Origin of the sequence: Mycobacterium sp. M26 (genome assembly GCF_001494595.1) — a bacterium.
Classification (GTDB): Bacteria; Actinomycetota; Actinomycetes; order Mycobacteriales; family Mycobacteriaceae; genus Mycobacterium.
Map to the genome: position 1 here is coordinate 223246 of NZ_LN929908.1, position 53852 is coordinate 277097.

At 68.2% G+C, this 53852-nt stretch carries 60 protein-coding genes and 1 pseudogene (2 of these 61 only partly in view); 33 read left to right on the forward strand and 28 right to left on the reverse strand.

The window, feature by feature from the left end; all coding sequences use genetic code 11:
* Together BN3385_RS10455 and BN3385_RS10460 are read left to right on the forward strand one after the other, a co-directional pair.
* Positions 1–116, forward strand: the 3' portion of a protein-coding gene (locus BN3385_RS10455; RefSeq protein ID WP_059016723.1) for a carboxymuconolactone decarboxylase family protein. 325 nt of this gene lie to the left of the window's left edge; only the last 116 of its 441 coding nucleotides appear in the window; its start codon lies beyond the left edge, outside the window; its stop codon occupies positions 114–116.
* A 156-nt stretch (positions 117–272) separates the two neighbouring features.
* Positions 273–542, forward strand: coding sequence for a hypothetical protein (locus tag BN3385_RS10460; RefSeq protein ID WP_156432714.1), 270 nt, complete (start codon positions 273–275; stop codon positions 540–542).
* Here BN3385_RS10460 and BN3385_RS10465 read toward each other — a convergent pair.
* Genes BN3385_RS10465 through BN3385_RS10475 form a run of 3 tightly spaced genes read right to left on the reverse strand, consistent with a single transcriptional unit; the run spans position 499 to position 2798 of the window.
* Complete coding sequence (locus tag BN3385_RS10465) at positions 499–1140, reverse strand: TetR/AcrR family transcriptional regulator (protein WP_059016725.1); 642 nt, start codon at positions 1138–1140, stop codon at positions 499–501. The two genes, BN3385_RS10460 and BN3385_RS10465, sit on opposite strands and share 44 nt — an antisense overlap.
* Before the next feature lies 1 nt (position 1141).
* The gene (locus tag BN3385_RS10470; RefSeq protein WP_059016726.1) at positions 1142–1537 is read right to left on the reverse strand and encodes a hypothetical protein; all 396 of its coding nucleotides are present in this window, start codon (positions 1535–1537) and stop codon (positions 1142–1144) included.
* Between the two features lie 28 nt (positions 1538–1565).
* Positions 1566–2798: a cytochrome P450 gene (locus tag BN3385_RS10475; protein ID WP_059016727.1), complete on the reverse strand. Its 1233-nt coding sequence runs from the start codon at positions 2796–2798 to the stop codon at positions 1566–1568.
* 114 nt (positions 2799–2912) lie between these two features.
* Here BN3385_RS10475 and BN3385_RS10480 point away from each other — a divergent pair, with 114 nt between their 5' ends.
* Genes BN3385_RS10480 through BN3385_RS10490 form a run of 3 tightly spaced genes read left to right on the forward strand, consistent with a single transcriptional unit; the run spans position 2913 to position 6522 of the window.
* A complete protein-coding gene (locus tag BN3385_RS10480) occupies positions 2913–4451 on the forward strand; it encodes an acyl-CoA carboxylase subunit beta (protein WP_059016728.1) in 1539 nt (512 codons plus the stop codon).
* A 14-nt stretch (positions 4452–4465) separates the two neighbouring features.
* The gene (purD, locus tag BN3385_RS10485; RefSeq protein WP_059016729.1) at positions 4466–5746 is read left to right on the forward strand and encodes a phosphoribosylamine--glycine ligase; all 1281 of its coding nucleotides are present in this window, start codon (positions 4466–4468) and stop codon (positions 5744–5746) included.
* Positions 5743–6522: a maleylpyruvate isomerase N-terminal domain-containing protein gene (locus tag BN3385_RS10490; protein ID WP_059016730.1), complete on the forward strand. Its 780-nt coding sequence runs from the start codon at positions 5743–5745 to the stop codon at positions 6520–6522. The genes purD and BN3385_RS10490 overlap by 4 nt, the downstream gene beginning before the upstream one ends.
* Positions 6523–6526: 4 nt before the next feature.
* Here BN3385_RS10490 and BN3385_RS10495 read toward each other — a convergent pair whose 3' ends face one another.
* On the reverse strand, positions 6527–7405 hold the full coding sequence (locus BN3385_RS10495) for an alpha/beta hydrolase (protein WP_059016731.1): 879 nt from the start codon (positions 7403–7405) through the stop codon (positions 6527–6529).
* A 95-nt stretch (positions 7406–7500) separates the two neighbouring features.
* On the opposite strand from BN3385_RS10495, the gene BN3385_RS10500 reads away from it, so the two are divergent.
* Positions 7501–8130 carry a TetR/AcrR family transcriptional regulator gene (locus BN3385_RS10500; RefSeq protein WP_059016732.1) on the forward strand — a complete coding sequence of 210 codons (630 nt, stop codon included), beginning with the start codon at positions 7501–7503 and terminating at the stop codon, positions 8128–8130.
* Positions 8131–8146: 16 nt separating this feature from the next.
* A complete protein-coding gene (locus BN3385_RS10505; RefSeq protein WP_059016733.1) occupies positions 8147–9145 on the forward strand; it encodes an SDR family NAD(P)-dependent oxidoreductase in 999 nt (332 codons plus the stop codon).
* 9 nt (positions 9146–9154) lie between these two features.
* Here the strand turns inward: BN3385_RS10505 and BN3385_RS10510 are convergent.
* Both BN3385_RS10510 and BN3385_RS10515 read right to left on the reverse strand, forming a co-directional pair.
* A pseudogene (locus BN3385_RS10510) lies at positions 9155–10424 on the reverse strand (HNH endonuclease signature motif containing protein).
* 67 nt (positions 10425–10491) lie between these two features.
* On the reverse strand, positions 10492–11211 hold the full coding sequence (locus tag BN3385_RS10515; RefSeq protein WP_059016734.1) for a DUF429 domain-containing protein: 720 nt from the start codon (positions 11209–11211) through the stop codon (positions 10492–10494).
* A 26-nt stretch (positions 11212–11237) separates the two neighbouring features.
* Here BN3385_RS10515 and purB point away from each other — a divergent pair, with 26 nt between their 5' ends.
* Together purB and BN3385_RS10525 are read left to right on the forward strand one after the other, a co-directional pair.
* Positions 11238–12656, forward strand: a complete 1419-nt coding sequence (purB, locus tag BN3385_RS10520) for an adenylosuccinate lyase (RefSeq protein WP_059016735.1) — start codon at positions 11238–11240, stop codon at positions 12654–12656.
* 4 nt (positions 12657–12660) lie between these two features.
* Positions 12661–13887, forward strand: coding sequence for a cytochrome P450 (locus tag BN3385_RS10525; protein WP_059016736.1), 1227 nt, complete (start codon positions 12661–12663; stop codon positions 13885–13887).
* Positions 13888–13899: 12 nt separating this feature from the next.
* On the opposite strand, the gene BN3385_RS10530 is transcribed toward BN3385_RS10525, so the two are convergent.
* Entirely contained in the window at positions 13900–14721 is an 822-nt protein-coding gene (locus BN3385_RS10530; RefSeq protein WP_059016737.1) for a mycofactocin-coupled SDR family oxidoreductase, read from the reverse strand.
* Between the two features lie 90 nt (positions 14722–14811).
* Here BN3385_RS10530 and BN3385_RS10535 point away from each other — a divergent pair, with 90 nt between their 5' ends.
* A complete protein-coding gene (locus BN3385_RS10535) occupies positions 14812–15474 on the forward strand; it encodes a TetR/AcrR family transcriptional regulator (protein WP_059021788.1) in 663 nt (220 codons plus the stop codon).
* On the opposite strand, the gene BN3385_RS10540 is transcribed toward BN3385_RS10535, so the two are convergent.
* The 5 genes from BN3385_RS10540 to BN3385_RS10560 are packed head-to-tail and all read right to left on the reverse strand — an operon-like array spanning position 15453 to position 20177.
* Positions 15453–16217, reverse strand: coding sequence for an amidohydrolase family protein (locus BN3385_RS10540; RefSeq protein ID WP_059016738.1), 765 nt, complete (start codon positions 16215–16217; stop codon positions 15453–15455). The two genes, BN3385_RS10535 and BN3385_RS10540, sit on opposite strands and share 22 nt — an antisense overlap.
* Positions 16214–17782, reverse strand: coding sequence for a GMC family oxidoreductase (locus BN3385_RS10545; RefSeq protein WP_059016739.1), 1569 nt, complete (start codon positions 17780–17782; stop codon positions 16214–16216). Before BN3385_RS10545 ends, BN3385_RS10540 begins: the two co-directional genes overlap by 4 nt.
* A gap of 54 nt (positions 17783–17836) precedes the next feature.
* On the reverse strand, positions 17837–18301 hold the full coding sequence (locus BN3385_RS10550) for a hypothetical protein (RefSeq protein WP_059016740.1): 465 nt from the start codon (positions 18299–18301) through the stop codon (positions 17837–17839).
* A complete protein-coding gene (locus BN3385_RS10555; protein ID WP_059016741.1) occupies positions 18301–18828 on the reverse strand; it encodes a hypothetical protein in 528 nt (175 codons plus the stop codon). Before BN3385_RS10555 ends, BN3385_RS10550 begins: the two co-directional genes overlap by 1 nt.
* A complete protein-coding gene (locus BN3385_RS10560) occupies positions 18825–20177 on the reverse strand; it encodes an aromatic ring-hydroxylating oxygenase subunit alpha (RefSeq protein WP_059016742.1) in 1353 nt (450 codons plus the stop codon). Before BN3385_RS10560 ends, BN3385_RS10555 begins: the two co-directional genes overlap by 4 nt.
* A 160-nt stretch (positions 20178–20337) precedes the next feature.
* On the opposite strand from BN3385_RS10560, the gene fdxE reads away from it, so the two are divergent.
* From fdxE to BN3385_RS10575, 3 genes are all read left to right on the forward strand, one after another.
* Positions 20338–20535, forward strand: a complete 198-nt coding sequence (gene fdxE, locus BN3385_RS10565; protein WP_059016743.1) for a ferredoxin FdxE — start codon at positions 20338–20340, stop codon at positions 20533–20535.
* Between the two features lie 42 nt (positions 20536–20577).
* Positions 20578–21432 (forward strand): mycofactocin-coupled SDR family oxidoreductase, encoded by an 855-nt coding sequence (locus BN3385_RS10570; RefSeq protein WP_059016744.1) that lies wholly within the window; start codon positions 20578–20580, stop codon positions 21430–21432.
* Positions 21433–21550: 118 nt separating this feature from the next.
* A complete protein-coding gene (locus BN3385_RS10575) occupies positions 21551–21967 on the forward strand; it encodes a hypothetical protein (protein ID WP_059016745.1) in 417 nt (138 codons plus the stop codon).
* Here BN3385_RS10575 and BN3385_RS10580 read toward each other — a convergent pair.
* The gene (locus tag BN3385_RS10580; RefSeq protein ID WP_059016746.1) at positions 21964–22602 is read right to left on the reverse strand and encodes a hypothetical protein; all 639 of its coding nucleotides are present in this window, start codon (positions 22600–22602) and stop codon (positions 21964–21966) included. The two genes, BN3385_RS10575 and BN3385_RS10580, sit on opposite strands and share 4 nt — an antisense overlap.
* A 51-nt stretch (positions 22603–22653) precedes the next feature.
* Between BN3385_RS10580 and BN3385_RS10585 the strand changes: the two genes are divergently transcribed.
* Positions 22654–23547: a phosphoribosylaminoimidazolesuccinocarboxamide synthase gene (locus BN3385_RS10585; protein ID WP_059016747.1), complete on the forward strand. Its 894-nt coding sequence runs from the start codon at positions 22654–22656 to the stop codon at positions 23545–23547.
* Complete coding sequence (locus BN3385_RS10590; RefSeq protein ID WP_059016748.1) at positions 23544–25649, forward strand: S9 family peptidase; 2106 nt, start codon at positions 23544–23546, stop codon at positions 25647–25649. The genes BN3385_RS10585 and BN3385_RS10590 overlap by 4 nt, the downstream gene beginning before the upstream one ends.
* Here BN3385_RS10590 and BN3385_RS10595 read toward each other — a convergent pair.
* The 3 genes from BN3385_RS10595 to BN3385_RS10605 are packed head-to-tail and all read right to left on the reverse strand — an operon-like array spanning position 25646 to position 28880.
* On the reverse strand, positions 25646–26764 hold the full coding sequence (locus BN3385_RS10595) for an acyl-CoA dehydrogenase family protein (protein WP_059016749.1): 1119 nt from the start codon (positions 26762–26764) through the stop codon (positions 25646–25648). The two genes, BN3385_RS10590 and BN3385_RS10595, sit on opposite strands and share 4 nt — an antisense overlap.
* Positions 26765–26776: 12 nt before the next feature.
* A complete protein-coding gene (locus tag BN3385_RS10600; protein ID WP_059016750.1) occupies positions 26777–27997 on the reverse strand; it encodes an acyl-CoA dehydrogenase family protein in 1221 nt (406 codons plus the stop codon).
* Positions 27990–28880, reverse strand: coding sequence for an alpha/beta fold hydrolase (locus tag BN3385_RS10605; protein WP_059016751.1), 891 nt, complete (start codon positions 28878–28880; stop codon positions 27990–27992). The genes BN3385_RS10600 and BN3385_RS10605 overlap by 8 nt, the downstream gene beginning before the upstream one ends.
* A 132-nt stretch (positions 28881–29012) precedes the next feature.
* Here BN3385_RS10605 and BN3385_RS10610 point away from each other — a divergent pair, with 132 nt between their 5' ends.
* Together BN3385_RS10610 and BN3385_RS10615 are read left to right on the forward strand one after the other, a co-directional pair.
* On the forward strand, positions 29013–29501 hold the full coding sequence (locus BN3385_RS10610) for a glutathione peroxidase (RefSeq protein WP_059016752.1): 489 nt from the start codon (positions 29013–29015) through the stop codon (positions 29499–29501).
* Positions 29502–29569: 68 nt separating this feature from the next.
* Entirely contained in the window at positions 29570–30271 is a 702-nt protein-coding gene (locus BN3385_RS10615; protein WP_059016753.1) for a DUF2334 domain-containing protein, read from the forward strand.
* Here BN3385_RS10615 and BN3385_RS10620 read toward each other — a convergent pair.
* Complete coding sequence (locus BN3385_RS10620; RefSeq protein WP_059016754.1) at positions 30260–31066, reverse strand: SDR family oxidoreductase; 807 nt, start codon at positions 31064–31066, stop codon at positions 30260–30262. The two genes, BN3385_RS10615 and BN3385_RS10620, sit on opposite strands and share 12 nt — an antisense overlap.
* Positions 31066–31704 (reverse strand): MBL fold metallo-hydrolase, encoded by a 639-nt coding sequence (locus BN3385_RS10625; protein ID WP_059016755.1) that lies wholly within the window; start codon positions 31702–31704, stop codon positions 31066–31068. Before BN3385_RS10625 ends, BN3385_RS10620 begins: the two co-directional genes overlap by 1 nt.
* A 33-nt stretch (positions 31705–31737) precedes the next feature.
* Between BN3385_RS10625 and BN3385_RS10630 the strand changes: the two genes are divergently transcribed.
* Genes BN3385_RS10630 through purQ form a run of 3 tightly spaced genes read left to right on the forward strand, consistent with a single transcriptional unit; the run spans position 31738 to position 33351 of the window.
* On the forward strand, positions 31738–32391 hold the full coding sequence (locus tag BN3385_RS10630) for a hypothetical protein (protein WP_059016756.1): 654 nt from the start codon (positions 31738–31740) through the stop codon (positions 32389–32391).
* Between the two features lie 52 nt (positions 32392–32443).
* Positions 32444–32683: a phosphoribosylformylglycinamidine synthase subunit PurS gene (gene purS, locus BN3385_RS10635; protein WP_059016757.1), complete on the forward strand. Its 240-nt coding sequence runs from the start codon at positions 32444–32446 to the stop codon at positions 32681–32683.
* Complete coding sequence (purQ, locus tag BN3385_RS10640; RefSeq protein ID WP_059016758.1) at positions 32680–33351, forward strand: phosphoribosylformylglycinamidine synthase subunit PurQ; 672 nt, start codon at positions 32680–32682, stop codon at positions 33349–33351. Before purS ends, purQ begins: the two co-directional genes overlap by 4 nt.
* Here purQ and BN3385_RS10645 read toward each other — a convergent pair.
* The 3 genes from BN3385_RS10645 to BN3385_RS10655 form a co-directional block, all read right to left on the reverse strand.
* Entirely contained in the window at positions 33348–34070 is a 723-nt protein-coding gene (locus BN3385_RS10645) for an SDR family NAD(P)-dependent oxidoreductase (protein WP_082690687.1), read from the reverse strand. The genes purQ and BN3385_RS10645 overlap by 4 nt on opposite strands.
* A 102-nt stretch (positions 34071–34172) precedes the next feature.
* Positions 34173–34970: a family 1 encapsulin nanocompartment shell protein gene (locus BN3385_RS10650; protein ID WP_059016760.1), complete on the reverse strand. Its 798-nt coding sequence runs from the start codon at positions 34968–34970 to the stop codon at positions 34173–34175.
* Positions 34967–35989 (reverse strand): Dyp-type peroxidase, encoded by a 1023-nt coding sequence (locus tag BN3385_RS10655; RefSeq protein WP_059016761.1) that lies wholly within the window; start codon positions 35987–35989, stop codon positions 34967–34969. The genes BN3385_RS10650 and BN3385_RS10655 overlap by 4 nt, the downstream gene beginning before the upstream one ends.
* A gap of 42 nt (positions 35990–36031) precedes the next feature.
* Between BN3385_RS10655 and BN3385_RS10660 the strand changes: the two genes are divergently transcribed.
* Genes BN3385_RS10660 through BN3385_RS10675 form a run of 4 tightly spaced genes read left to right on the forward strand, consistent with a single transcriptional unit; the run spans position 36032 to position 38785 of the window.
* Complete coding sequence (locus BN3385_RS10660; protein WP_059021790.1) at positions 36032–37312, forward strand: M18 family aminopeptidase; 1281 nt, start codon at positions 36032–36034, stop codon at positions 37310–37312.
* Positions 37313–37358: 46 nt separating this feature from the next.
* Positions 37359–37781, forward strand: a complete 423-nt coding sequence (locus BN3385_RS10665) for an ester cyclase (RefSeq protein WP_059016762.1) — start codon at positions 37359–37361, stop codon at positions 37779–37781.
* A 2-nt stretch (positions 37782–37783) separates the two neighbouring features.
* Positions 37784–38380 (forward strand): TetR/AcrR family transcriptional regulator, encoded by a 597-nt coding sequence (locus BN3385_RS10670; RefSeq protein ID WP_197415193.1) that lies wholly within the window; start codon positions 37784–37786, stop codon positions 38378–38380.
* A gap of 51 nt (positions 38381–38431) precedes the next feature.
* Positions 38432–38785, forward strand: a complete 354-nt coding sequence (locus BN3385_RS10675) for a VOC family protein (RefSeq protein ID WP_059016764.1) — start codon at positions 38432–38434, stop codon at positions 38783–38785.
* Positions 38786–38804: 19 nt separating this feature from the next.
* Here the strand turns inward: BN3385_RS10675 and BN3385_RS10680 are convergent, their stop codons facing one another.
* Complete coding sequence (locus tag BN3385_RS10680) at positions 38805–39191, reverse strand: nuclear transport factor 2 family protein (RefSeq protein ID WP_059016765.1); 387 nt, start codon at positions 39189–39191, stop codon at positions 38805–38807.
* Between the two features lie 147 nt (positions 39192–39338).
* Here BN3385_RS10680 and purL point away from each other — a divergent pair, with 147 nt between their 5' ends.
* The 3 genes from purL to BN3385_RS10695 are packed head-to-tail and all read left to right on the forward strand — an operon-like array spanning position 39339 to position 43953.
* Positions 39339–41636, forward strand: coding sequence for a phosphoribosylformylglycinamidine synthase subunit PurL (gene purL / locus BN3385_RS10685; protein WP_059016766.1), 2298 nt, complete (start codon positions 39339–39341; stop codon positions 41634–41636).
* Positions 41633–43417 carry an alpha/beta hydrolase gene (locus BN3385_RS10690; protein ID WP_059016767.1) on the forward strand — a complete coding sequence of 595 codons (1785 nt, stop codon included), beginning with the start codon at positions 41633–41635 and terminating at the stop codon, positions 43415–43417. Before purL ends, BN3385_RS10690 begins: the two co-directional genes overlap by 4 nt.
* On the forward strand, positions 43414–43953 hold the full coding sequence (locus tag BN3385_RS10695; protein ID WP_082690420.1) for an Rv0804 family intramembrane glutamic endopeptidase: 540 nt from the start codon (positions 43414–43416) through the stop codon (positions 43951–43953). The genes BN3385_RS10690 and BN3385_RS10695 overlap by 4 nt, the downstream gene beginning before the upstream one ends.
* Here the strand turns inward: BN3385_RS10695 and BN3385_RS10700 are convergent, their stop codons facing one another.
* On the reverse strand, positions 43954–44361 hold the full coding sequence (locus tag BN3385_RS10700; protein ID WP_059016769.1) for a PPOX class F420-dependent oxidoreductase: 408 nt from the start codon (positions 44359–44361) through the stop codon (positions 43954–43956).
* 178 nt (positions 44362–44539) lie between these two features.
* On the opposite strand from BN3385_RS10700, the gene BN3385_RS10705 reads away from it, so the two are divergent.
* Both BN3385_RS10705 and purF read left to right on the forward strand, forming a co-directional pair.
* Positions 44540–44929 (forward strand): sterol carrier family protein, encoded by a 390-nt coding sequence (locus tag BN3385_RS10705; RefSeq protein WP_059016770.1) that lies wholly within the window; start codon positions 44540–44542, stop codon positions 44927–44929.
* 96 nt (positions 44930–45025) lie between these two features.
* On the forward strand, positions 45026–46546 hold the full coding sequence (gene purF / locus BN3385_RS10710) for an amidophosphoribosyltransferase (RefSeq protein WP_059016771.1): 1521 nt from the start codon (positions 45026–45028) through the stop codon (positions 46544–46546).
* Between the two features lies 1 nt (position 46547).
* On the opposite strand, the gene BN3385_RS10715 is transcribed toward purF, so the two are convergent.
* Positions 46548–47870, reverse strand: coding sequence for an SDR family oxidoreductase (locus BN3385_RS10715; protein ID WP_059016772.1), 1323 nt, complete (start codon positions 47868–47870; stop codon positions 46548–46550).
* An 81-nt stretch (positions 47871–47951) separates the two neighbouring features.
* On the reverse strand, positions 47952–48374 hold the full coding sequence (locus tag BN3385_RS10720; RefSeq protein WP_059016773.1) for a cupin domain-containing protein: 423 nt from the start codon (positions 48372–48374) through the stop codon (positions 47952–47954).
* Between the two features lie 80 nt (positions 48375–48454).
* Between BN3385_RS10720 and BN3385_RS10725 the strand changes: the two genes are divergently transcribed.
* Positions 48455–49072: a DUF2461 domain-containing protein gene (locus tag BN3385_RS10725; protein ID WP_059016774.1), complete on the forward strand. Its 618-nt coding sequence runs from the start codon at positions 48455–48457 to the stop codon at positions 49070–49072.
* Positions 49073–49119: 47 nt separating this feature from the next.
* Positions 49120–50190, forward strand: a complete 1071-nt coding sequence (gene purM / locus BN3385_RS10730; protein ID WP_059016775.1) for a phosphoribosylformylglycinamidine cyclo-ligase — start codon at positions 49120–49122, stop codon at positions 50188–50190.
* 17 nt (positions 50191–50207) lie between these two features.
* Here purM and BN3385_RS10735 read toward each other — a convergent pair whose 3' ends face one another.
* Positions 50208–50393, reverse strand: a complete 186-nt coding sequence (locus BN3385_RS10735) for a DUF3073 domain-containing protein (RefSeq protein WP_059016776.1) — start codon at positions 50391–50393, stop codon at positions 50208–50210.
* Positions 50394–50529: 136 nt separating this feature from the next.
* Positions 50530–51612: a CAF17-like 4Fe-4S cluster assembly/insertion protein YgfZ gene (gene ygfZ, locus BN3385_RS10740; RefSeq protein ID WP_059016777.1), complete on the reverse strand. Its 1083-nt coding sequence runs from the start codon at positions 51610–51612 to the stop codon at positions 50530–50532.
* Positions 51613–51650: 38 nt separating this feature from the next.
* Between ygfZ and BN3385_RS10745 the strand changes: the two genes are divergently transcribed.
* A complete protein-coding gene (locus BN3385_RS10745) occupies positions 51651–52538 on the forward strand; it encodes an aminodeoxychorismate lyase (RefSeq protein WP_082690421.1) in 888 nt (295 codons plus the stop codon).
* 259 nt (positions 52539–52797) lie between these two features.
* Here the strand turns inward: BN3385_RS10745 and BN3385_RS10750 are convergent, their stop codons facing one another.
* Entirely contained in the window at positions 52798–53133 is a 336-nt protein-coding gene (locus BN3385_RS10750; protein ID WP_059016779.1) for a hypothetical protein, read from the reverse strand.
* 174 nt (positions 53134–53307) lie between these two features.
* Here BN3385_RS10750 and BN3385_RS10755 point away from each other — a divergent pair, with 174 nt between their 5' ends.
* Positions 53308–53852 carry the 5' portion of an ABC transporter substrate-binding protein gene (locus tag BN3385_RS10755; RefSeq protein ID WP_082690688.1) on the forward strand. The gene runs 310 nt beyond the window's last position, so only the first 545 of its 855 coding nucleotides appear in the window; it begins with the start codon at positions 53308–53310; its stop codon lies beyond the right edge, outside the window.

The following is a 53852-nucleotide window of genomic DNA, read 5'->3' on the forward strand; positions in this document are numbered from 1 at the left end:
TCGGCCGGGTGGTGGCCAAGCGCAAGAAGGCCGCCGAGAAGGGTCAGGCCGAGGACAAGAAGGCCAACGTCGACGCCGCCGTGAAGATGCACAGCGGTAAAACGCTCGCAGACTGAGCCCGCCCGATAACACCACGTCGGTTAAGGCAACGGTAAGGAAACGCGCAGATCGCAAACGGTTATCGGGTCGTGTCACAAATGTGACATTTGTCAGCCACTGTTACCAAAGTGAAATCGGAGCCTGCGGGGTTCCGGTGACGGCAGGAGTGGCGGATGACTTCTCTGACGATGTACGACTCGTGGACTGCGCCGACCATGCTCAGCCTGTGGACTGAGCCGCCGACCACACGCTCCAAAGTGGTTCACCGCGTATCGAATTGGGTGGGGTTTGTCGACTCCACGGTCCGGGTGACCTACCCGCTGGTGGCCACCGCGGCCGTCGTCTTCGCGGTGCTGATGTGGCCCGCGCCCGCCGATCCGCCGGCCTCGCCGACCGCGGTCAAGGCGACGGCGCCGAGTTCGGCCCAACTACCGCCGCGCTGATCGCGTCGCGCGTCAGCGCACCGCCCACCCAGCGGCGCAAGTATTGCCGCAACTGCGCGCCCTGCCGGGGCGGCCGGCCGGGGTCGAGCATGAAGGACTGGATGGTCCGCAGCAGGTGTTCGGCCAGTTCATCGAGATCGGTGTCGGCGAATCCGTGCGCCGTCCAATCGACGTCGAACCGCCGCAGCACTGAACGCCCGAGCTCCAGGGCGACATCGGAGGTGATCTCCGCACTGAAGGCACCAGCGCGATCCGGACCCAGCAGCAGGCCCATGTGCTTGTCCTGGGGCAGGATTTCCAGGGCGGTCGCGATGCCCTCCGTCACCGCCTCGGCGGGATCGCTCATCCCGGCCACTCGGGCGGCGATGCGGTCCAGGAAGCCGCCGGTGGCCTGCATCGCGGCGGCCTGCAGCAGCGCGTCGGTGCTGGGGAAGTAGCGGTAGACGGTCTGGCGGGTGACGCCGAGGGTGCGGGCGACGTCGGCGATGCTCAGATCGGCCCCGCGGGCGTCGATCGCTTTGTTCGCCGCCGCCAGGATCCGCTGGACCGCCTCTTCGTCGGTCGCCGGTGCCGACCCGGACCATCCGTGCGTGCGCACCTCAGGCACCCACCGCGGCCGAGTAGCCCAGCACGCCGAAGAACAGCACCAGGACGCACAGCCCGAACGTCCCTGCCGCGAACGGCCAGGCGCGCTTGCGCCGCGCCAGCTGGATGATCGTCACCACCATGCCGGCCAGGCCCACCAATGCCGCCACCCCCAACGCGGTCATCACCGCGGTGGCCGCACCTTCCGCGCTACACGTCGCAGGCGGGCAGTAGTCGAGGAAGGCCAGCGAGAAGATGCCGAAGAACACCGCGGCCGCCCCCATCAGAATCGTGAACACCATGATCACGATCGAGATCGTCACGTCGGCGGTGGACCGCTGTGGCGCGGGCGGCGGGTAACCGGGATACGGCGGATAACCGGGGGGAGGCGGATAGCCGGGGTAGCCCATGACCGGGCATCGTATCGGCGGGCGCGCCTCAGTGATACGAGACGGGCAGATCCTTCACACCGTTGACGAATCCCGACCGCAGCCGTTCGGGCTCCCCGAGCTTGCTGATGTCCGGAATCTGGTTGGCGATCTCGTCGAAGATCAGCTTGATCTCCATACGGGCCAGGTTGGCGCCGACGCAGAAGTGGGCGCCGTTGCCGCCGAAGCTCATGTGCGGGTTGGGGTCGCGCAAGATGTTGAACTGGAACGGGTTGTCGAAGACGTCCTCGTCGTAGTTGGCCGAGCTGTAGAACAGGCCGGCGCGCTGTCCCTGGCGCACGGTCACCCCGCCGATCTCGATGTCGGTGAGCGCGGTGCGCTGGAAGCAGTGGATCGGGGTGGCCCAGCGGATGATCTCGTCGACCGTGGTCTCCGGACGCTCGCGCTTGAACAGCTCCCACTGGTCGGGGTTGTCGAAGAACGCGTTGATGCCGTGAGTCATGGCATTGCGGGTGGTCTCGTTGCCGGCCACCGCGAGCAGGATGACGAAGAACGCGAACTCGACCTCCGAGAGCGATTCACCATCGATGTCGGCCTGCACCAGCCGGGTGACGATGTCGTCGGCCGGGCACTGCCGCCGCTGCTCGGCCATCGTGTAGGCGTAGCCCATCAGCTCCGCATTCGACACCGTCGGGTCGTTCTCGAAGTCGGGGTCTTCACTATTCATGATGCTGTTGGTCCAGTGGAACAGCTTCTGCCGGTCCTCCTCGGGCACGCCGATCAGATCGGCGATCGCCATCAGCGGCAGGGGCATGGCGATGTCGTCGACGAAGTTTCCGCTGCCCTTCTCGGCGGCGGCGGCCACGATCTCGCGGGCGGCGACGGCCAGCTTCTCCTCCAGTGCGGCCACCGCGCGCGGAGTGAACAGTCGCGACACCAGCTTGCGCAGCCGGGTGTGCTCCGGGGCGTCGTGGTTGATCAGCAGCGCCTTGGTGAGCTCAAGGCCCTCCTTGGGCGTGCCCTCCGGGAAACGCATGATCACGCCCTGGGCGTTGGTGGACCACAGGTGGCTGTCCCGCGAGATGGCCTTGATATCGCGGTGTTTGGTGATCACCCAGTAACCGCTGTCGTCGAAGACGTTGGTGCCCGGGGCCTGCTCGTTCCACCACACCGGCGCGGTCTTGCGCAGCTGGGCCAGCTGGGTCACCGGCATTCCCTGGAGAAGGACGTCAGGGTCGGTGAAGTCGAAACCCTGGCCGAACGGACAGACGCTCGCGGTCATCGGTTACCTCGCGGTTCGTGTGATGTGGGGCACTTCATTAGACCATACACTGATGCCGTAAGTGTATGCCCGACGTGCCGTCGGGCCCGTGCCGTGCCCGGGTAGGTTCGGCTGATGGCTGACCGCCCTGAACTCGACGAACTACTGCAGCGACGCGCGTTGACCGAGGATGCGGCGCGCCCCGACGCGGTGCAGCGCCGGCACGCGGCGGGCGGGCGGACGGCGCGGGAGAACATCGCCGACCTGGTCGATGCCGGCAGCTTCGTCGAATACGGACGTTTTGCGATCGCGGCCCAGCGCCAGCGCCGCGACCTGGCGGACCTGATCGCCCGAACACCCGCCGATGGCCTGATCGCCGGCACCGCCCGGATCAACGGCCACCCCTCGGCGGTGCTGTCCTACGACTACACCGTGCTGGCCGGCACCCAGGGCGCGTTCGGGCACCTGAAGAAGGACCGGCTGTTCGACCTGATCGAACGCATGCGGCTGCCCACGGTTTTCTTCGCCGAGGGCGGCGGCGGCCGGCCCGGTGACACCGACCATCCGACGGTGTCGTCGCTGGAGGTGCGGGCCTTCAAGCTGTGGGCCGCGCTGTCCGGAGTGGTCCCGCGGATCGCCGTGGTCAAGGGCCGCTGCTTCGCCGGCAACGCGGTGATCGCCGGCTGTTCGGATCTGATCGTGGCCACCGCCGACACCTCGATCGGTATGGGCGGGCCGGCGATGATCGCCGGCGGCGGGCTGGGCGAAGTGGCCCCTGACGCCGTCGGGCCGATCTCGGTCCAGGCCCCCAACGGCGTGGTCGACGTCGTCGTAGCCGACGAGGCCGAGGCCGTCGCCGTCACCAAACGACTGCTGGGCTATTTCCAGGGGCCGACCGAACCCGGTGTGGCCGTCGACCAAACCCCTTTGCGCACAATCGTTCCCGAGCGCGCCCGGCGTGCCTATCCGGTGGCCCCGGTGATTCAGACGATCGCCGACGAAGGCTCGGTGACCTTTCTGCGGGAGAAGTTCGCCCCTGAGATGGTGACCGCGCTGGCCCGGATCGAGGGCCGGCCGGTCGGGGTGATCGCCAACAACACCATGGTGATGGCGGGTGCCATCACCGCCGCCGCGGCCGACAAGGCCGCCCGGTTCCTGCAACTGTGCGACACCTTCGGCATCCCGATCGTCTCGCTCATCGACTGCCCCGGATACATGGTCGGCCCCGCTGCCGAGGCAGAGGCGCTGGTGCGCCGCGCCTCCCGGCTGCTCGTCGCCGGTGCGGCGATGCGGGTGCCGATGGTCGCGGTGGTGCTGCGCCGCGGTTACGGCCTCGGCGCGCAGGCGATGACCGGCGGCAGCCTGCGCGAGCCGCTGCTGACCGTGGCCTGGGCCGGTGCGCACCTCGGCCCGATGGGGCTGGAAGGTGCGGTGCGGCTGGGAATGCGTAAGGAACTCGAGGCCATCGCCGACGACGCCGAACGCGAGGAACGGGTGCGCCAAGCCACCGCCGCCGCCCAGGAGCACGCCAAAGCGCTCAACGCTGCCCAGATCTTCGAGATCGACGACGTGATCGACCCGGCCGACACCCGCGGTCTGATCGCCGCCACCTTCGCCGCGGCGACCGCCCACGGTGAACTCCCGCCGCCACGCCGGTTCGTCGACACCTGGTGATCTAGGGTGTGCGTGTGCGCGTCCTCGTGATCGGATCCGGTGCCCGCGAACACGCTCTGCTGCTGGGGCTCCGAAGAGACCCGCAGGTGGAGTTCCTGGCCGTCGCGCCCGGCAACGCGGGTACCTCCGCGGTGGCCGAACAGCACGACGTCGACGTCACCTCCGCCGAGGCCGTCACCGCGCTGGCCAAGAAGCTGACCGTCGACCTGGTGGTGATCGGACCCGAGGTGCCCCTGGTGCTCGGCGTCGCCGACGCCGTCCGCGCCGCCGGGATCGCCTGCTTCGGGCCGTCCAAGGACGCCGCCCGCATCGAGGGATCGAAGGCGTTCGCCAAAGACGTGATGGCCGCGGCGGGTGTACGCACCGCCACCAGCGAGACCGTCGACAACCCGGCTCATCTCGACGCCGCCCTGGATCGCTTCGGACCGGCCGCCGGTCAGCCGGCCTGGGTGGTCAAAGACGACGGGCTGGCGGCCGGCAAGGGCGTGGTGGTGACCGCCGACCGCGACGCCGCCCGCGCGCACGCTGCCGCGCTGCTGGACTCCGGGCACCCGGTTCTGCTCGAGTCGTTCCTCGACGGCCCGGAAGTCTCGCTGTTCTGTCTGGTCGACGGGGCGACGGTGGTGCCGCTGCTGCCCGCCCAGGACTTCAAACGGGTCGGTGACAACGACGCAGGCCCCAATACCGGTGGGATGGGTGCCTATTCACCGCTGCCATGGCTACCCGACGCGGTCACGGCCGGCATCGTCAGCGACGTTGTAGAACCCGTCGCCGCCGAGCTGGTGCGCCGCGGGTGCCCGTTCTCCGGACTGCTGTATGCCGGTCTGGCCATCACGTCCAACGGGCCCGCGGTGGTCGAATTCAATTGCCGCTTCGGCGATCCTGAGACCCAGGCCGTACTGGCCCTGCTGGACTCCCCGCTGGGGCAGGTGCTCAACGCCACCGCCACCGGCGCGCTGGCCGAGTTCGGCCCGCTGCAGTGGCGCGACGGCTACGCCGTGACGGTCGTGGTTGCCGCCGAGAACTATCCCGGGCGGCCCCGCGTCGGCGACGTGATCACCGGTTCGGAAGCCGATGGCGTGCTCCACGCCGGTACCGCGCGGCGTGACGACGGAGCCGTCGTCTCCTCGGGCGGCCGGGTGCTGTCGGTGGTGGGAACCGGTGCCGATCTGCCCGCGGCTAGGGCGTCGGCCTATAACGTCTTGTCCTCGATCCGCCTGCCGGGCAGCCACTTCCGATCCGATATCGGCCTGGCCGCCGCCGAAGGCCGTATCTCGGTGCCGGGGCAGTCATGACTCCCGACCGCCGAGCCGCCTTCAACGCCGAACGCGCCGACCTGCTGGCGTTCTGCGAGGCGCTGGAACCGGCGGAGTGGCGGATGAACAGCCTGGCGCCCGGCTGGCGCATCCAAGATGTGGTCGCCCACATGGGAACCGGTTGTCATTCGGTGTTCAGCCCGAGTCTGTCCAGGCTGATGCGCAACACCCCGATCGAACGCGCCAACGATGCGATGGTGGACACCCGCCGGGATTGGTCCTCGGCCGACGTGCTGGCCGAATACCGGCGCTGGAGCGCAGTTTTCGGGACGGTGATGGGCGGTGTCGGCCGTTCACCCCTTGGTGGCGTTCAGGCGCCGCTGGCCGAGTTGGGCAAGTTCCCGGTACGGCTTCTGCTCAGCGCGCTGGTTTTCGACCATCACACCCATCTGCGTCACGACATGGCGCCGGCTCTCGGGCGTCCGGCACCGGGTAGCGATGCCAATCGGATGACTGTCGTCCTGGAGTGGATGATGGCGGTGCTGTCCAATCAGCTTCACGCCGAACCGCTTTCGTTTCTCGACCGTCCGCTGTCTCTGACGCTCACCGGACCGGGCGGCGGAACCTGGCAAGTGACGCCGGACGGGTCGGTGACGGTGGGTGCCGCGGGATCGCCTGCCGCGCAGATCACCGCAGTGGCCCTGGAGTTCCCGCAGTGGGGCACGCAGCGGGCCAGTTGGCGGGACCGCGACGTCGCGATCACCGGAGACACCGACTACGCCGAGTCGTTCCTCGGCACGGTCAACATCGTCTGACGCGTCACGCTGTCAGCAGCGGTGCCATCCACGCCAGCTCGGCGGGCAGCTGCGCACTCCAGAATCCGGCGTCGTGGCCGCCGGGGGAGAAGCCGCCGGCCGGTGGGTTGGGCAGCTGCGCAATGAACTGTTTGGTCGCCGCGTAGAACGGGTCACTGTTGCCGCAGTCGATCCGGATCGGAATCGACGCCAGCGCCGGCAGGCCGAACACACTGTTGGCGGCGAAATCCTCGGCACTGTCGAAGGCGCCCGGTGCGGTCGCCCCGTAGGAGGTCCACAGCGCGGGGCTGACCGCGGTGATCGCCGCGGTGCGGGCCGGCCCGAGCCGGGCACCGAGCAGCAGCGCGCCGTAGCCGCCCATGGACCACCCGAGGAAGGCCACCCGGGAGGTGTCGAGACCCTTGTCGGCGAGCAGGGGGATGAGTTCGTCGAGCACCATCGACCCGGCCTTGTCGCCTGCGCGGTCGTGCCAGTAGGCCTCGCCGCCGTCGACCGAGACCACCGCGAACGGCGGCAGGCCGGCGTTGACGGCCTGGGCCAAACCCTGCTCGACACCGCCGGCCATCACTGTCGCGGCGTCGCTCCACCGGCCGTGCAGCGCGATCACGGGGCGTAGCGGCGCGGTCTGGCCGGGCGGGCGGGCGATGGCCCAGTTGGTCTGGACGCCGCCGCGGGCCGCGGAGAGGAACGATCCGGTGACCATCGTGGGGGCGGCGGTCGCGGGCTCCAGGGGCGGGGGTGGGGGCAGGGGGGTATCCGGGCCGACCAGCCGAGTGGTCGACTCGGGCAACGTGCCCAGCGCATACGCGCCGGCCGCTCCGGCGGCTGCTCCGGCGCCGAGTCGCAGAACCGCGCGACGGCTCAGGTTCGCCATGGCGGCCATCTTGCCATCGGGTCCTGGGTGAGCCGAATTCTTATGCGAACGCAAGGTTAATGATTCGGTGAAAGGCCGATGCCGCAGCGCTACCTGCTGGCAGCATTCTGTGCGTGATCGCAGCGGTGACTCCCAAGGGAGAACGTCGGCGGTATGCGCTGGTCAGCGCTGCCGCCGAGCTGCTGTGCGAGGGTGGGTTCGAGGCGGTGCGGCACCGGGCGGTGGCCGCGCGGGCAGGGCTGCCGCTGGCCTCGACCACCTACTACTTCTCGTCGTTGGACGATTTGGTGGAGAACGCCGTCGAGTTCATCGGCACCGTCGAGGCGGCCCAGTTGCGCTCCCGGGTAGACGACCTGCCGCGGCGCCGCCGGGGTGCCGAAGCGACCGCTGACGTGCTGGTGGACCTGCTGATCGGGGACCCGGCCGAGGAGCCCGTCAGCGAACAATTGATCTCCCGCTATGAGCGCTACATCGCCTGCGCACGCCAGCCCGCGCTGCGCGGCATTCAGCGGCGACTGCTGCAGCAGCGGGTCGATGCGGTGGTCGAGGCTGTCGAGAGGTCCGGGCGGTATGTCCGGATGGACCTGCTCAGTGCGCTCGTCTGCGCGGTCGACGGGGCGGTGGTGTCCGCACTGGTTGGCGACGGCGACGGTCCGCGCGAGGTGGCCCGGGCCACCCTGGTGGATGTCCTGGATGTGCTGGCGCCCATCGACGAGCGCAGCCTGCGCGCCTGAGGGTTACGTTCGAGGCATGGATTTCTCGGCGCTCACCCGGCCGGCCACCGAACTGCTGGATGGTGCGATGGACCGCGCACTGGTCCTGGGCTATACGAAGATCGGCTCCGGACTGCGGCGGTTGTGGTGGCCCGCGGACCCTGCGGCCGGGTCGATGGCGGGTAAGCGGGTGGTGGTCTCGGGGGCGACGGCGGGCATCGGGTTCGCGATGGCGCAGGGCTTCGCCGAGTTGGGGGCGACGGTGCACCTGCTGGGCCGTAACGCTGAGAAGGTGCACGACTGTGCCGAGGCGATTCGTGGCGCGGTGCCCGATGCCGACGTCATCGAGGAGGTGTGCGATGTCTCCGACCTCGACGCGGTACGGGTATGGACGGCATCGTTCTCGGATCGGGTGCTCGCGCTGGACGGGCTGGTGCACAACGCCGGGCTGATGCCCAAGGATCGCCGGGTCACCCCGCAGGGCCACGAGGTTCAGTTGGCCACCCATGTACTGGGGCCGCATCTGATGACGGATCGGTTGCTGCCGTTGCTGAAGGCGGCTCGGGCGTCGTCGGTGGTGTGGGTGTCGTCCGGCGGCATGTACAGCTCGCCGCTGGTGGTCGACGACCTCGAGTATCGCAACGGCTACAACGGGGTTCGCGCGTATGCCCGAACGAAGAAAATGCAAGTGGTGCTGGCGGATTCGTGGGCGCGCCGGTTGGCGGGCACCGGTGTGCGGGTGGAGAGCATGCACCCGGGCTGGGTGGACACTCCCGGGGTGGCCGAGTATCTGCCGCGGTTCCGGGTGATCACCAAACCACTGCTGCGCGACCTGGCCGACGGCGCCGATACCGCGGTGTGGCTGGTGGCCACCCGGCCGGAGTCCAAGCCCGGCCACTTCTGGCATGACCGGGTGCAGCGGCCGACGACGTTCGGATGGCAACGCCACGAGAACCCGGCGAAAGTGCGTCGCTTCCTCGAACAGGTCAGCCGTCTGACCGGGACATCAGAAACCTGGACGGGGTTGCGCGCCTGAGCTTTTCGCTCAGTTTTCTGGAGGCGGTGGTTGTGGTTGGAAGGGGTCGTACCACCACCAGTCGGCGCGTTCGCCGATGGGTCCGGGGCAGGGTGGAACTGTTGGTGGTGGCTGGTTTGGTGGGTGGGCGAGGCCGGTGTTGGTGAGGGGGTGGCTGGTTTGGTGGGTGGGCGAGGGTGGTGTTGGTGAGGGGGTCGCCGTCTTCGTCGGTGACGACGAGGTGTTCGGCGGGGCCGGTGATGGTGATGTCGCCGTTGTGGTGCAGCCGGTGGTGATACGGGCACACCAAGACCAGGTTCGAGAGTTCGGTCGCTCCGCCGTCTTCCCAATGGACGATGTGGTGGGCGTGCAGGCCGCGGGTCGCGTCGCAGCCAGGCACCGCACAGGTGCGGTCGCGGTGTTCCAGGGCCCGGCGTAGCCGGCGGTTGACGGTGCGGGTGGCCCGCCCGGCGCCGATCGGGCGGCCGTGGCGCTCAAACCACACCTCGCAGGTGGCATCACAGGTCAGATACTGGCGCTCCGCGTCGCTGAGCAGCGGACCCAGATGCAGGCCCGCCACAGGCGTGTCGAGGTCGAGGTGGACCACGACGGTGGTGTGCTGGGCGTGCGGGCGGCGGCTGGCTTGGGCATCCCAGCCGTCGTTCACGAGCTGCATGAAGGCGTCCACGGTGGTGGGCATGGCCTCAGCATCGGTGCCGTGGTGGTCGCGTTTCCATTCGGTGATCAACGCATCCAGATGTGCCTTCAACGCCGTGTCGACGATGGCGGCTTCGTCGTGGGGCAGGGTGATCCGCCAACTCGTCGAGTGATCGGTGCTGGTGTGGGTGATCGAGCGTTGCGGTTCGGGTCGTGGTTCGGGTTCGGGGCGGGGTTCGAGGCGGATCGCGGTGCGCAGTTGGTTCACGGTGGCCACCGACGCCAGCTGCGCGTAGTGCTCATCAGAACCCGCACCCGCACCGGCGGCGATGACGCCGACCTGATCCAGTGAGAGCCGGCCCTGCTGCAGCTGCCCGACGCACTGGGGGAATTCCGCACTGCGGTGCGCGATCGCGGCGATGGCGTGCGCGTTGGCTGAGGTGGCCCCGAGTTTCCAGGCCACCAACGCCGCCACCGACCGCGCCCCGGTCGCCCCCCATAGCTCGTCGCGGTCGACTTCAGCGACGATCTGCACAATCCGGCCGTCGATGGCATTGCGCTGACCCGCCAACTCCGCGAGCTCGTCGAACAACCCCTCCAACCGCTCAGCAGGAGTGGCCGCAACCGCGGTGGCCGAAGACATGCCGACATCATGACAGTACCCACCGACACGTTTTGATCGCCGCGAAAATGCCTGGTAAATCAGCCTATTACGTCGATCTCGGGGTCGGCGTGACGATGCACCCGGTGCTCGGCTCGCCGTAGATTGTCACGTCCCCCGGCCGCTCGACGAAGAACCGCGCGACGTAGGCGCACAGCACCGCGTCGATCGGGTCCTCGGCCCGGCGCAACTCCGTCTTGCGCGTGGCGCTGCCGACCATCGTGGTAAGCCGTCGCCAGTCGGGATGATCGAGGCAGACATCCGGCAACCCTTCGATGAGCCCGACCAGCCGCAGCAGCTCGGACTGCAACAGCGCGACGTCGCGACCCTGCTTCTGCTTGTACTTCAGCGTCCGATCCAACCCGAAGAGCACCACGGCCGCGGCGTGCGGGTACACCTCCAGAGCCCGGCGGGTCGAGGGCGAGCGTGGGTCCAGATCGAGGCCCAGCGCTCGGCACAATCTGCCACCGCGGCCGCCGTCGGCGAACCACGCCAGCCCGGTGTTGGCCGGATGCGCTCCGGCGTCGTAACGGCGGAAGTCGCGGTTCAGTGCGGTCTCGCACGGCCGGGTGCCGGTCGGGTTGGTGACCACCAGGGGAGCGTCGACAGCCACTACGCAGGGGCCCGCGACGTAGGGGCCGATCTGGGCGAGGACGTCGTCGTCGTCCCCGGCTGCGCTGACGTGCACCAGAACGCCGTCGCCGTCGAGGACGGCCACCCCGGTGGGGTTGCGTTGCCCCCAAGCGAGGTCGACCCCGACGTAGTGCATAACCGCAAACCGTAAGCTAACGGGTTGTGACGATCCCGAATGTCCTGGCCAACCGGTACGCAAGTGCTGAGATGGTGGCGATCTGGTCGCCCGAGGCCAAGATCGTGGCCGAACGGCGGCTGTGGCTCGCGGTGCTCCGCGCGCAGAAGGAACTGGGCGTGGACGTTCCCGACGGCGTGATCGAGGACTACGAGCGAGTGCTCGATCAGGTGGACCTCGGCTCGATCGCCGCACGCGAGCGGGTGACCCGCCACGATGTGAAGGCGCGCATCGAGGAGTTCAATGCGCTGGCCGGTCACGAGCATGTCCACAAAGGCATGACGAGCCGCGACCTCACCGAGAATGTCGAGCAGCTGCAGATCCGCCGGTCGCTGGAACTGGTGCACGCCCACGGTGTCGCGGTGGCGGCCCGGCTGGCCGAGCGGGCGGCTACCTACCGCGATCTGGTGATGGCCGGGCGCAGCCACAACGTCGCCGCGCAGGCCACCACGCTGGGCAAGCGGTTCGCCTCGGCGGCCGAGGAGACTCTGATCGCGCTGACCCGTATCCGCGAACTGATCGACCGCTATCCGCTGCGCGGCATCAAGGGGCCGATGGGTACCGCCCAGGACATGCTCGACCTGTTCGACGGCGATGACGACCGGCTGACCGAGCTGGAACGCCGGGTTGCCGAGTTCCTTGGCTTCTCAGCGGTTTTCGCCAGCGTCGGCCAGGTATACCCCCGGTCGCTGGACCACGACGTGCTGTCTTCCCTGGTGCAACTGGGTGCCGGGCCGTCATCATTCGCGCACACCGTGCGGTTGATGGCCGGCCACGAACTGGTGACCGAGGGCTTCGCTCCCGGGCAGGTCGGCTCGTCGGCCATGCCGCACAAGATGAACACCCGCAGCTGCGAGCGGGTCAACGGCTTGCAGGTGGTACTGCGCGGGTACGGCTCGATGGCTGCCGAACTTGCTGGGGCGCAATGGAATGAGGGCGACGTGTTCTGCTCGGTGGTCCGCCGGGTCGCCTTGCCCGACGCGTTCTTCGCCATCGACGGCCAGATCGAGACGTTCCTGACGGTGCTCGACGAGTTCGGCGCCTACCCGGCGGTGATCCAGCGCGAACTGGACCGCTACCTGCCGTTCCTTGCGACCACCAAGGTGCTGATCGCTGCGGTGCGCGCCGGGGTGGGCCGGGAGACCGCGCACGAGGTGATCAAAGAGCACGCGGTGGCCGTCGCGCTGGCGATGCGTGAAAAGGGCGCTGAGCCAGACCTGCTGGACCGGCTCGCCGCCGATCCCCGGCTACCCCTGGACCGGGCGGCACTGGATGCGGCACTGGCGGACAAGAAAGCCTTCACAGGTGCGGCGGCCAGCCAGGTGGATCAGGTGATCGCCGCAGTCGACGAGTTGGTGAGCGCATACCCCGATGCCGCCAAGTACGCCCCCGGCGCGATCCTGTAAGCCCATGGCCCTCAAGGACATCGACTTCACGGACCTGGACAACTTCGCCGATGGGTTTCCCCACGACCTGTTCGCGATCCATCGCCGCGAGGCTCCGGTGTTCTGGCACGAGCCCACCGAGCACACCCCCGACGGCGAGGGTTTCTGGTCGGTGGCCACCCACCCGGAAACCCTTGCAGTACTGCGGGATGCGGACACCTACTCGTCGGTGACCGGGGGCGAGCGGCCCTACGGTGGCACCCTGCTGCAGGACCTGCCGATCGCCGGTCAGGTGCTCAACATGATGGACGACCCGCGCCACACCCACATCCGGCGGCTGGTCAGCTCAGGTTTGACACCGCGGATGATCCGCCGGGTCGAGGACGATCTGCGTAGCCGGGCCCGCGCATTGCTGGACGGCGTGCAGCCCGGGGTGCCGTTCGACTTCCTGGTCGACGTGGCCGCCGAACTACCGATGCAGATGATCTGCATCCTGCTGGGAGTGCCGGAGAGTGAACGACATTGGCTGTTCCGGGCGATCGAGCCGACCTTTGATTTCGGCGACTCCCGCAGGGGCGAGGTGGGGACGATGTCGGTGGAGGATGCCGGGTCGCGGATGTTCACCTACGGCACCGAGTTGATCGCCGCCAAGCGCGCCCAGCCCACCGACGACATGCTGTCGGTGGTGGCCAATGCGACCGTCAATGACCCCGACGCGCCGTCGCTGTCGGATATCGAGCTCTACATGTTCTTCTCCCTGCTGTTCAGCGCCGGAGCGGAGACCACCCGCAACGGGGTGGCCGGCGGTCTGCTCGCGCTGGCCCAGAACCCCGACCAGTACCGGCGGCTGCAGAACGATCGTGAGCTGTTGCCGACCGCGATCGAGGAGATGATCCGCTGGACTTCTCCGTCGCCGTCGAAGCGGCGCACCGCAACCCGCGACACCGAACTCGGCGGGCAAGCGATCCGCGCCGGCGACAAGGTTCTGGTGTGGGAGGGTTCCGCCAACCGCGACGCGGCGGTGTTCGCTGACGCTGACACCTTCGATGTGGGCCGTAAACCCAATCCGCACTTGGGTTTCGGCCAGGGCGTGCACTATTGCCTTGGTGCGAATCTGGCCCGGCTGGAGCTGCGGGTGCTCTACGAAGAGCTCTTGGGGCGGTTCGACGAGATCACCGTGGTCAAGCCGGTGGAGTGGGCGCGCAGCAACCGGCATACCGGCATCCGGCACATGGTCCTCGAATTCAGCTGAGCATAGCGGCGGTCACATCACCGTGTGGCCGGCGTCGACCGGCAGTGCCACGCCGGTGACGTTGCGCGCCTTGGGACTTACCAGCCACATCACCGCGTTGGTGACGTCCTCGGATTCCACATAGGGCACCGGCAGCAGATTGGCTGACAACGCCGAGCCGTTCGGGTTCTCCCGGATTCGGGTGACGGTGAACTCGTTCATGATCATCGGCGTCGCCACACCTGTCGGATGCACGGTGTTGACGCGAATGTTGTTCTGCGCATATGCGTTCGCCGCGGATCGCATCAGCCCGACCACGCCGTGCTTGGCGGCCGCGTAGGCGAACATCGCCGCGCTGCCGTCGCCGCCGCGCCCGACCAAGCCCTGGGCCGAGCTGGTCAGGACGATGGAACCGCCCCGCCCCTTGCGGATGATGGACGGCACCGTCGCCACGATGGTGTGCCAGACGCCGTTGAGATTGGTGTCGACGATGTCGCGGTACACCTGAGCGTCGAGTGGATCTTTGATGCCGATCGCGACCACACCGGCGTTGGCGATGACGATGTCGACCTCACCGAGTTGGTCGATGCCCGTCTGCACCCCGGCGCTGAGAGCATCGAGATCGCGGACGTCGGCGATCACCGGAACCGCCCGCCGCCCTAACGCCTCGACCGCCGCCACGGTCTCGTCCAGATCGGCCTTCGTCCCCAACGGATAGGGAATGGAGTCCATATCCGCACAGCGATCGATCGCGATGATGTCGGCGCCTTCGGCGGCCAGGGCCACGGCATGACTTCGGCCCTGTCCCCGGGCTGCACCGGTGACGACTGCGACGCTTCCGCTCAGCTCTGCCATGCAGCGGACCCTAACAGAATCGATCGATTGATCGATTCAGGGGTGATGTCCCGCGGACGGCGCGCAGCCTGTGAGAAGCTTCGGGGGACGATGGTGAAATCCACAGGCGGGGCATCGGCCAGTTCATCTCTCCTCGGCCGGCCGGTCGGCGCCAACAGCGAGGAGACGAGGAAGCGAATCCTCGAGGCGACCATGCGCTGCATCGCGCAGGTGGGCTACTCGCGGGCCACGATCCGCGAGATCGCCCGCGAAGCCCAGATGACCAGCGGCAGTCTCTATCACTACTTTCCGAACAAGGCAGAACTCGTGAAGGCCACCTTCGACGAGGTGGCCACCATCGCGGTGCCGCGCCTGGCGCAAGCAGCTGACCGCAATGCCTCGACGCTGGACAAGCTGATGGCCGTCCTCGACGAAAGCGTCCGGGTGATGCGGGACTATCCGCTCGCGGTCGCCTTCGACCGGGCCATCCGGGCCGAAAGCCCGGCCGAGTTGCACCTGGCCGAGAACAGTGACACGCGCTTCGTCGCGCTCCGCGGCCTGATTCGCGACATCCTCGAGCAGGGTGCCAACGACAAGGTCCTCGGTGCCGGAGTCGATATCGACAGTGCGGCCAACGCCGTCTACATGATCTTCCGTGGTCTCAATGAGTACGCCGCGAGCACGCCACCGGCCGACGAATATCACGCCACCGTCGCCGGTCTGAAAAAGCTTCTGCGAGGACAGCTTTTCGACTATGACCGACTCAGTCGGTAGAGCCTCCGGGCGTTGCCCGACAGCACCGCCTCGACATGCTCGGGTCCGACGGCATCGGCAACCCGCTCGATATCGCCGTCCTGGAATGGCGTCTGTGCCCGCGTGGAGGGCAGGTCGCTGCCGAACACCAGACCAGCCGGGTTGGCCGCAATGATGCTGCGCATCAACGACTCCGGATCCTCCACCGCCATCCGGCCGAAGCCGGTCGCCTTGATGACCGCACCTGATTCGACAAGCCGCAGCAGCGCGCCGGTATCGTCGTCGGACATCCCGAGATGATCGATGCTGATCCGGGGCAGTGCCGCCAGCACCGGCTCGAGCTCGGCCAGATCGGCGGCGTCGAGGTAGAACTCCGAATGCCAGCCGGCGATCTCGAACACCCGCCGGGCCAGCGTGTCCGCGTCGGCCAGGGAGGCGGATCCACCTCGATAGAGGTTGAACCGCACCGCCCGCACACCGACGCGGTCCAGGTCGAGGATGTCGGTATCGGTGATCTCCGCCGGGACCTGCGTCACTCCCACGAACGACGAACCCAATTGGGCCAGAGCATCTTTCAGGTAATCTTGATCGAACGCCTGGAACGATCCGCTGACCACCGCACCGCCTGTTACGTTCAGGTCGGCGACGCGGGCGAGATAGTCGGCGGCCGTGAACGGCTCGGGCAGGTAGCCGTTGTTGGGCACCAGGGGGAAGCGCGGATCGATGATGTGGAAGTGCGCGTCGAACACCTCCGGCGCCGTCACCGGCGGGCCTCGGCGGCCAGGAAATCGGCGCACCGCTCACCGACCATGATGGCCGGCGCGTTGGTATTGGCCCGGGGGATGCGGGGGAACACCGACGCGTCGGCCACCCGCAATCCGGCCACACCGCGCACCCGCAAGTTCTCGTCCAGAACGCTGTCGTCATCGGTCCCCATCGCCGCCGAGCACGCCGGATGCCCGGTGGTGGCGACTGTGCTGCGCACCCATGCCGCGATCTGCTCGTCGGTCACGGCCTCTGGACCCGGGTGCAACTCCGCGGCGATGACGGAGGCGAACGGTTCGGTGCTCACGATCTCGCGGGTGCGGCGAACCACCCGAACGAACGCGGCGACGTCGTCCGCCTCGGTCAGGGTGTTCAGCTGAATCGCCGGCGCCTGATGCGGATCGGCCGATCGGGCGAGCACTGTGCCGCGACTCTTCGGCGTCCAGTACGACTGCAGCACCGAGGACGCCCGCCGCAGTTCGCGATCCATCGCCACCAGGTTGACGTAGCTGGGGGAGTGGATCAGCTGGAAGTCCGGCGCCGGAAGCTCGGGTGAGGACCGGACGTGCGCCAAGGCCTCCATCGCGTTACTGGTCATCTTGCCGGTGCGGCGAAACAGCCAGCGCAGCAACCACTGTGGCTTCGCCGCATCGGACAGCCCGACGAATCCCGGCTGGACATCCCAGCTCATCGCGCAGGCCGGGTGGTCGGTGAGATTGGTGCCCACCCGCGGGCTGTCCACCAGGCATGGCACGCCGATGGATCGCAGATGGTCGGCGGCTCCGACACCGGACAGCTGCAGCAGGTGCGGGGTGCCGTAGGCGCCCGCGGACAGGACGATCTCGCGGTGCGCACCGGCCACCGCGCGGCGGCCCTTGTGCTCGTAGTCGACGCCGACGGCACGGCCGTCGCGGATCACCACCCGGTGCACCAGCGCGCCGGTGACCACGGTGAGATTCGGCCGCCGCCGGGCGTCGGTGAGATATCCCCGTGCGGTGTTCCAGCGCTGGCCCTTCCAGATGGTCACCGGCGCGATTGCGGCGCCGTCGAGGTCGGGGCCGCCGATGTCGTCGTTGGCTGCCACCCCGGCCTCGCGGGCCGCGACGACCCAGCGGGTGGAGGTCTCATCCGGTTCGGCAAGGCGGGTCACCCGCATCGGGCCCATCGTCCCGTGCGACGGGGCGCCCAGGAAGTGCGACTCGATGCGCCGGAACACCGGCGCGACGTCGTCCCAGCCCCAGCCGGGTAGGTCCCACCCGTCGTAGTCGCGCTGGGTACCGACCACCCACACCATCGCGTTCATCGAGCTGGTGCCGCCGAGCACCCGGCCGCGGGGCTGCGGAATCGACCGGCCATCGCACCCGGGCTCGGGCTCGGAGCTGAAGTTCCAGTCGGTCTGCCCGCCCATCTGGGCGGCGAAGGCCAGCGGGGCCCGCACCGTCAGGCGGCGATCCGAGCCGCCGGCCTCCAGCAGCAGTACCGATGCCGATCCGGCAGCCAGTCGGGCCGCCACCACGCAGCCCGCCGATCCGGCCCCGATGACGATGTAGTCGAAGTCAGCCACCCACGCTTTATCCCACACCGGCCCGTGGCCGCGGGATCCGGTGTCCAGGTGCTGCTACTCGGAGATCTCGACGTCGGCGTAGCTGGCCAGCATCTCGGGATCGGGCAGAGCCATCTGCAGGTAGACGTCGATGCGGACGATCCTGCCGTCGTCGGCGAACTCATAGACCGACAGTGAGTTCACCGAGTTGCTGAAATCGCCGATCCGGCTTCGCTCTTCGAGTTCGAGGAACACGGTGTTGCCGGATTCGGTGACGCGCTTGAACGAGCAGTCCCACTCCGAGGAACTGGCCCAGCCGGTCAGGAAGCCCACGTATTCCTGCCAGTTCATCACCTCTTTGAAGTTGCCGACCCGGACGAAGTTCTCCGTGTCGATCAGCTCGGCGAGCGGCGCCCAGCTCTCGGCGCTGAAGCCGGGCTTCTTGGCCTCGTCGACCATCCGCTTCATCAGCGCGCTGTACTCCAGGATCGTTCGCGAGTGCCCGGTATAGCTGTCGATGACATCGGCGAGTGCGTGCATCAGACCGTCACACCCTCTTCGGCCAGCCGCCGCTCCAGCGCATCGGTGTACTCATGGGTGCCGCGGAACGGCCCGTGCACACCGATCGCGACGTCGAGGAAATCGCTGTACTCGCTGTTGACGTGGGTCTCCCAGCGGGTGACCTCGCCGTCGTCGTCGGTGTCGACGAAGCTGTAGGAGTAGAAACCCATGACGTCGCCGGTGTCCTTGTTGGTGCCCTGCCAGCGGGTCTTCATGACGAACCCGTTGTCGGCCGGCCAGTGCCGGAAGTCGACGGGCTTCCAGTCCGGGAACCGCAGTGAGTAGACCTTGGCCTCCATCATTGACGCCCTGGCCGACTCCTCCGGGAACTCACTGAGCTTGAAGGCCTCGTCGCCGGTGAAGTAGGGCGAGGCGTACATGCAGTCGGGATGGAACTTCCAGACGTCGACGAACTTCTCCCCGTCCTGCACACCCTGACGCAGGTAGGCGTCACCGTAGGCACGGGCCATCCTGGTGTGCAGGGCAATACGTTCTTCGAGGTTCACTGAGCTCCCTTTCCGGCCATCCAGCGGTCTACTGTGTCGTGAAACTTGGCGACGACGACTTCTTCCTTCACCAGCGTCAGGTGATCGAGTCCGTGGTTGCGCAACCCGGCCTGCTGGCGTTGCATCTGCTCGTAATCCTGTTGCAGCGCTTCGAAATACTTGTAGCTGCCCGGGGTGTCGACCTCGATCAGATCGACCGTGAAGGCATCGGCCATCTCCGGCGGAAGGTACATGTAGCTCGCCACATGCCAGATGCACCGATTCGGATCGCCGTCGGGATGCGGCCTCGACAGGATCACGTGGCACTCGCCGGCCCGGATGGTCATCATGAAGTTGGGGAACAGGAACCAGCCGTGGTTGTCGCTCATCTGGGCGTCGGTCAGGCCGCTGACATCCAGCCCCATCTCGGTCAGGTGCGCGCGGGTGGCCTGCTGCAGCAGGGTGCGTGCGGTGACGCCCTCGGGGAAGTCAATCGATCCGTCCGCGGCGGTGAATTCCTTGACCAGTTCCTGGAATCGGGGGATCACCGCGACGGTGCCCGGGAACGTCTCGGGCAGTGCGAGCGTCCCTTCGACCTGTTTCTCCGGGGTGGCGCCGACGACCTCGAATGGCGCCATGGCGATGCTGTGGTTCTCGTAGAAGGTGTAGCGGGTGGTCTCCGGCTGGATGTTGAGCACCGCTAGCAGCTGCGGGTGCACGCCGTTGACGTGATAGCCCTCGTTGAAGGCGTCCATCACGACTTTCCAGTTGCACTCCAGCGGCTCGCTGACGTTCATCACCGTGGACATCAGTTCCAGGTGGTAGGGCGCCAGCTTGGCGATCGCGTCGGCGCCGATCCACTCGGCCAGCGGTGCGGCACCCGGGTCCGGGTTGATGAAGATGAACCCGCCGAAGGTGTCCACCGGCACCTGGATCAGACCGTTGTCGGCCTTGTCGAGTCCGCCCGCCTCGGCCTCGCGGAGCAGGCCTTTCAGCTTTCCGTCCAGGTCGTAGGACCACAGGTGGTACTGGCACAGGAAGCCGCGCTTGGCGTTGCCGGTGCCCTGGCACAACATGTTCCCGCGATGGCGGCAGGCGTTGACGAAACCGCGCAGCGTCTCGTCCTTGCCGCGCACGATCAGGAAGGACTGGTCGTAGATCCGGTATTCCTTCCAGTCGCCCACCTTGGGCAGCTCGTCGGCACGCCCGGCGACCTGCCAGGTCTTCATCCAGATCGCCTCGCGCTCGCGCTGTGCCCATTCGGGAGAGCGGTAGCGGTCCGTCGGGATCCGCGTGCGGAACCGGCCCGCCAGGTCATCGAGTCCCGGCGCGTGGTCGACCCACTCTCCGGGCAGTGCGGTGGACGTCATCGAACGAATACCTCCTGGTCAGTGATTCGAGGGCGCGCGACGCAAGTAATCGATCGCTTGATTGATTTATGATGGGCGCCACATGCCGGGCTGTCAAGAGCGGGCAAGGCGGTCCCGGTTTTTGCCTCCACGCGCGGCATCGCGCGGCTAGCTTGTGGGCATGCGTGTGCGTCTGGACAAGTCGAAATGTGTGGGGCACGCCCAGTGCTACGCGGTGGATCCGGAGCAGTTCCCGATCGACGACAACGGCTATTCCACGCTGGCGGACCACGAGGTGGATCCCGCCGACGAACAGGTGGTTCGCGACGGAGTTGCCGCGTGTCCCGAACTCGCGCTGGTGCTGGAAACCGATAGCTAGCGGCGGGCTGCCGGGCGGCCCGCTGGACTGAAAGGTGACGAGATGGGACGAGTGCAGGGCAAAGTCGCGCTGGTGACCGGTGCCGCCCGCGGCCAGGGCCGCAGTCACGCGGTGAAGCTGGCCGAAGAGGGCGCCGACGTCATCCTCTTCGACATCTGCCGCGACATCGACACCAACGGCTACCCGCTGGCCACCCCGCACGACCTGGAAGAAGCCGGGCTCGAGGTGGAGAAGACGGGTCGGCGTGCGGTGACCGCGGAGGTCGATGTGCGGGACCGCAACCGGCTGGCGGCCGAACTGGCCAACGCGGTCGCCGAACTCGGCGGAAATCTCGACATCGTGGTCGCTAACGCCGGGATCTGTCCGCTGGGCGACGGCGCACCGATCACCGCGTTCGCCGACGCCTTCGACGTCGACTTCATCGGTGTGGTCAACACCGTGCACGTCGCGCTGCCCTACCTCAAGGCCGGCGCCTCGATCATCACCACCGGGTCGATCGCCGCCCTCATCGCCGACAGCCAGCCGGTCGGGGCCGGCGGCCCTGGTGGCCCCGGCGGTGCGGGCTACAGCTACGCCAAACAGCTGGTGGACTCCTACACCAAGCACCTGGCCGGACAACTCGCGCCGATGTCTATCCGGGCCAACGTGATTCACCCCACCAACTGCAATACCGGGATGCTCAACAGTGCCCCGATGTACAAACAGTTCCGCCCCGACCTGGAGAACCCCACCCGCGAGGACGCCCTGCTGGCTTTTCCCGCGATGCAGGCCATGCCGGTGCCCTACGTCGAGCCGGAGGACATCTCCGCGGTGGTGTGTTTCCTGGCCTCCGACGAGTCGCGCTACATCACCGGCAGCCAGTTCAAGGTCGACGCCGGCGCCTTGCTCAAGTTTTAGACGGAACTAACGAAAGCCCTTCGTCACGCGATTGACGCGGTAGACAATTTTGGTATCGGTAGCGGCGTCGTCTCGGTGCACTTGATGCGACACAGCACCCGACGAAGGGAACGAAGTAATGGCAGCACTTTCGCGGCACGCGGCGGTAGCCGTCGCGGCCGGTGCGGCAGCCGCCGCGCTCAGCATGGCAGGCGCCGGTATCGCCCAGGCTGAACCGTTCACCCCGCCCGCCAACAACTGGTGCCCCGGCCAGGCGCTGCCGTTCAGCAACATCCAGTGGGACATGAGCACCTGCCACACCTGGTACATCGTGCCGTTCGGCAAGGGCAACGTCCGGATGGTCGACCTCAAGGGCAACGCGCTGGACAGCTTCATCTACGCCGGTGCCCCGCCCGTACTGACGCCCGCTCCTGCCGCTCCGTCCGGACCCCCGCCGGGCACCCCGTTCTGCAGCCCGCGCGGATCGCTGATCATCATCCCGCCGATCTGCGACGAAATCGGCGTGGACTGGCCGCCCGGATCGCTGCAGAGCTAAGCCTGCGGGCCCCGCCAATAGCGCGGCGGGGCCACGCCCGCCGAGCGCAGTTCCAGGGCCGCCAGCCCCCGGACCGCCATCGGGTCGTCATGCCGCCACGCGCCCACCGGGTCGGCGCTGATCTCGGTCAGCTTGCGCAGCGGCCGGTTGGCCAGGGCGCGCAGCGCCAGCAGCTGCTCACCGGCCTGGGTGCGGGTCAACGCAATCACCGTCCACTTGCGGCGGAAGAACCGGATCCGCAGGAACAGCCACGGCATACCCACCGCCATGATCGGCGGGGCGGCCACCGCGATCGCCAGCAGCACGGCCAGCCACGCCGCCGTGGTGTCCAGCTGGTGGCCCGCACCGGCCAGGTCCAACGCGGCCTCGCTGGCCGCCCGCAACGGTTTGGACATGGTGTCCCCGATCAGCGGCACCCCGTGCACGCTGTCACCGGCCGAGTGCAGGTTGTCCGACAGACCGGTGGCGCTGTCGTTGACCTGCCGTCCCACGCTGGAGATGCTGGCGATCGCCGCGTGCACCCCCAGACCCACGCTGACCCACAGGACGATCCACAGCACGACCACGATGTCGCTGACCACCTGTACCAGCAGTCGGCCCGGAGTGGTGGCATAGGGCAGAAACCGCGATCTCATAGCTCGATCCCAGCACAGTCGCGCCCACTCAGCGGCCGATAGGCTGACGCGATGCGTCCCGCTCTGAGCGACTATCAACACCTGGCCAGTGGCAAGGTTCGCGAGATCTACCGCATCGACGACGAGCACCTGCTGTTCGTCGCCAGCGACCGCATCTCGGCGTTCGACTACATCCTGGACAGCCTCATCCCGGACAAGGGCCGCATCCTCACTGCGATGAGCGTGTTCTTCTTCGACTACATCGACGCGCCCAACCACTTGGCCGGCCCGCCCGACGACCCGCGAATCCCCGGCGAGGTGCTGGGCCGCGCGCTGGTGGTGCGCCGGCTGGAGATGGTGCCCGTCGAGTGCGTCGCCCGCGGCTACCTGACCGGGTCGGGTCTGCTCGACTACCAGCGCTCCGGCTCGGTCTGCGGCATCCCACTGCCGCCCGGACTCGGGGAGGCCAGCAAGTTCGAGACGCCGCTGTTCACCCCGGCCACCAAGGCCGAGTTCGGCGAGCACGACGAGAACATCTCGTTCGATCAGGTCATCGAGCTGGTGGGTGCGGTCCGCGCCAACCAGCTCAAGGAGCGCACGCTGCAGATCTACACTCAAGCCGCCGATCACGCCCTGACCAAGGGCATCATCATCGCCGACACCAAGTTCGAGTTCGGTGTCGACGCCGATGACAGGGTGGTGCTGGCCGACGAGGTGTTCACTCCGGACTCGTCGCGCTACTGGCCCGCCGACAGCTACACCCAGGGTGTGGTGCAGCCCAGCTTCGACAAGCAGTTCGTTCGCAACTGGCTGACCGGCCCCGAATCCGGGTGGGATCGCTATGGAGCGGTTCCGCCGCCACCGCTTCCCGACGACATCATCGAGGCCACCCGGGCCCGCTACATCGAAGCCTACGAACGCATTTCGGGTCTGTCGTTCGCCGACTGGATCGGACCCTCCGTATGAACCCGCCCGTCGCCAAGCGCGTCGACACCACCCGCGTCCACCACGACGATGTGTTCGTCGACCCGTATGAATGGCTGCGCGACAAGTCCGACCCCGAGGTGATTGCCCACCTGGAGGCCGAGAACACCTACACCGACCAGGCCACCGAGTACCTGGAACCCTTGCGGCAGAAGATCTTCGACGAGATCAAATCCCGTACCAAGGAGACCGACCTGTCGGTGCCCACCCGGCGTGGGGAGTGGTGGTACTACGGGCGCAGCTTCGAAGGCAAGCAGTACGGCGTGCACTGCCGCTGCCCGGTCACCGACCCCGAGGACTGGACACCGCCGGTGTTCGACGAGCACACCGACATCCCGGGCGAGCAGGTGCTGCTCGACGAGAACGAACAGGCCGAGGGGCACGACTTCTTCGCCCTCGGGGCCAGCAGCGTGAGCCTCGACGGACACCTGCTTGCCTACTCGGTGGACGTGGTCGGTGACGAGCGATACACGCTGCGGTTCAAGGACTTACGCACCGGTGAGCTGTATCCGGACGAGATCGCCGGCATCTCCTCGGGCGTGACGTGGGCTGCCGACAACGCGACCGTGTACTACACGACGGTCGACGAGGCGTGGCGTCCGGACACCGTGTGGCGGCATCGACTCGGTTCCGATCAGCCCGACGAGCAGGTGTTCCACGAACCCGACGAACGATTCTGGATCGGCGTCGGCCGCACTCGCAGCAACTCCTACGTGATCATTGCGGCCGGTTCGGCGATCACCTCGGAAGTGATGTTCGCCGACGCGGCGGACCCGGCGGCGACATTCACCACCATCCTGGCGCGCCGCGATGGCGTCGAGTACTCGGTGGAACACGCCGTCGTCGACGGTGAGGACCGCTTCCTGATCCTGCACAACGACGGTGCGGTGAACTTCACCCTCGTCGAGGCGCCGGTGGCCGACCCGACGGCACAACGGACCCTGATCGCCGCCCGTGATGATGTCCGCCTCGACGGGGTCGACGCGTTCGCCGACCATCTGGTGGTGAGCTATCGCCGTGAGGCGCTGCCCCGAATCCAGTTGTGGCCCATCGAATCCGGTGGTTATGGCACACCCGAGGAGATCACTTTCGACTCGGAGCTGACCTCGGCGGGTCTGGCCGGTAACCCGAACTGGGTGTCACCCAAACTGCGGGTGGGCACTACGTCGTTCATCACCCCGCTGCGCATCTACGATCTGGACCTGGCCACCGGTGAGCGCACGCTGTTGCGCGAGCAGCCGGTGCTGGGCGGCTATCGCCGCGAGGACTACGTGGAGCGGCGGGACTGGGCGATCGCCGAGGACGGCACCCGCGTCCCGATTTCACTGGTGTACCGCGACGGGATCGAATTCCCCGCTCCCACTGTGCTGTACGGCTATGGGGCCTACGAATCCTCCGAAGACCCGCGGTTCTCGGTGGCCCGGCTTTCGCTGCTGGACCGGGGGATGGTGTTCGCGATCGCCCACGTCCGCGGCGGCGGTGAGATGGGCCGGCTGTGGTACGAGCGGGGCAAGCTGCTGGAAAAGCGCAACACCTTCACCGACTTCATCGCCGTCGCCCAGCATCTGGTCGATACCGGTCTGACCCGGCCGCAGAACCTGGTGGCCCTCGGCGGCAGCGCGGGCGGTCTGTTGATGGGTGCGGTGGCCAACCTGGCGCCGCAGCTGTTCGCGGGCATCTTGGCGCAGGTGCCGTTCGTGGACCCGCTGACCAGCATCCTGGACCCGTCGCTGCCGCTGACGGTGACCGAGTGGGACGAGTGGGGAAACCCCCTGGAGAACAAGGACGTCTACTTCTACATGAAGTCCTACTCTCCGTACGAGAACGTCGAGGCCAAGGACTACCCGGCCATCCTGGCGATGACCTCGCTCAATGACACCCGGGTGCTCTACGTCGAGCCGGCGAAATGGGTTGCCGCCCTTCGGCACACCAAGACTGACCAGCATCCGGTGCTGTTGAAGACCCAGATGGCCGCCGGACATGGCGGCACCAGCGGGCGCTACGAACGCTGGAAAGAGGCGGCGTTCCAATACTCCTGGTTGCTGGCCACCGCCGACCGCGATCAGTACGGGCCGCAGGCCTAGGCGCCGGTGCGGGCCGGCAGCACCGCGTCGGCCACCCGGCGCCGGTGCCAGGATGGTGAGCCGAACAGCGCCCGGTCGAGCAGCGCGCGCTTGAGCCACAGATGGGCGTCGTGCTCCCAGGTGAAGCCGATCCCGCCGTGCGCCTGGACGGCGTCCGTGCACACCTTCACCGCTGCATCGCAGGCGTAGGCCTTGGCGGTGGACACCGCGGATACCGGGCCTTCCCCGGATTCCCTGGAGAGTTCAGCCAACGCCAAACCCAGTCCGGCCCGGCTGGTTTCGACGGCGACTGCCATGTTTGCGCACATGTGCTTGATGGCCTGGAAGGACCCGATCGGGCGGCCGAACTGCTGACGGACCTTCGCGTAGTCCGCCGTCTGTTCCATGGTGCGCTCAGCCAGGCCGACGGCATCGCAGGCGATGGCATATGCCGCCACCGTCTGGACCCGCGCGATGAGCGACGCCGCCTGCGCGCCGGTGGCCAGCACCCGCTCCTCGGGCAGCGCTGTATCGGTGAACGTCACCGTGGCCAGGCAGCGCGTCTGATCGGTTCCGGGCACCGCGGTGACTGTGGCGTCGGCGGCATCGGCGACCACCACGATCACACCGTCCGCGGTGCGCGCCCCGACCACGAGATGATCAGCGCCCGGGGCGTCGAGCACGAAGCCGGCCGCCCCGTCCAGGATGTACCCGCCGTCGTGCGGTGCAGCGGTCAGTGTCCAGGTGGCCGGATCGGGCTGGCCCTGCGGGCCGCCGACGATCACGGCTGCTCGGTGCGCACCGGTGGCCAATGCCGGGAGCAACTCGGCAGCCAGGGCCGGGTTGGCGCCGCCGAGCAGCGCCACCGGCGCCAGTACGGCGCTGCTGATCACCGGCAGCGGCACCGCACGGCGGCCGAGTTCATGGAGTACCACCGACATCTCGGCCAGGCCCGCACCCACCCCGCCGAACTCGTCGGGCACCAGCAGGCCGAGCAGATCGAGGTCGGCGACGGTCTGCCACAACCGGGCGTCGTATCCGGCGGCGCTGCCCAGCACGGCGCGCACATCCTCCGAGGACGCCCGGTCGTCGAGCAGGTCGCGCACCATCTCCCGCAGGTCGTCGAGTTCACTCACCGGCGTTCTCCTTCAGACGTCGCCCGGCGCCCGCGGTTCGCGGGGCAGGCCCAGATGTTGCTCGCCGATGATGCTGCGCTGAATCTCGTTGGAACCGGCCGCGATGGTCCACGAGTAGGCGTTGACGAAATCACCGAGCCAGTGGCCGGTTTCCCAGCCGCCGGACAACAGCAGGGGATGCTCGACATGCCCGGGCAGCCCCTCGAGCTGGGTGGCGTACTCCATCAGTCGCTGCAGCAGCTCGCTGTAGTACAGCTTGATGATCGACGGTTCGGCGCCGACGCCGGTACCGCTGACCATCGCCTCGACCAGCCGGGCGCACATCTCTCGCAGCAGCTGTACCTCGCCGTAGAGGCCGGCGAGGCGTTCGCGGACAGCTGAGTCGGCCAGCGCGGGACTGCCGTCCTCCAGTGTCCAGCCGGCCGCCTCCTCAACCAGGCGCGCAAAACCATTGCGGTGCAGGCGTTCCGCCAGCTCCAGGATGGCCACCCCGCGTTCGGAGGCGAGCGTGGTCTGAGCTACCTGCCAGCCCGCGTTCTCCGGTCCCAGCAGGTTGGCGACCGGCACTTCCACGTCGTTGAGGAACAGCTCACAGAACTCTGCGGCGCCGGTGGCCTGCTTGATCGGGCGCACGTCGATCCCGGGACTGCGCATGTCCATCAGCAGGAAACTGATGCCCCGCCGTTTCGGTGCGTCTCGGTCGGTGCGGGCCAGCAGGAAGCACCAATCGGCATGCAGGGCCCAACTCGTCCACGTCTTCTGCCCGTTGAGCACATAGACATCACCGCGGCGGTCGGCCCGGGTGGACAACGACGCCAGGTCGGATCCAGCACCGGGCTCGGAGAAACCCTGGCACCACACCTCGCCGTTCTGGATGCCGGGCAGGAACCGCTGCTTCTGTTCGTCGGTGCCGAAGTGCAGGATCGCCGGGGCCGCATTGAAGATCGCGACCTGGTAGAGCGTCAGACGTGGGGCATCGGCGCGGGCGAGTTCCTGGGCCAGGATGGCCTGCTGGGCCAGCGGCATCTCCGCACCACCGAGACTCTTCGGCCAGTCTGGGGCGAGAAAGCCTCCGGCATGCAGGGTTTCGCGCCACTGCCGCTGAAAGCTGATGACCTCGCTGTCCTCGGCACCGGCCTGAGCCACGCGCCAGCCGGTGGGCACGTTGTGTTCGCACCAGCTGCGAACCCGGGCGCGGAACTGCTCGGGCGACTCCGGCGTCACGCTAGGCATCGAGCAGCCGCAGCCGGGAGCGGACGCGGCGTTCCAGGAAGTCCCACAGCACCTGTTCGAAGACGGCGTTGTCATCCCCGGCGACCATGTGATGAGCGTCGGCCACCGTGGCGAACTCGGCGTGCGGAACCAGGTGCAGGAAGCGGATCGAATCCTCGATGCTCAGCACGTCGGACTTGCCGCCCCGGACCAGCAGGGTCGGTATTCGCAGGGTGCCCGCTGCCGCGCCGAGCCAGGCCGGGTCGGTCAGTGTATTGCGTTGCACCGCTTGGTCTTCCGGTGATGCCAGGAACGCCGGATCCCAGTGCCAATACCAGCGGCCGTTCTTCTCGCGCAGATTGCGTTTGAGGCCGTCGAGGTTCTTGGGCCGGGGCCGGTGCGACAGGTAGGCCGCGACGTAGTCACCGGCCTCCTCCAGCGAGCCAAAGCCCTCCTCGGCGCGGCCCAGCATGAAGTCGCGGATCCGGCTGGTGCCCTTGGGCTGCAGGAACGGCGACACGTCGACCAGCACCAGGCCCAGTGCGAGATCGGGCCGCACCCCGAGCGCGGCCAACGACGAAATGCCACCCAGCGAGGCACCGACGAGCACCGGCGGACGCCCGAGGAACTCGGTGATGTGCACGACGTCGTCGGCGAACCGGTCCAGCGAGTAGGCGCCGTCGGAGGACCACCCGCTGTCGCCGTGCCCGCGCAGGTCGACGGCCAGCGCGTACCAGTTCTGACGGCCGAGGTCGGCGGCGGTCTTGGTCCAGGAGTGCCGGGTCTGACCACCACCGTGCAGCAGTACGACGGGGTGGTCGGCGGGGTCCCCGTAGGCGTCGGCACACAGCGTGACATCCGCCGCGGGAATGCTGAGTTGCTGCGGTGGAGAGCTCTGCGTCACGGGTCACTCCGTCGGATCAGGTGCGTTCGGTGCACCCTCCTCACTAGCAGACTGCCCGTGACACTCGCGCGCCGGGGCGTAAACCCCGGACTGCGCCTGCCCGGCGCGGCCGTCCCGGGTAGCGTCACCGCTATGGCCCTCACCGATATCCCGCTGACCACCCTCGATGGCAATCCGACCTCGCTGGGCGAGTTCGCCGACCGGGCGATCCTGCTGGTGAACGTCGCCTCCAAGTGCGGGCTGACGCCGCAGTACGGAGCGCTCGAGCAGCTGGCCCGCGACTATGCCGACCGGGGGCTGACCGTGATCGGCGTGCCGTGCAACCAGTTCATGGGTCAGGAGCCGGGCACGCCCGAGGAGATCGCCACCTTCTGCTCGACGACCTATGGGGTGACCTTCCCGCTGTTGGCCAAGACCGATGTCAACGGCGATGACCGGCACCCGCTGTACGCCGAGCTGACCAAGACCGCTGATGCTGACGGCCAGGCCGGCGACATCCAGTGGAACTTCGAGAAGTTCGTGATCGCTCCCGGTGGTGAGGTGGTCAACCGGTTCCGGCCGCGCACCGAACCCGATGCGCCCGAAGTGGTGGCGGCGATCGAGGCCGTGCTTCCGGGCTGACCCGGATGGACGTCTGACGTCTTGTTGCACGCAACCGTTCGGACACCTGGAGTTGTCAGACTGCAGGTGTGACTGGACAACTCATCGTGTCGGTGTCCGGAATCTGCGAGCGCACGCTGGCTGATGTCGACGAGTTCTGTGCGGTGCTGGACTCGCGCGGTGTGCCGGTGTCGCTGCTCGTGGCACCCCGGCTGAAGAACGGCTATCGGCTGGAGTCCGACCCGGTAACCATCGACTGGATGCGGCGCCGTCGCGCGGGCGGCGACGCGGTGGTGATGCACGGCTTCGACGAGGCGGCCACCAAGAGACGCCGCGGTGAGTTCGCCACGCTGCCCGCCCACGAGGCCAACTTGCGGCTGATGGGCGCCGACCGGGTGCTCGAACACGTCGGCCTGCGCACCCGGCTGTTCGCCGCACCCGGCTGGACCGTCTCCGCGGGAACGGCGACCGCTCTGCCGCGCAACGGTTTTCGTCTGCTCGCCGATCTACATGGGATCACCGACCTGGTGACCGGGGCGAGCACCCGCAGCCGGGTGCTCGGCATCGGCGAAGGGTTCCTCACCGAGCCGTGGTGGTGTCGGACCCTGGTGCTGTCCGCCGAGCGCGTCGCGCGCCGCGGGGGCACAGTCCGGGTGGCCGTCGCAGCCCGCCAGCTCCGCAAGCCCGGACCGCGTCAGGCCATGCTCGACGTCGTCGACCTTGCCCTGATGCACAGCTGCGCGCCGACGGTGTACCGGTGGGGAGCTGGCCGCCTCGAGTCAGCGGCTTGAGCCCGACCCACTGGCCGTCGTCGCGATCCCGCCGTCGACCGGGATGATCGCGCCGTTCACATAGGAGCCGGCCCGGCTCGCCAGGAAGACCGCGATGCCCGCCATATCGTCATCGCGGCCGATGCGCCGCATCGGAGCCGAGGCCGCGATGGCGTCGCCGAACGCGTCCAGCGTGGCGGCCATCATCTTCGACGGGAACGGTCCGGGTGCCACTGCGTTGACCGTGATGTGTTGTGGGCCAAGTTCTTTGGCGAGAACCCGGGTGAGCTGATGCAGTGCCGCCTTGCTGGCCGAGTAGGAGTAGGTGGCCAGCACCGGCACGTGGATCCCGTCGATGCTGCCGACGTTGATCACCCGTGCGGGATCGTCCTGGGTGCCGGCCGCCCGCAGCGCGGGCACCAGCGCCTGCACCATCCAGAACGGCGACTTGACGTTGAGGTCGAGCACCTTGTCCCACGCCGAGGCCGGGAAGGTTTCCAGCGGCTCACCCCAGGTGGCGCCGGCGTTGTTGACCAGGATGTGCAGCGCATCGGTGTCGGCGGTGACCTCGGCGGCCAGCCGCGTGCACTCCTCCTGGCGGGACAGGTCGGCGGGGATACCCCGCACCTCACCGAACTCCACCAGCTGCGCGACGGCCTGGTCGACAGCGTCGGCCTTGCGGGAGCTCACGATCACCCGCGCACCGGCCTGCAGCAGGCCCCGGGCGATCATCAGGCCGATGCCGCGCGTCCCGCCGGTGACCAGAGCAGTCTTCCCGGACAGCCCGAACAGCTTTGTCAAATCATCGGTGCTCATCAGAACCGCACCGAATTCTCTTCGGGCAGCACACGGAAATCGGTGTCGGTCATCTCGGTGAGTCTGCCGTAGTAGATCCCGCGGGCTTCGGGCGCCACCACCCCCTGATGGATCGGGACGGCGTGCTCGGGTGCCACCGCCCGCAGGTAGTCGATGGCCTCGGAGATCTTCATCCACGGTGCGGCCGCCGGGGTGGCCAGCACGTCCACCGGCTCGCCGGGGACGAACAGCGCGTCACCGGGATGCATCAGCCGGGCCGGGTGCTCGTCGTCCCCGACCAGGTAGGAGATGTTGTCGATGATCGGGATCTCGGGATGGATGACCGCGTGCCGGCCACCCACCCCGCGGATGGTCAGGCCCTCGACGGTGAGCTCATCGCCGACGTGCACCGCCTGCCAGGGGCCGCCGAGTTCGGCGGCGGTGGCCGGATCGGCGTACAGCGCGGCACCCGGGTTGGCCTCGACGAGCGCGGGCAGCCGTTCCCGGTCGGCATGATCGGGATGCTGATGGGTGATCAGAATCGCCGACAGCCCGGTCACGCCCTCGAAGCCATGGGAGAAGTTGCCGGGGTCGAACAACAGCGTGGCGCCACCGAGCTCGGCAAGAAGGCACGAATGCCCGAAATGCGTCAATTCCATGCTTACGATTGTGCGCTCAGGGGAGGCGTCACGATGCGGATGGTCCTTGCTGCGGTGCTGGCAGCCTGTGGGCTGGCGATCGCGCCCCCGGCTGCCGCCGATCCGGAGAACTGTCCACCCGCGTGTGACCGCATCCCGGATGCCGCCTGGATCTCGCCGTGGGCGATCCCGCTGAATCCCCGCTACGTGTGGCCGCGGCTGCCCGCCCTGGCCGTGACCGCCGTCGCACCGCGGTTCCGCTTCGAGGAGCTGTGCGGCAGCCCGCCGGTGGCGGCCGATCCCCGGGCCTACGCGGTGGCCGAACGCGCCACGGTGGTCAACCCCGACGGCCAGTGGCAGCTGCAGGCCCAGGTGGTGCACTGGCGCGGGGAGACCTGGCGCGGCGGACAGCTGGCCGAGGACGTTTTCAACACCGCCGTGGCCGCGTTGCGGGCCTGCCAGCAGACCAACCCCGGGCAGTCGCCGTCGCTGACCGTCCTGGAGCCTGACCGGCTGGCGGCCGTGGTCAGCGGACCGGTGGTCCTGCACCAGTACCTGGTGGCCAACCCGGCCAACAGCACCGTCACCGAGCTGGCCCTCTGGTCGAGCGCCCCGCCGCTGACCCCGTGGCCGTCGATCAACGACGAAACGGTGCTGGACACCCTGGGCGCGCCGCTGTGCGCGGCCTATATCGGGTCGTGTCCGTAGCGCGCCGGTACAGTTAAGCCGCATCAGTCACCGTCGTCAGCGAGGAGCTCCCGTGCCCCGGGTGGTTGTCAACGTCATGCCCAAGGCCGAGATCCTGGACCCGCAGGGCCAGGCCATCGTCGGCGCGCTGGGCCGGCTCGGGCACGCCGGCATCTCAGATGTCCGGCAAGGCAAGCGCTTCGAGCTCGAAGTCGACGATTCGGTCAGCGACGCCCAGCTCGCCGAGATCGCCGAGTCGCTGCTCGCCAACACCGTGATCGAAGACTGGTCGGTCACCCGGGAGCCATCGTGAGCGCCCGGATCGGGGTCATCACCTTCCCGGGCACCCTCGACGACGTCGACGCAGCCCGCGCAGTCCGGGCCGCCGGAGCCGAGTCGGTCAGCCTCTGGCACGCCGACGCCGACCTCAAAGGGGTCGACGCCGTCGTCGTGCCGGGCGGTTTCTCCTACGGCGACTACCTGCGCTGCGGGGCGATCGCCAAGTTCGCCCCGGTGATGGGCGAGGTGGTGGCCGCGGCCGGCCGCGGCATGCCCGTGCTGGGCATCTGCAACGGCTTCCAGGTGCTGTGCGAGGCGGGACTGCTCCCCGGTGCCCTCACCCGCAACGCGGGCCTGCACTTCATCTGCCGCGACGTCTGGCTGAAGGTCGACTCCATCACCACGGCGTGGACTTCGCGCTACGAGTGGGGTGCTGAGCTGCTGGTGCCGCTGAAGTCCGGCGAGGGCCGCTATGTGGCCAGCGAGTCCGTGCTCGACGAGCTCGAGGGCGAGGGCCGGGTGGTGTTCCGCTACGCCGAGAACCCCAACGGCTCGATGCGCGACATCGCCGGCATCAGCTCGGCCAACGGCCGCGTCGTCGGCCTGATGCCGCACCCGGAACACGCGACCGAGGCGCTGACCGGCCCGTCCGATGACGGCCTGGGGCTGTTCTACTCCGCGCTCGACGCCGTCCTGGTCTAGGCGCCCAGCGCCGGATTGCCGCCGTCCACCGGCACGATGGCGCCGTTGATGTAGCTCGCACCCGGCCCCGCGAGGAATGCCACCACGCCGGCAATCTCCTTGGGCTGGGCTACCCGGCCCAGTGCCCGGGTGCTGGCCAGTGCGTCGATCAAGCCGGGGATGGCGGTGGTCCCTGGGGTTTCGGTCGGGCCGGGGGAGACCGCGTTGACCCGGACGCCGGCCGCGCCGAACTCGGCGGCCCACACCTTGGTGAACAACTCCAGTGCGGCCTTGCTGGCGCCGTACACGCCGGCGCCGCCGCCCGGTGTCGTGGCGACTACGGTGCTGACGTTGACGATCGCGCCGTGCCCGCGCTCGGCCATCGCCGGGCCCAGCTCACGCACCAGGATGAAGGGCGCCCGCAGGTTGGTGTCGAACTGCGCGTCATAGTCGGTGTCGGTGGTCTCCGCGGTGGCGGCGAAGGTGTAGATGCCTGCGTTATTCACCAGGATGTCGACGTCCCCGGCCTCACGGGCAAGCCGCTTCACATCATCGGTGGCAGAGAGATCGGCGGCGATGAAACGCGCTGCACCGCCGGCATTCTCGATATCCTGCACGACCTTGCGGCCGCGCTCGGCGTCACGTCCGTGAACGATCACCTCGGATCCGGTGCGGGCCAGTTCGAGGGCAATCTCGTAGCCGATCCCCGCGGTGGCACCTGTCACCAAAGCTGTAGTCATGAAGCTCACGACAGTGACGGCGGGACGTTTATTCCGAGTGTGCGATCCCATCCGCCTGTCGCGGCGTGTTGCGCATGAAACCGCACAGTGGCGGAGCAAGAACTAGGGTGTGAGCGCGACTGACGCCTCGGCGGTGTAGCAGAGGAACGTCAGCGTCTCCTGCAGGTAGAGCTGCACGGTCTCGGCGTCATGGCTCAGATAGCCGATCGACACGTCGGTGCCCAGCTGCAGATCGAAGTCACCGCCGCGAGTGCTCAGCACGAACGCGCCGTCGATGGCCGGTGCCCAGATGATCTCGCCGTCGACCAGCCGGTTGAGGTGTTCGCGGATCGGATAGCCGTGCTCGGTGGTTTCGCTGACCTTGGTGTAGGCCTCGGCCGACAGCAGCACCGAGTACGGCCCGTCCACACCGGCCAGCCGCAGCTCGGAGAGCGCCTGCGCGACCACGTCGGGGTACTCGCGCGGGTCGACCGGCAGTGCCAGGGCCGGGTTGGAGCTGCAACTGCGGATGCCGTCGATCGAGGCGGCGCCGTACCCCTCGAAGATTGCGCGGTCTTCGACGAAGGCCAGTTTCTTGGCGGCCTCCTTCACCGGATCCCAGTCCGAGTCCTGCGAGCCGCGCTCGACGTCATCGATCGCATCACGCGACACGGTGAAGGGAACCCGCAGGCGGACAAGCGGTTTGGACTCGCGCAGATGAGCGACCACGCCATCGGCGGGCGCACTGACATCCCGCAGATGGCCGGTGCTCACCGCCGCGGTCACCGGACCACCGGGGCCGCTGACGTCCACCACGCGCCGCCCGGCGATATGCCGCTTGAAGGTGCGGGTGGCCTCCAGTTCGATTTCCTCCCAGGCGGATTCGGTAATCGGAGCGAGTTCGCGGTACAGGTTGTTCATCGGGTGTGTCCTTTCAGGCTGCCGATCGCCAAAGAGCCGTCAGAAGTAGGGGCAGGAGCCGGTGGGGCCGCCGGTGTCTCGGTGCCGGGCAGCGGCGGGGGATCGTCGAGGAAGTCGACGACGGGGGTGAAGAACAGGTTGCCGGTCAGGGCGGTGGAGAAGTCCAGGATGCGGTCGGTGTTGCCCGGCGGGCTGCCGATGAACATGTTCTCCAGCATCTTCTCGGTCACCGCCGGGGTGCGCGAATAGCCGATGTAGTAGGTGCCGTACTCGCCCTTGCCGACTTCGCCGAACGGCATGTTGGCACGCACGATCTTGAGCTCGTTGCCGTCGGCGTCCTCGATGACGTTCAGTGCCACATGGGAATTCGCGGGCTTGACATCATCGTCGAGTTCGATGTCATCGAGCTTGGTGCGGCCGACCACGCGTTCCTGCTCGGTGACCGACAGCGACTCCCACGACCCCATGTCGTGCACGTATTTCTGCACGTGTACGTAACAGCCGCCGGTGAAGTCGGGATCCTCGTCACCGATCTGACTGGCCGCCAGGGCAATCTGGCCGGCCGGGTTCTCGGTGCCGTCGACGAAGCCGAGCAGGTCGCGGTTGTCGAAGAACTTGAAGCCGTGCACCTCGTCGACGATCGTGATCGCCCCGGCCATCGCCTTGGCGATGCGGCCGGCCAACTCGAAGCACACGTCGAGCACCTCGGCGCGGATATGGAACAACAGATCGCCCGGGGTGGACGGGGCGTGATGGCGGGCACCGTGCAACTCGATGAACGGATGCAACTCGGCTGGCCGCGGCCCGGCGAACAACCGATCCCAGGCATCCGATCCGATGGACGTCACCAACGACAGATGCTTGGTCGGATCGCGAAACCCGATCGCCCGAACCAGGCCGGAGAGGTCGGGCAGCGCGTCGTGCACGACCGCCTCGCCGCCCTCGTCGATGGTGGCCACCAGGAAGATGGCCGCCGGTGTCAGCGGCGCCAGAACCGGTTGCGGCTGTGGGGAGGGCACTGTTCGACCCTAATGGCTGCGCCGTCGGAGATGATGGTGAACATGTCGACCGGGGCCAGTGCACACGGGCTATGTGAGTTCATCGACGCATCGCCGTCGCCGTTTCATGTCTGCCAGACCGCCGCGCGGCGGCTGTCCGCAGCGGGCTACACCGAGCTGGCCGAGACCGACCGGTGGCCGGATCGCAAGGGCCGCTACTTCACCGTTCGGGCCGGTTCGTTGGTGGCCTGGAACGGTGCCGAGGACCCGACCCGGCCGTTCCGGATCGTCGGCGGCCACACCGACAGCCCGAACCTGCGGGTCAAGCAGCATCCGGACCAGGTGGTCGCGGGTTGGCAGGTGGTGGCGCTGGAGCCGTACGGCGGGGCCTGGCTGAACTCCTGGCTGGATCGCGACCTGGGAATCAGCGGCCGCCTGTCGGTGCGTGACCCCGACGCCGACGGGGGCGTCTCGCATCAGCTCGTTCTCATCGACGAGCCGATTCTGCGCGTGCCGCAACTGGCCATTCACCTCTCTGAGGATCGCGCCGCGGTCAAACTCGATCCGCAGCGCCACGTCAACGCGGTCTGGGGGCTGGGCACCAGCCCGCGCTCGTTCCTGGACTACGCCGCGCAGTGGGCCGGGGTGGATCCGGCCGATCTTCTGTCGGCCGACCTGATGACCCACGACCTGACCCCGTCGACCCTGATCGGGGTGGACGGCGAGTTCGTCAGCGCGCCGCGGCTGGACAACCAGGGCACCTGCTACGCCGGCCTGGAGGCCTTCCTGTCCGCCGAGCCGAACGGGTATCTGCCGGTGCTGGCGCTGTTCGACCACGAGGAGGTCGGCTCGACGTCGGATCACGGCGCCCAGTCCGATCTGCTGCTGACCACCTTGGAGCGCATCGTGCTCAGCGCGGGCGGGGACCGGGAGGATTTCCTGCGTCGCCTGACCGCCTCGATGGTGGCCTCCGGGGACATGGCGCACGCCACCCACCCGAACTACCCGGACCGCCACGAGCCCGGCCACCTGATCGCGGTCAACGGCGGGCCGGTGCTGAAGGTCCAGCCCAACCTGCGCTACGCCACCGACGGCCGTACCGCCGCGGCGTTCGAACTGGCCTGCCGGCAGGCGGGAGTGCCGCTGCAACGCTACGAACACCGCGCCGATCTGCCGTGCGGGTCGACGATCGGGCCGATGACCTCGGCGCGCACCGGTATCCCGACGGTCGATGTCGGGGCCGCGCAGCTGGCCATGCATTCCGCCCGCGAACTGATGGGCGCGGGAGACGTGGTGTCCTATGCCGCCGCGCTGCAGGCTTTTCTGTCACCGGGCCGACTCTGAGACGACAGTATTGACATGAGACTAGAGTCTCATTAACGTCGGCGGCATGGCACTGACACGCACCCAGATGGACCGGAAGATCGACGAACACTTCGACTTCGAGGCCAACGATGACGTGGGCGGTGTCCTGGCCACCCTCACGGCCGACGTCGAACACGACATCGTCGGCGCGCCCACGGGGCCGACGCTGGGCCAGGAGGGGGCACGTTCCTTCTACGAAGGATTGTTTTCCGATCTGTCCGGCGGCCATATGACCACCGTGCGGCGGCTGTACGGGGAAGACTTCCTCGTCGACGAATCTCTATGGCGTGGAACGGCATCCGGGACTCCGTTCGGGCTTGCCGGTAAGAACCGACCACTTGAGTTCCGGCTCCTGCATGTCGTCGAGTTCGCCGCCGACGGCGATATCCGGCGGGAGAACGTCTGGGTGGACCTGGCCGCGATCATCAGCCAGCTGCCCCAGGACTGATCGTGACGACGGCGACAGGGCGACCCAATCAGCGGGCCCGAACCCGTAAAGACCTCCTGGAGGCAGCCTCGCGACTGCTGAAGCAGGGGCGCACACCGACGGTCGACGAGGTGGCGGTCGAGGCCAAGGTATCGCGGGCGACGGCCTACCGGTACTTCCCCAGCGCGGAGCTGCTGATCTCCGAGGCGACACTGGACTGGGCGATGCCCGAGGCCGGCAGCATCCTGGCCGACGCCTCCGACGATCCCGTCGAGCGGCTGGAACGCGTCGACTCGGCACTGGCCGACGTGCTTGCTGCCAACGAACCCGCGTTCCGGATCATGTTGGCGCAGTTTCTGCTGCGCAGCACCGATGCCACCGATGTCCCAGTCCGGCAGAATCGGCGGACCGCGCTGATCGAGGCGGCGCTCGCCCCGGCCGCTGAGCGAATCCGGCCCGCGGCTCTGCAACGGCTGACCAGGGCGTTGGCGGTGGTGATGGGAACCGAGTCGATGGTGGCGTTCAATGACGTCCTGCAACTGGATGCGTCCGAGGCCGGCGAGGTCCGCAGATGGATGATCCGTTCCCTGGTCGATGCGGCCCTTGCAGCCGGTCGGTGACCGGTAGGTCCGCGGCCTCTTTCTGTCACCGGGCTGACCTACGCTGGCGGCATGACTCTCGGTGTGGAGATGATCACTTTCGATTGCAGTGACCCGGACCGACTGGCGGACTGGTGGGCCGAAGCGGTCGGCGGCAGCGCCGCCGCGGTGATGCCCGGTGAGTTCGTAGTGGTCAACCAGCCCGATGGCCCCCGGCTCGGGTTCCAGAAGGTCGAGGAACCGACACCCGGCAAGAACCGGGTGCATCTGGACTTCTCGGCCGCCGACGTCGAGGCCGAGGTGGGCCGCCTGGTGGCGCACGGGGCCACCGAGACGGCCCGGCACTCGTTCGGGGATGCCTTCAGCTGGGTGGTGCTGGCCGATCCGGACGGCAACGCGTTCTGCGTCGCCGCCGCCACGGAGTAGCGGCCACACGCGCGGTCGGTCAGCTCGGCAACTCGGTGGTGTCGTAGCGGATCACGTTCTCCACCACAACGCCGTCGCGGGTGCGCACCCGATCGATACCCCGGAAGTGCACCTGCCCATTGGTAGCGGTTCCGGTGTAGTGCAGGAACACCAGCTCCTCGTTGTCGGTCGGCCCGGGAACCGTTGCGCTATCGACCAACTCGAGTCGCAGGTCGGGGTAAGCCTGCAGCAACTCGGCGATCTTGGCGGTGTACGCCGCGATACCGCTGACGGGCTCGGGATGGCCCGGCCAGTAGCCGACGATGCCGTCGGCCAGGACCTCGGTTCCCGAAGCCAGGTTCGGAGCTGCCCAGAACGCCGCCCACATCTGGGCGCTGAACGGTGTGCGTTCGACGGTGTCGGTCATGGTGGTCCTTCCGGTGTGGCGCCCCGGCGGGGCGGCTCACCACCAGCGTGTCGGCGCAGGCGGCGCGGCTCAATTACCTGAGAGGTCATGCTCAGGGCGAACACGTGCCGAGATGGCGCACCGCCTCGGGGAAACTAAGCTGTGAGGGTGACATCTGGGCTCACTGGAGCAGTCGACACCGTCGAGCATGCGGCGGCCACCCCCGATAACCCGCAGCCATTCCGCGAACTCGGTCTCAAGGATGACGAGTACCAGCGGATTCGCGACATCCTCGGGCGCAGGCCCACCGACGCCGAGCTGGCGATGTACTCGGTGATGTGGAGCGAGCACTGCTCGTACAAGTCCTCGAAGGTGCATCTGCGCTACTTCGGCGAGACCACCACCGACGAGATGCGCAAGTCGATGCTCGCCGGCATCGGCGAGAACGCCGGCGTGGTCGACATCGGCGACGGGTGGGCGGTCACCTTCAAGGTCGAATCGCACAACCACCCGTCCTACGTCGAGCCCTATCAGGGCGCGGCCACCGGTGTCGGCGGCATCGTCCGCGACATCATGGCCATGGGTGCCCGACCCGTCGCGGTCATGGATCAGCTGCGCTTCGGTGCGGCCGACGCCCCTGACACGCGGCGTGTGCTCGACGGGGTGGTGCGCGGAATCGGCGGCTACGGCAATTCGCTGGGCCTGCCCAACATCGGCGGTGAGACGGTGTTCGACCCCTCCTACGCCGGCAACCCCTTGGTCAACGCGCTGTGCGTCGGCGTGCTGCGCAAGGAAGACCTGCACCTGGCGTTCGCCTCGGGCACCGGCAACAAGATCATCCTGTTCGGTGCCCGCACCGGACTCGACGGGATCGGCGGTGTCTCGGTGCTGGCCAGCGACACCTTCGGCGGCGACGAGGGCTCCGGGCCCGGCCGCAAGAAGCTGCCCAGCGTGCAGGTCGGCGACCCGTTCATGGAGAAGGTCCTCATCGAGTGCTGCCTCGAGCTGTACTCGGCCGGCCTGGTGATCGGGATCCAGGATCTCGGCGGCGCCGGATTGTCCTGTGCCACTTCGGAACTGGCGTCGGCCGGGGATGGCGGCATGGCGATTGAACTGGACAAGGTCCCGCTGCGCGCGGCGAACATGACCCCCGCTGAGATCCTGTCGAGCGAATCGCAGGAACGGATGTGCGCCGTGGTCTCGCCGGAGAACGTCGAGAAGTTCATGGCCGTCTGCCGCAAGTGGGAGGTGCTGGCCACGGTGATCGGCGAGGTCACCGACGGGGACCGGCTGCAGATCAGCTGGCACGGGCAGTGCGTCGTGGACGTGCCGCCGCGCACGGTGGCCCACGAGGGACCGATCTACCAGCGTCCGGTGGCCCGGCCCGACTGGCAGGACACGCTGATCGCGAACACCTCCGCAACGCTGCCGCGGCCGAGCACCGGCGAAGAGCTGCGGGCCACGCTGCTGGCCCTGGTCGGCAGCCCGCACCTGTGTAGCCGGGCATTCATCACCGAGCAGTACGACCGCTACGTGCGCGGCAACACCGTGCTGGCCGAACACGCCGACGGCGGTGTGCTGCGCATCGACGAGGCCACCGGTCGCGGGATCGCCGTCTCCACCGATGCCTCCGGGCGCTACACCCAGCTCGACCCCTACACCGGCGCACAACTCGCGCTCGCCGAGGCCTACCGCAACGTCGCCGTCACCGGGGCTACCCCGATCGCGGTGACCAACTGCCTGAACTTCGGCTCGCCCGAAGATCCGGGTGTGATGTGGCAGTTCGCCCAGGCGGTCCGCGGACTGGCCGACGGGTGTGCGGCCCTGGGTATTCCCGTCACCGGCGGCAACGTCAGCTTCTACAACCAGACCGGCGCGACCGCGATCCTGCCCACCCCGGTGGTCGGTGTGCTCGGCGTGCTCGACGATGTCAGCCGACGGCTGCCCACCGGTCTGGGCAACGAGCCGGGCGAGACCCTGTTCCTGCTCGGCGACACCCGCGACGAGTTCGACGGCTCGATCTGGGCACAGGTCACCGGTGACCATCTCGGCGGTGTACCGCCCGCCGTGGACCTCGACCGCGAGAAGCTGCTCGCCGAGGTGCTGACGGCAGCCTCCCGGGACGGCCTGGCCTCCGCGGCGCACGACCTGAGCGAGGGTGGGCTGATCCAGGCCGTGGTGGAGGCCGCCCTGGCCGGTGAAACCGGTTGCCGCATCGTGCTTCCCGAAGGCGTGGATCCGTTCGTCTTCCTGTTCTCCGAGTCCGCGGGACGGGCGCTGGTCGCCGTGCCGCGCACCGAGGAGAGCCGGTTCCGGTCGATGTGCGAGGCCCGCGCCCTGCCCGTCACCCGCATCGGGGTGTCGGACAACGGCTCGGATTCCCTTGAGGTACAAGGTTTGTTCACGGTGTCGCTCGAGGAGCTGCGCACCACCTCCGAGAAAGTGTTGCCCGGGCTGTTCGGATGACCAGTGCGGTCGACGACGTCGCGGGTGAGGCGCAGGCCGCACCGCAGCGTCGACGGCACCGGGAATCCCTTGCGGCATGGGCCTGGAGTCTGGTCCGCCTCGACTTCGTCGGTATCGCGTTCGGCGCGCTGTTCTTCTGCCTGTCGCTGACCCCGTCACTGTTGCCCCGCGACTGGGTGACCGGTGGGTTGATCGGTGGGATCAACGCGGCGATCGGCTACGGCATCGGTGTGTTGCTGGGCAGGGGTTTTCGGCGGCTGTTCCTGTCGCATCGGGACTGGTGGCCGCCGAACCCCCGGGTGTCCTATGCCCTCAAGGGCGCCACGGTGGTGGCCGCGATCGCGGCGGGTGTCGGCATGGTGGTGCCCGCCGCGGCCTGGCAGCGCCAGATCGCTGCGGTGATGGATATCGAAGGCCCTGCGACACTGGGCTATTCGCGCATCCTGGTGGTCGCGGTGTTGACCGGTGGTCTTCTGGTGGCCGCGGCACGGGTGGTTAGGGATGCGATCAGACTGCTCGCCAGGGTGATGATCCGGCGCTGGGACATCAACGACGAGGTCGCCATGTTCATCGGCACCGCGATCGTGGTCGTTCTGATCATCACGCTGGTCAACGGTGTTCTGGTCCGGGGGTTCATTGGCGGCGCCCGGGCGGTGTTCCAACCGCAGAACGCCACCACCCGGCCCGGCGTCGAGCAACCCGTGAATCCGGAAAGATCCGGCAGCGCAGGGTCATTCGCGGCTTGGGACACGCTGGGATTTCAGGGTCGCAACTTCGTCGGCACCGGGCCCACTGCGGCCGAGCTGACGGCTGTCAACGGTCGTCCTGCCAAAGAACCCATCCGCATCTATGCCGGGCTGCAGTCCGCCGACACCGACGAGGGCCGGGTTGCGGTACTGCTGTCCGAACTACAGCGCACCAAGGCCTACCAGCGCAAGCTACTGGTCATCATCCCCACCACGGGGACCGGCTGGGTGGACCCGGTGGCCGCCCGCGCCATCGAGACGATGTACAACGGCGACACCGCACTGGTGGCGATGCAGTACTCCTACCTGCCGAGCTGGATCTCGTTTCTGGCCGACCAGCAGAAGTCGGTGGAAGCCGGCCGGGCGATGGTCGACGCGATCCACCAGCGCTGGCTGCAGTGGCCCGCCGACCGGCGTCCCCAATTGGCTTTGTACGGCGAGAGTCTGGGCTCGATGGCCGGGCAGGGCGCATTCGGCTACCTGCCCGACGTGGTCGACATGGACTTCTCCTCGGTGCTGTGGGTCGGGCCGCCCAACGCCAGCGCGCTGTGGAAAGCCCTGACCGTCCGGCGCGATCCCGGAACGCCCGAGGTACAGCCGCGCTACGACAACGGCCGCACCGTGCGGTTCGCCCAGTCGGCGGGGCCGGCCGAAATCGAACGGGTAGCCGCCGAACCGCCGTGGAAGGGCACCCGGGTGCTCTACCTGCAGCATCCGTCAGACCCGGTGGTGTGGTGGACACCCGACCTGCTCTTCGCCAAACCCGACTGGCTCAGGGAGGCACCGGGATTCGACCGCAGCGCGTCGATGCGCTGGTACCCGATCGTCACCTTCTGGCAGGTCAGCGCCGACATGGCCGGCAACGTGACCAACTCGGTCGGCACTCCGACCGGGCACGGCCACAACTACGGTGACGGCCAACTCGACGGCTGGGTGGCGGTGGCCGCACCGGACGGCTGGACCGCTCAGGACACCGATCGCGTGCGGCAATCGCTGGAGAAGGTCCTGGCAGCAGGCGGCCCGGAATTCCAATGATCTGGCGACCGGTGCTGCGGGCCACGGCCGCAACCGCATTCGCGACCGCGGCCCGAATCCCGCTGGGGTTGCGGCCGCCGCACGTGTGGTCCGGCCTGCGCCATGGCGCGGCGGCGGCAGCGGTGGCGGCGGCCGGGGTGGCCGCCAGCGCCGCGATCCCGGCGGTGCGGTCCGGCATGCGTCAGCGGGAGCTACCCGACACCGCTACGCGATGGATGATGCTCGACATCCCGGTGGGCACAGTCTGGTTCGAAGAGACGCTGTTCCGCGGGTTGGTGACCGCCGCGGCAGCACGGGCGGTAGGGCCACGGGGAGGTTGGCTGCTGCAGGCCATGGCATTTGGCCTGTGGCATATCCCCGATGCCCGCAAGGCCGGTGAGCCGGTGCTCGGCACGGTCGTCGTCACCGGCGTGGCCGGCCTGGGTTTCGGGTGGCTGGCGCAGCGCTCGGGCAGCCTGCTGGCCCCGATGCTCGCGCACTTGGCGATCAACGAGGCCGGCGCCGCCGCGGCGTTGCTCACCCAGCGCCCCGGCTAGTCAGCCGGACGTCGGCACGTCGCGACTGTCGGCCACCAGGTCGTGCGGCTCGGTCTCGGTGTCGTCGATACCGAAGCTGATGATGCGCGTCGGGGTGATCCGGATCAGCGGTTCACCCTTGGCGTTCTCGGCCTGCTGCGCGGTGCCGCGGATCTCCAGACACCGCACCCGCCACGGATCGTGCGAGAAGATGTCGTCGACCACGAACGCCACCGTGTCGTTGGTGGCGATGTTGCGGAACTTCTGACTCTTGGCCAGGTTGTACCCGTAGACGTCGATGGTGCCGAGGTGCTCGTTGTACTGAAAGCTCACCGGGCTGTTCTGCAGGGTGCCGTTCGGCTGCATGGTGGCCAGCCTGCCGAGATCGGCCGCGTGGAGATAGGCGATTTCGTGCGCTTTGAAAGACATGCACTCACGCTAAGACCTCAACAACGGTTGATGTCAACGGTGCCAAGCGGCGAAATCCGGCCTTGGAATACTGGGCGCATGCCCCCGCGCCACACCGCCGATCCGGAAGCGACCCGCGCCGCGGTACAGACAGTGGCGGGGGGGGCGCGCGGCGATCCGGCCTTGGAATACTGGGCGCATGCCCCCGCGCCACACCGCCGATCCGGAAGCGACCCGCGCCGCGGTACAGACAGTGGCGGGGTGGCTGCGCGACGAGAACGCCGAAGCGCCCGAGCGCGCCGCGATCGCCGTCGCGGTGCGACTGACCGCCCGCACCCTGGCCGCGCTGGCACCGGGTGCCAGCGTCGAGGTCCGCATCCCGCCGTTCGCGGCGGTCCAGTGCATCGACGGGCCCCGGCACACCCGCGGCACACCGCCCAATGTCGTCGAGACCGACCCGCGCAGCTGGCTGCTGCTGGCGACCGGACTGCTCGATCTGTCCGATGCGGCGGCCGACGGGACACTGCGGCTGTCCGGTTCGCGGGCCACCGAGGTGGGCGCCTTTCTGCCGCTGGTGAAAATCGATTGATCGCACCGCCGACACTCGCCGTTCAATTCTGCGATTCGCGCCGATCACCGTAGACTGACTTACGTCAACGACCTCCGCCAGGGAGCAGCCCATATCGTGACCGGCCAACTGGAAAACGAGCCTCGCGAAGAGTGCGGCGTCTTTGGAGTCTGGGCTCCGGGCGAAGATGTTGCCAAACTCACGTACTACGGCCTCTATGCGCTACAACACAGGGGCCAGGAGGCGGCTGGTATCGCGGTCGCCGACGGATCCCAGGTGTTGGTCTTCAAAGACCTCGGTCTGGTCAGTCAGGTGTTCGACGAGCAGACGCTGGCCGCGATGGAGGGCCACGTCGCCATCGGGCACTGCCGCTACTCCACCACCGGCTCGACCACTTGGGAGAACGCCCAGCCGGTCTTCCGAAACACCGCGGCCGGCACCGGAGTTGCCTTGGGCCACAACGGAAATCTGGTCAACACCACCGAGCTGACCCGCCGCGCTCGCGATGCCGGCCTGATCAACCCGAACATGCCGGGCGCGGCGACCACCGACTCCGACATCCTCGGGGCACTGCTGGCACATGGCGCGGCGGACTCCAGCGTCGAGCAGGCCGCCCTGGAGCTGTTGCCGACCGTCCGCGGTGCGTTCTGCCTGACCTTCATGGACGAGAACACCCTCTATGCCGCGCGTGACCCGTTCGGGGTGCGCCCGCTGTCGCTGGGCCGGCTGGACCGCGGCTGGGTCGTCGCCTCCGAAACCGCTGCGCTCGATATCGTTGGCGCCTCCTTCGTCCGCGACATCGAGCCGGGCGAACTGCTGGCCATCGATGCCGACGGTGTGCGCTCCAGCCGGTTCGCCAACCCGACGCCGAAGGGCTGCGTCTTCGAGTACGTCTACCTCGCCCGTCCCGACAGCACCATCGCCGGACGGTCCGTCCATGCCGCCCGCGTCGACATCGGCCGGCGGCTGGCGCGCGAGAAGCCGGTCGAGGCCGACCTCGTGATCGGTGTGCCCGAGTCCGGCACCCCGGCCGCGGTGGGCTACGCCCAGGAGTCCGGTATCCCATTCGGTCAGGGACTGATGAAGAACGCCTACGTCGGGCGCACCTTCATCCAGCCGTCGCAGACCATCCGCCAGCTCGGTATCCGGCTGAAGCTCAATCCGCTCAAAGAGGTGATCCGCGGCAAGCGGCTCATCGTCGTCGACGACTCGATCGTGCGGGGCAACACCCAGCGCGCCCTGATTCGGATGCTGCGTGAGGCCGGCGCCGTCGAGGTGCACGTGCGGATCGCCTCCCCGCCGGTGAAATGGCCGTGCTTCTACGGCATCGACTTCGCCACCCCGGCCGAGCTGATCGCCAACGCGGTGGACAACGAAGGCGAGATGCTCGAAGCCGTGCGGCACGCCATCGGCGCCGACACCCTCGGCTACATCTCCCAGCAGGGCATGATCGCGGCCACCGAGCAGCCCGCCACCCGGTTGTGCTGCGCCTGCTTCGACGGCACGTATCCGATCGAACTGCCCGGCGAGGCACAGCTGGGCAAGAACGTCGTCGAGCACATGCTGGCCACCGCGGCGCGCACCGGACTCCCGCTGCAGTCCGAGAACGACAACGCCTCGGCGCTGCGCAGGCCCTGACCTAGACCGCCGCGGTCGTCACCCGGCGTACCCGTGCGTCGAGCCGCATCGCCTGCAGCGGACGTCCGGCATACCAGTACAGCCGGCCCAGCAGGCCCCTCGGATAGAAGATCGCCCGCTGCTCGTAGCGGCTGCCCTCACCTTCCGGCGTGACCCGCATCTCCAGCCACCGATCACCGGGGGCGGTGTTGGCAGCCCGCAGCCGCAACACCTTGCCCGGCTCACGTTCCTCCACGCTCCAGCGGTCCGGTGCGCTGCTCTCGACGGCCTTCCACAGCTGGTCGGGGCTCGCGCTGGTGTGGCGCGAGCGCGTGTCGGTGTAGACGACCTCGCCGGCCCACGCCGGATCGCTGGGCAACTGCGCCGCGGTACCGGTGTTCCACGTCGTCTCCACCTCACCGCGGGCGATCCGGGCCAGCGCCAGCGATACCGACCGCCGGTACGGGGTCAGCCCGCCTGGGGGTGGGGGGATGATCGTGTCGATGTCGTGGTTGTCCATCACCGCATCGCAGTGCAGCGACTCCACCAGCGGCCGGGCCAGACCGGACGGGATCGGGGTCACCAGTCCCACCCATAGCGCGGCGATCCGCGGGGTGAGCACCGGAAGGACGAGCATGCGGCGTCGGCCCAGACCGGCGACCTCGGCGTAGATCTGCATCATGTCGCCGTACTCGAGGACGTCGGGCCCGCCGATGTCCCAGGTGCGCGACTTGGGTACCTCGGCGGTGGCGGCCTCGACCAGGTAGTGCAGGACGTCGCGGATGGCGATCGGCTGGATCTTGTTGTGCACCCACTTCGGGGTGGTCATCACCGGCAGCCGGTCGGTCAGGTGGCGGATCATCTCGAAGGAGGCCGAGCCTGACCCGACCACGACCCCGGCCTGCAGGACGATCGTCTCGATCCCGGAAGCGATGAGTATTTCCCCGACTGTGGTGCGGGACGTCAAATGTGTTGAGAGCTCGACACCTTCGGGATGCAGGCCGCTCAAGTAGACGATGCGGCGTACCCCGGCGGCGCGGGCCGCGGTGACGACGTTCTGGGCTGCGCGGCGCTCCTCGGCGGCGAAGTCCTTCTCGAAGCCCATCGAGTGCACCAGGTAGTAGACGACGTCGACGTCGGCGAACGCCGCGGCCAGGGAGTCGGCGTCGTTGAGATCGCCGCGGGCCACCTCGACCTTGGCGCGCCACGGCACGTTGGCCAGCTTCTCCGGCGTGCGGGCCAGCGCCCGTACCGCGAAGCCACTGTCCAGCAGGCGCGGCACCAACCGGCCGCCGATGTAGCCCGTGGCACCTGTCACCAGGCACCGGATCTGCTCAGCCGACACGCACAACTCCCCTCGTCGCCTCTTATTCGGAGCCGACGAGCACCTGGATTGCCCGGATCTGGGCCGGTTATGCCCAGCCGGTCAGAACGGACAGCCGGGATTGGGCATGTCCACGGTCAGCGGGCTGCCCGCGGGGTCGATGTAGAGCACCCACATCACCAGCGGCACCGGTCCTTCGTTGCGGCCTTCGTGGACGTATCCGGCCCCGCTGCCCTCGGTGATCGGATCACCCGGCTGGTACACCCCGTCGACCGAGCATCCGCTGTCGTAGTGCGTCAGCGTGCCCGCCCTGATCACGCCGAACACCTGGCCCGGGTGGTAGTGCCAGCCGGTGGTGCCGCCCGGGGCGATGGTGATCTCCTTGGTGATGTAGTCCTTGCCGCCCAGCGAGGACTGCGCCAGCGTCACGGCGTCCACGCCCTCACCCGGCGTCGCTGAGGCCACGCCGGGCGCCGCGAACACCACGCCGAGGCCCACCGTGACCACCCACCGCACTGCCGTCATGGAAGCAGGGTGTCATAGCCCGATCACGGCTCGCGGCCGAACACACACGACGCGCGCTGATTCGATCCACAATGGCTCCCATGGCATTTGCGGGATGGCCCATCGAAGCCGTCGAGTTCTACGAAGGTCTGGAAGCCGATAACTCCAAGGTGTACTGGACCGAACACAAGGCCGTCTACGACCGGTACGTGAAGGCGCCGATGGACGAGCTGCTGGCCGAGCTGGCCGCCGAGTTCGGTGCGGGCAAGATCTTCCGGCCCTACCGCGACGTCCGGTTCAGCGCCGACAAAACGCCCTACAAGACCAACTGCGCGGCGACCATCGGATCGGGGTATGTGTCGTTCTCCGCCGACGGGCTCTCCGTCGGCGGCGGGCTGTACATGCCGGACCCGGCGGCGCTGGCCCGCTACCGCGAGGCTGTCGACAAGCCGAAGTCCGGCGCCGAACTCACCGCGATCGTCACCGATCTGCAGGCGGCCGGCTACGAGATCATGGCCCACGAGGTGCTCAAGACCGCGCCCAGGGGCTACCCCAAAGATCATCCGCGGATCGACCTGCTTCGGCACAAGGGCATCGCGATGATGAAGACCTGGCCGGTTGGTGCCTGGCTGGGCACCAAGAAGGCCAAAGACCGCGTGGTCACCACCCTGCGTGCCGGGGTTCCGCTGAACGAGTGGATCGCCCGCCACGTCGGGTGAACCCGGCGCGTTACGGCGCGAGTCGGCGGGCGGTAGCCTTATGCCCGATGACTGATCGCGAGGAAGACAGCCAGATCTCCTACGCATCGGCCGGGGTTGACATCGAGGCCGGTGACCGCGCGGTCGAGCTGTTCAAACCGCTGGCCAAGCGGGCCAGCAGGCCCGAGGTGCGGGGTGGTTTGGGCGGGTTCGCCGGATTGTTCGCGCTGCGTGGCGGCTACCGTGAGCCGCTGCTGGCCGCGTCGACCGACGGTGTCGGCACCAAGCTGGCCGTCGCGCAGGCGATGGACAAGCACGACACGGTCGGGCTCGACCTGGTCGCCATGGTGGTCGACGACCTGGTGGTATGCGGTGCCGAGCCGCTGTTCCTGCAGGACTACATCGCCGTCGGCCGTACCGTCCCCGAGCGCGTTGCCGCGATCGTCTCCGGCATCGCCGAGGGCTGTGTGCAGGCCGGCTGCGCCCTACTCGGCGGCGAGACCGCCGAACACCCCGGTCTGATGGAGCCCGACCACTACGACATCTCCGCCACCGGTGTGGGCGTGGTGGAGGCCGACGACGTGCTGGGCCCGGACCGGGTGCGCCCGGGGGACGTCATCATCGCGATGGGATCCTCCGGCCTGCACTCCAATGGCTACTCGCTGGCGCGCAAGGTACTGCTCGACATCGACCGGATGAACCTGGCCGGTCACGTCGAGGAGTTCGGTCGCACCCTGGGCGAGGAGCTGCTCGAGCCTACTCGGATCTACGCCAAGGACTGCCTGGCGCTGGCCGCCGAAACCCAGGTCCGCACCTTCTGCCACGTCACCGGCGGCGGGTTGGCAGGCAACCTCGAGCGCGTCATCCCGCACGGTCTGGTCGCCGAACTGGATCGCGGAACATGGACTCCCGCACCGGTTTTCACGATGATCGCCCAGCGCGGTCGGATCGATCGCCTGGAGATGGAGAAGACCTTCAACATGGGTGTCGGGATGGTGGCCGTCGTCGCGCCGGAGGACACCGACCGCGCGCTGGCCATTCTCACCGCCCGGCACCTGACGTGCTGGACGCTGGGAACCGTCGCCAAGGGGAAAGACGGCCCACGAGCGACGCTCGTGGGCCAGCACCCACGGTTTTAAAGAAGGAGGGCGGCGGCTCAGGGCCGCCAGTCGTCCTCATCGGTCCACGGGTCGTCACCGAACCCGTTGTCGGACTTCTCGGGTTCGCTCCCGCCCGAACCGGCCAGCTCCTTACGGAGCCGATCGACATCGATTTGCGGAGAGCTGTATTTCAGCTCTCGAGCAACCTTGGTCTGCTTCGCCTTAGCCCGGCCGCGGCCCATGGGGGAACCCCCTCGCGCAATAACGGAGCGGCCCGAAATCAGGCGGCTCCGATCTGTGTGTTGGTTATTGTCCTGCCAACACTTTACCGTGCCCCGCGGCGATCTGCTGGCAGGCCCGTTCGGCCGACCGTGAACATCAGTTCGGACCGCCCCGCAGCCGCTCAACGGCCAACCGTCCGGCGCCCACCCCGTCGGCCGGCGGCAGCGAATCCGGATCGATCTCGGCGGCGACCTGGTGCTCCCCGCCGGTGATCAGCGGGGTATCGGCTGGAATACCCCGCTTGACCAGCGCCAACGCAATCGGGCCTTCGTCGATGTGGTCTACCACGGTGCCCACCCGGCCGATGCTGCGACCGCCCGCGAGCAGCGGATCGCCCGTCGCGGGCAGCTCACCCGAGCCGTCCAGGTGGAGCAGCACCAGCATCCGCGGCGGTTTGCCCAGGTTGTGCACCCGCGCAACGGTCTCCTGGCCGCGGTAGCAACCCTTGTCCAAGTGCACCGCACGACCGATCCAGCCGACCTCGTGTGGGATCGTGCGCTCGTCGGTGTCGACGCCGAGCCGGGGGCGCTGGGCGGCAACCCGGTGCGCCTCGTACGCCCACACCCCGGCCTGCCGTACCCCGGCTGCAGCCAGCCGGGCCAGCCAGGCGTCCTTGTCGGCACGGGGAACCAGCAGGTCAACCTCGATCCCGGCCTCGGATGCAGCCGGCATCCGGCGCAGCAGCCCGCCACCGGGCAGCGCCACCGCAGTGCCTTCAGCGGGTAGTTGCGCCACTCCGAGGGCCTCTTTCACCGCGGCGTCGTCGAGTTCCGGGCCGAGCAGGGAGAGCACCGCCATATCGGCCGCCGCGGGTGCCACATCGGACCAGAACACCATCTTGGTCAGGTAGGCCAGCAACGGCTCCCCGCGCCAGGCCTCGGTATCGAGGTAGGTGACTCCGCCCAGCTCGGTCTGAATCCAGTGATCCTCGACACGGCCCTGGCCGTCGAGGCTGAGATTCTCGGTCACCGTCCCGTCGGGCTGCGCGCTGACGTGCTGCGAGGAGATGGAGTGCAGCCAGCTCAGGCGGTCGGGTCCGGTGAGCGTGATGACCGCGCGCTGCGAACGGTCGACGACGACGGCCTGGTGCGCAGCGGTGCGTTGCTCGCCGAGCGGGTCACCGAAATGCCAGACCGCTCCGGCGTCGGGGGAGGTGGCGGGGGCGGGGACAGCTGACACATTTCAACTCTACGAGCCTGCCAGTACGCTTCTGCTCCATGTCCGGGGAGTCTTCGGTGGTCGTCACGATCGACGGGCAGGTGCACGATCCGTCGTCGCCCCTGCTGTTCGCCGACGACCTGGCCGCGGTGCGCGGTGACGGGGTGTTCGAAACCCTTTTGGTGCGCGACGGCCGGGCCTGCCTGGTCGAAGCACACCTGCGGCGGCTGACCCAGTCGGCGCGGATGATGGACCTGCCGGCACCCGAGCTGAGCGACTGGCGTCATGCCATCGAGGTGGCCGTCGACCGTTGGACCGCGATCACTGGTGACGAGGGCGCGCTGCGCCTGGTCTACAGCCGCGGCCGGGAGAGCGGATCGGCGCCGACGGCGTACCTGACGGTCAATCCGCTCCCGGAACGCGTCGGGGTCACCCGGCGCAGCGGTCTGGCCGCGGTGATGCTCGACCGCGGACTGCCGTCCTCCGGCGTCGACGAGATGCCGTGGTTGGTGGCCGGCGCCAAGACCCTGTCGTACGCCGTCAACATGGCCGCGCTGCGGCACGCGGCCGCCAAGGACGCCGGTGACGTGATCTTCGTCAGCTCAGACGGATTCATCCTCGAGGGCCCGCGTTCGACGGTGGTGATCGCCGCCGACAGCGACGACTCATCGGGGCGCACCTGTTTCTACACGCCGCCGCCGTGGTATCCGATCCTGCGCGGAACCACCCAGCAGGCACTGTTCGAGGTAGCCAGGGACAAGGGCTACGACTGTGACTACCGCGCGCTTCGGCCTGCTGATCTGTTTGCCGCCCAGGGTGTTTGGCTGGTGTCCAGCATTACGCTGGCGGCGCGGGTGCACACGCTGGACGGCCGGCTACTGACCCCGGCGCCGCTGGCAGCCGAGATGTCGGAGTTGGTCGACGCCGCGATTCTCAGCGATCGCTGAGCGCGAAAAACTGTTGGCACGGCGCCTTCTGCGCGGGTACGGTCGGCCGTACACAGGGAAGGAGGTGGTCCGGAACATTGAGTAGTAATTCTTGGACATGTGAGGTGGCTGCCCGCTAGCAGCACCAGGTGCCGGAATCACCTGCGCCCTGCGCGCGCTGGCGAATTCCAGGCAGCTACCCGGCCCCCGAGCCCTTGGTTTTGTCCGACCAGGAAAATCCGGCTCGGGGGCCGCCCCATATCTGGGCTCGGTAGCCCGACTAGCGCTGCGCGGGCGGTTGCGGGGCCAGCGACGCGCAAGCCTGCAATCCCTTGTCCCACACGCCCTGGTCGACGCCGGGAGGTGCCGGCGGTGGCCCGCTGTGATCACCTTGGGCGCCCGGTCCGCCTTGCCCACCCTGCGGCGGCCCGCCGGGCCCGCCCTGCGGCGGCGCCGGAACCCCGTTGTCGGTCATGCACTGGATGAACGGGTCGCTGCCCGATCCGCCGGGACCGGCGGGTGCGGCCTCGCTGGGTGCCGAGCAGGCCACCACACCGCCGACCAGAGCCGCCCCGAGAACGGCCATGGCCGTGGCGTGTAGCGGTCGCAGAGTCATCACATCTCCTTGGCTAGGGAATCAACCCAGCCGACGGTATGGCCCGCGAATAGGCGTGAAATAGCACGACGCTATGGGTCGGTTAAGAGGCCACGGGGTCCGGAACGCGCCGACTATCGCGGTGGCTGATCCGATTTCTGGCGCCGCGGCCCGCAGTGCGCGATGATGCCGCGCATGCGTAAAGGCTTGGTCATGATCACCGTCGCGGCGTCGGCGGCACTTCTGACGCTGGCGGGCTGTGCGCCCGCCGACGAGAAATCCACCACGGCAACGGGCGGCCAGGCGTGCGACAAGGCATCCCTGCCCACCTTGAAGTCCGGTGTGCTGACGTTCGGTACCGACCAGCCCGCCTACCCGCCGTGGTTCGTCGACGACGACCCGGCCAACGGGAAGGGTTTCGAGTCTGCGGTGGCCTACGCGGTGGCGGGCAAACTGGGCTACGACACCAAGGATGTGCAGTGGGTTCGGGTGCCGTTCAACGCGGCGATCGCGCCGGGGCCGAAGACTTTCGACGCCAACCTCAACGAGTTCTCCATCACCGAGGAGCGCAAGAACGCCGTCGACTTCTCCGCGCCGTACTACGACGTCACCCAGGCCGTCGTGACCATCAAGTCGTCGCCCGCCGCGAAGGTGACCACCCTCGACGGCCTGCGTGATCTGCGCCTCGGTGCCCAGGTCGGCACCACTAGTTACAACGCCGCCAAGACGCTGAACACCAA

Excerpts from the sequence above, each read along its gene's own strand:
- BN3385_RS10575 (WP_059016745.1), top strand. The coding sequence starts at position 21,551 with ATGGCAGCACTTTCGCGGCACGCGGCGGTAGCCGTCGCGGCCGGTGCG.
- BN3385_RS10525 (WP_059016736.1), top strand. The coding sequence starts at position 12,661 with ATGGCCCTCAAGGACATCGACTTCACGGACCTGGACAACTTCGCCGAT.
- BN3385_RS10735 (WP_059016776.1), bottom strand. The coding sequence starts at position 50,393 with ATGGGCCGCGGCCGGGCTAAGGCGAAGCAGACCAAGGTTGCTCGAGAG.
- BN3385_RS10695 (WP_082690420.1), top strand. The coding sequence starts at position 43,414 with ATGATCTGGCGACCGGTGCTGCGGGCCACGGCCGCAACCGCATTCGCG.
- BN3385_RS10590 (WP_059016748.1), top strand. The coding sequence starts at position 23,544 with ATGAACCCGCCCGTCGCCAAGCGCGTCGACACCACCCGCGTCCACCAC.
- BN3385_RS10650 (WP_059016760.1), bottom strand. The coding sequence starts at position 34,970 with ATGAACAACCTGTACCGCGAACTCGCTCCGATTACCGAATCCGCCTGG.
- fdxE (WP_059016743.1), top strand. The coding sequence starts at position 20,338 with ATGCGTGTGCGTCTGGACAAGTCGAAATGTGTGGGGCACGCCCAGTGC.
- BN3385_RS10750 (WP_059016779.1), bottom strand. The coding sequence starts at position 53,133 with ATGACTCTGCGACCGCTACACGCCACGGCCATGGCCGTTCTCGGGGCG.
- BN3385_RS10480 (WP_059016728.1), top strand. The coding sequence starts at position 2,913 with ATGGCTGACCGCCCTGAACTCGACGAACTACTGCAGCGACGCGCGTTG.
- purM (WP_059016775.1), top strand. The coding sequence starts at position 49,120 with ATGACTGATCGCGAGGAAGACAGCCAGATCTCCTACGCATCGGCCGGG.
- BN3385_RS10610 (WP_059016752.1), top strand. The coding sequence starts at position 29,013 with ATGGCCCTCACCGATATCCCGCTGACCACCCTCGATGGCAATCCGACC.
- BN3385_RS10530 (WP_059016737.1), bottom strand. The coding sequence starts at position 14,721 with ATGGCAGAGCTGAGCGGAAGCGTCGCAGTCGTCACCGGTGCAGCCCGG.
- BN3385_RS10705 (WP_059016770.1), top strand. The coding sequence starts at position 44,540 with ATGCCCCCGCGCCACACCGCCGATCCGGAAGCGACCCGCGCCGCGGTA.
- BN3385_RS10585 (WP_059016747.1), top strand. The coding sequence starts at position 22,654 with ATGCGTCCCGCTCTGAGCGACTATCAACACCTGGCCAGTGGCAAGGTT.
- BN3385_RS10560 (WP_059016742.1), bottom strand. The coding sequence starts at position 20,177 with ATGACGTCCACCGCACTGCCCGGAGAGTGGGTCGACCACGCGCCGGGA.
- BN3385_RS10570 (WP_059016744.1), top strand. The coding sequence starts at position 20,578 with ATGGGACGAGTGCAGGGCAAAGTCGCGCTGGTGACCGGTGCCGCCCGC.
- BN3385_RS10675 (WP_059016764.1), top strand. The coding sequence starts at position 38,432 with ATGACTCTCGGTGTGGAGATGATCACTTTCGATTGCAGTGACCCGGAC.
- BN3385_RS10460 (WP_156432714.1), top strand. The coding sequence starts at position 273 with ATGACTTCTCTGACGATGTACGACTCGTGGACTGCGCCGACCATGCTC.
- BN3385_RS10550 (WP_059016740.1), bottom strand. The coding sequence starts at position 18,301 with ATGCACGCACTCGCCGATGTCATCGACAGCTATACCGGGCACTCGCGA.
- BN3385_RS10700 (WP_059016769.1), bottom strand. The coding sequence starts at position 44,361 with ATGTCTTTCAAAGCGCACGAAATCGCCTATCTCCACGCGGCCGATCTC.
- BN3385_RS10680 (WP_059016765.1), bottom strand. The coding sequence starts at position 39,191 with ATGACCGACACCGTCGAACGCACACCGTTCAGCGCCCAGATGTGGGCG.
- BN3385_RS10745 (WP_082690421.1), top strand. The coding sequence starts at position 51,651 with ATGTCCGGGGAGTCTTCGGTGGTCGTCACGATCGACGGGCAGGTGCAC.
- BN3385_RS10475 (WP_059016727.1), bottom strand. The coding sequence starts at position 2,798 with ATGACCGCGAGCGTCTGTCCGTTCGGCCAGGGTTTCGACTTCACCGAC.
- BN3385_RS10725 (WP_059016774.1), top strand. The coding sequence starts at position 48,455 with ATGGCATTTGCGGGATGGCCCATCGAAGCCGTCGAGTTCTACGAAGGT.
- BN3385_RS10620 (WP_059016754.1), bottom strand. The coding sequence starts at position 31,066 with ATGAGCACCGATGATTTGACAAAGCTGTTCGGGCTGTCCGGGAAGACT.
- BN3385_RS10580 (WP_059016746.1), bottom strand. The coding sequence starts at position 22,602 with ATGAGATCGCGGTTTCTGCCCTATGCCACCACTCCGGGCCGACTGCTG.
- BN3385_RS10490 (WP_059016730.1), top strand. The coding sequence starts at position 5,743 with ATGACTCCCGACCGCCGAGCCGCCTTCAACGCCGAACGCGCCGACCTG.
- BN3385_RS10535 (WP_059021788.1), top strand. The coding sequence starts at position 14,812 with ATGGTGAAATCCACAGGCGGGGCATCGGCCAGTTCATCTCTCCTCGGC.
- BN3385_RS10515 (WP_059016734.1), bottom strand. The coding sequence starts at position 11,211 with ATGCACTACGTCGGGGTCGACCTCGCTTGGGGGCAACGCAACCCCACC.
- BN3385_RS10645 (WP_082690687.1), bottom strand. The coding sequence starts at position 34,070 with ATGACTACAGCTTTGGTGACAGGTGCCACCGCGGGGATCGGCTACGAG.
- BN3385_RS10665 (WP_059016762.1), top strand. The coding sequence starts at position 37,359 with ATGGCACTGACACGCACCCAGATGGACCGGAAGATCGACGAACACTTC.
- BN3385_RS10720 (WP_059016773.1), bottom strand. The coding sequence starts at position 48,374 with ATGACGGCAGTGCGGTGGGTGGTCACGGTGGGCCTCGGCGTGGTGTTC.
- BN3385_RS10600 (WP_059016750.1), bottom strand. The coding sequence starts at position 27,997 with ATGCCTAGCGTGACGCCGGAGTCGCCCGAGCAGTTCCGCGCCCGGGTT.
- BN3385_RS10625 (WP_059016755.1), bottom strand. The coding sequence starts at position 31,704 with ATGGAATTGACGCATTTCGGGCATTCGTGCCTTCTTGCCGAGCTCGGT.
- BN3385_RS10660 (WP_059021790.1), top strand. The coding sequence starts at position 36,032 with ATGTCGACCGGGGCCAGTGCACACGGGCTATGTGAGTTCATCGACGCA.
- BN3385_RS10470 (WP_059016726.1), bottom strand. The coding sequence starts at position 1,537 with ATGGGCTACCCCGGCTATCCGCCTCCCCCCGGTTATCCGCCGTATCCC.
- BN3385_RS10690 (WP_059016767.1), top strand. The coding sequence starts at position 41,633 with ATGACCAGTGCGGTCGACGACGTCGCGGGTGAGGCGCAGGCCGCACCG.
- BN3385_RS10505 (WP_059016733.1), top strand. The coding sequence starts at position 8,147 with ATGGATTTCTCGGCGCTCACCCGGCCGGCCACCGAACTGCTGGATGGT.
- BN3385_RS10495 (WP_059016731.1), bottom strand. The coding sequence starts at position 7,405 with ATGGCCGCCATGGCGAACCTGAGCCGTCGCGCGGTTCTGCGACTCGGC.
- BN3385_RS10630 (WP_059016756.1), top strand. The coding sequence starts at position 31,738 with ATGCGGATGGTCCTTGCTGCGGTGCTGGCAGCCTGTGGGCTGGCGATC.